Here is a 57671-nt window from a genome sequence, read left to right on the forward strand (position 1 = left end):
ATAATCGCACGTTTGAGAGGTTTTTCGGTTTGTAAACCGACAATAATTTCTTGGTTTTGGTTAATATATCCGGGGGCATGAGCGGTAATACTTGATGGGACTTTGGTATCCACATCTAGCACTCCTTTCTCCCGTTCCAGCTTCATTAATTCTGAGACTTCTTGCCAAAGAGATTTGGTGCGTTCTGTGGCCGGTTTGAGAAATGATTCATCTCCTAAATAAGGAGTATAGTTTTGTTGGATAAAATCTCTGATATTAACTTCTTGCGTCCATTGTCCGCCGGTAAAGCCTTCCCATTGCTGACAAATTTGACCCAGATTTTGAAGGGTTAGTTGGGTGGGACGTTCCCGATGCATAATCATAAATTTTTTTACCTGCTGTGACACAACTTGGCTAAGTAAAATACTTTGGATATCGCTTAACCAACACTCAGGTTCCTTTTATTTATGACTATATCAGGTTATCTTTGTCGATCGCGGTTGTTTTATGTTCATTTTATGTTCAACTTATGTATAACTTCGGGCTAGGGGCAATGAGTTGCTTACGGGCTGCCCCTTTTGGCCTCCTAATGCTAAAACTTAGCAAATTATTTACGTTAATGTTAGGTGACATTAATATTAGGCAATATAATCTTTTTTTAAGAAATGTTGGGACTCATGGCGAATATGCGATCGCGATCGCCTGAAATCGCGATCGCCGTCACAGAAAATTGTGGTATGCGATCGCAGTTATTTTTTGTCCATATCACCGAGTCAGGGCGATCGCACTCAACAAAAAATCAGACAGTGATCGCTAATTTGCAACTTCTCGATCACGGCTGTTTAATCTAGCGGCATATACAGTAGTGATTAGGTATAAATACTGCAAAGCCGGGAACAAAAATGACTAAACGATCGCTCAAAGCCTCTCCATCTGGGATAGAACAAGCCAAAAAAGCCTTTGAACGCAAAGGATGGACCCAAGAATATCTAGCCGCTGAAGTCGGACTCCAGACTCGTCAGTCAATCTGGAAGTTTTTCTCTGGTCGTCCCATTGAACGACATATTTTTATCGATATTTGTCAAAGTTTAGATTTAGATTGGGCTGAAATTGCCGGTTTAACTGGGGAAAGTTTAGCCGAAACCGAGTCAAATCCTCAAGCTGCCTTGAATACAGGGGATATTCCTTCCCTGGTGACAGCAGTGAGAGAAGCTTTAACGGAGTCAATTTTAAAGATCAATAGCACCATTAACTTATTAGAAACAGGGCATCCGGTTCCCTTAGAAGATATCTATATTGAACAAAAAATTTATCCCATAGTCAGAGGTCAAACTTGGCTAGATATTACGGAATTAAACGAAAGTAGTTTTCCCAGTAAATCCGCTCAGGTAAATCCCTTAGACCGATTAGATTATTCTTTGAGTAATTCTTTGAAACCGCAGATGAACTCGCAGACAATTCCTGCCATGTCAGCGGTAGAAAGTTGTCAGAAACTTTTAATTTTAGGCAAACCGGGCAGTGGCAAAACCACTTTGTTAAAATATATATCTCTCTGTGCCATTCGCCAACAATTGCCATCGTCAAAGATTCCTTTATTTATCTCCATCCGCCGCTGGATTCAAAGAGTCAAGCATATCGAAGAGTTAAAAAAAGACGAGTTAAGTTTTCTGGCGTATCTCCGCTATAAATATGGGGCGTTAGGCATTAATCCCGACCACCTAGAAATTTTGCTCAAACAAGGCCAAATTTTAATTTTACTGGATGGCTTAGATCAGGTGAATCAAGAAAGGCGATCGCAAGTAATCAAAGCAATTACCAGTTTTGCCGAAACTTACGATCGCAATCAATTTATTATTACCTGTCGCTTAGGAGCATTACATTACCATATCCCTGGGTTTGACACTAAAGAATTAGCGGATTTTAGCGAGGCAGATATTCAACTTTTTGCCCAGAAATGGTTTGTGCTGGCGGCGGACAATCATGCCGCAGTTGGCTTAGAAAAATCCCGGCAATTTCTGGAAAAGCTGGCTTTACCAGAAAACCAATCCTTGCGGGGACTAGGGATGACTCCTATTTTACTAAAGTTATTGGCGATCGTATTTAATAGTCAAAATAATTTTTCTGAGAAGATCAAGCATAAAATTTATGAAGCAGCATTAGATATTTTTTTGTTTGAGAATTATGAATCCGCTTTGATTCAACGAGATGAGCCAGAAATAAATTGGTCACGCAACCAAAAAATTAAGTTATTGAGCCAAATCGCGTTTTATACTTTTGAATCAGGTAAGTATTTTTTCGAGAAACGGGAATTAATTTCTTATATTTACGATCAGTTATCAGCAATAAAATCCGGTGAAACCGACGCGGAATCACTCCGAGAAGAAAGTGAGGTAGTCCTGAATTTAATAGAAATGCATCATGGATTATTAGTAGAACGCGCGAGAGGAATTTACTCCTTTTCTCCCTTGACGTTTCACGAATATTTTGCTGCCCGGTATTTGGCCAATATTTCTGATTCAATTATCTTCCAGAATACCTTGACTCGGTTGAGTGCTTATGGGGACGATTACCCCTGGAGAGAAGTTTTGGGATTGCTGAAGGAAATGGGTACTAATGTCAAAAATATCCAGGAGCAATAAATTCATCGCCTATCGATCGCCGGCTGAAGTAGGGTGACAATCAATCAAATTCATTCGCGGATAATGAATATAGGATGATATAATGATTAATCCTATCTGGTAAATTCACTGATTCACAATGCTGACAGACCTGCCGATCGCCCATCTAAACCCTACCCTAGATCCTCACCTCAAACATAAATTATCGACGCCTTTAAAAATTGGCGCTTTTACACTTCAAAGTCGAGTCTTCCAATCGCCTTTATCTGGGGTGACAGATTTGGTATTTCGACGTTTAGTTCGCCGCTATGCCCCAAATTCTATGATGTACACAGAAATGGTGCAAGCAAGTCAATTACAGCATCTCCGAGAATTACCAAAAATAATGGAAGTTGACCCCCAGGAAACTCCCATTAGTATTCAACTGTTTGATTGTCGCCCTGATTTCCTGGCAAAAGCGGCGGAAATTGCTGTAGAACAGGGGGCAGATACCATTGATATTAATATGGGCTGTCCGGTGAATAAAATTACCAAAAAAGGGGGCGGTTCTAAGTTATTACGGGAACCAGAAACCGCTGAGGCAATTGTCCGAGAAACAATCAAAGCGGTTGATGTACCCGTGACGGTAAAAACCCGGATTGGTTGGGATGATAATGAAATTAATATATTAGAATTTGCCCAAAGAATGCAAGATGCGGGAGCGCAAATGATTACTATTCATGGTCGCACCCGATCGCAGGGTTATACGGGTCATGCACGATGGGATTGGATTGCTAAAGTTAAAGAAATTCTTTCGATTCCCGTGATTGCCAATGGGGATATTTTTTCTGTGGAATCAGCGATTCGTTGTTTGCAGGAAACTGGGGCCGATGGGGTGATGTGTTCCCGTGGAACTTTGGGCTATCCGTTTTTAGTGGGTGAGATTGATTATTTTTTGAAAACAGGAAAACAAAAGCCACCAGCCACTACCATAGAAAGGTTAGAATGTGCTAAGGAACATTTACTTTTATTGTGGGAGTATAAGGGCGATCGCGGGGTGCAGCAAGCCCGAAAACACATGACCTGGTATGCCAAAGGCTTTGTAGGGGCGAATGAATTACGAGATCAATTATCTCGCATGGCTAATGTTGCCCAGGGCTGTCAGTTACTTGAAGAGGCGATCGCCCGGTTATAATTTTGTCATCATCCCAGTAGATCGATTTTTAGTCGATCTATTAAGTTTCCGGGCAGAAATAAATGCATCACAGACCCCATGAAAAGAAAAACTGTCATTCCCGCGTTAGGCGAAGCCCATGCCCAAAGGGCTATAGGCGGGAATCCAAAGCCTATCGGCGGGGAACGAAAAGTGCAATTAATTAATTATGTTCACCTACTTATTAAACATTATGGATTTAAGGAAGAAAATCATGTCCCAAGAACCTGTATTTAAAGTCACCAATAAAATGTTTGAAATGCTCTCAGATTTGCAGGAACAAATTGATAATGGCACCATTGAGGATCCCGTGGCCAAAGCGGATGACTCACCCCAGTCAAATCCCCCGGAAAATCCAACAGAAAACCGAGAATATTCTGAGAATAATCCGCCAAGCGCTAATTAATGGCGCTAATTTAGATTGCTAATTTAGACAAAATTAGAAAATTACTAGCAATTAGTTATAGCGGTTTTTACTGGATTACAGAGGTTTTCTGGATTCCCGCCTGCGCGGGAATGACAGGCTTTTTGTACTTCATAACTCCGCTGCTATATCATGTTTATTTGCTAACAAACATATTCAGATTTTTGCCAAACAAGCGTCAAACTCATCTATTAAAAAAAAACATGAATAAGCAAAAAATATTGACTTTCATCTGCTTATTTTTAAGTTGTTTTATGACAACTCAGGTGTTAGCTAAAACCCCATCGTTTCTGCTAACACCAATATCTCCAAATCCTAGTGCTTTAACGCCAAACCGCAATGATCGCCAGGTTTTATTGGCGGAAAATTCGGATTTAATTCGCGCTCAAACCTTAAACCAGCAAGGATTACAAGAATTAACCGCTGGTAATATGGAGGCAGCTTTAGCTACTTGGCAAGCAGCAGAAATGGCTTATGAAAAAGCGGGCGATCGCCTGGGAGTTATTGGCAGTCAAATTAATCAAGCCCAAGCCATGCAAAGATTAGGTTTGTATCTGCGATCGCGGCGAACTTTAACCGCAGTGGTGCAAGCCTTGGCAAGCGAACCGGACTCTTTAATCAAAGCCGCGACTTTGCGATCGCTGGGTAAAACCTTACAACAAATTGGTGACATTGACCAGTCTCGTCAAATGTTACTAGAAAGCCTAGAAATTACGCGCAAATTAGGCAAACCTGAAGAAATTAGCGACAATTTAATTGCATTAGGAAATACCGCCCGCAATCAAGCAGACTCTGACGCCGCTTATGCTTATTATCAAGAAGCTGCCGCCGTAGCCCAATGCCCTGCGGAAAATCAATCTTGCCCTAGTCAAATTAATAGACTAAAAGCTAAAATAAATCAACTAAGTTTATTGATTTTTGAGCGAAAATGGGCGGATGCGGTTTCTTTGGTGCCGGAAATTGCGTCAGAACTTGCTCCCATTCAACCGAGTCATGCTGGGGTTTATGCTCGAATTAATTTTGCCGATAACTTAATTCATTTAAACTCTGAAAATACCGCTAAAAATCAAAATAATTATATCAATCATAATTATCTAAATCAAGCGGCGGAACAGTTAGCCAAAGCCATTCAAGAAGCAAAAAGTATCAATGACCAACGGGCAGAATCTTATGCCCTGGGAAAATTAGGCTATCTTTATACCCAAACTGAACAATTTTCAGCCGCCACTCAGGTGACAGAACAAGCATTACTAATTGCTCAATCAATTAATGCTGCGGATATTGCCTATCAATGGCAATGGCAATTAGGCAGATTGTTAAAAAATAGCGGCCAAAAAACCGGCGCGATCGCCGTTTATACCGAAGCGGTGAATAGCCTTCAGTCGTTGCGGAATGATATCGTCGCGATCAACTCTGACGTGCAATTTTCTTTCCGAGAAAGTGTGGAACCTGTCTATCGAGAATTAGTCAGTGAATTGCTCACCAATGAACCAAGTCAAAGCGACCTGAAAACCGCCTTAGATGTAATGGAATTACTGCAATTAGCGGAATTGGATAACTTTTTTCAGGATGCCTGTTTAGATACCAAACCCGTAAAAATCGATCAAATCGACCCCAGCGCTGCCGTAATTTATCCAATTATTTTAAGCGATCGCTTAGAGGTGATTCTTTCCTTACCGGGAAAACCTTTAATTCACTACAGTAGTGCGGTTTCTCAAACAGAAGTAGAATCCATCCTGGCAGAATTTAGAATCTCATTAAGTCCGGTGGTGCCGCGAAAACAACGCTTGGAACTCTCGGAACAAGTTTATGATTGGCTAATTCGCCCTGTCGAAACCGAACTCGCTGCCAGTGGGGTGAAAACCTTAGTATTTGTGCCGGATGGAGCATTTCGGAATGTGCCCATGTCCACCTTATACAATGGTCAGCAATATTTAATCGAGAAATATGCGATCGCGCTCACTCCTGGGTTACAACTTCTAGAACCGAGATCCTTGGGAGAAACCAACCTCCAAGCCTTAACCGCTGGCTTAAGCGAATCTCGGCAAGGATTTTCCCCCCTGCCTGCGGTAGAGTTTGAACTCAATCAAATTCAATCCCAACTGCCGACTCAAATGCTGCTCAATCAAAACTTTACCCGCAGCAGCATTCAAGCACAACTGGATCGAGGAAATTTCCCGGTAGTTCACTTAGCCACTCACGGACAGTTTAGTTCCAAAGCCGAAGACACCTTTATTCTCACTTGGGATGGACAAATTAACGTCAAAGATCTCAGTGAATTTCTTTCATCCAACCAAAGTGGTGGCAAAAATCGCTCATCCAAACAGCGCACCCCGATTGAACTATTAGTCTTTAGTGCCTGCGAAACCGCCGCTGGAGATGACCGCGCTGCCTTGGGACTAGCGGGAATGGCCGTGCGTTCCGGCGCTCGCAGCACGATCGCCACACTTTGGGCCGTCAAAGATGAAGCCACCGCTCTATTTATGGTAGAGTTCTACCGCATACTCAGCAGTAAGCCGGAGATTACCAAAGCTGAAGCACTGCATCAGACTCAACTCACCTTACTGCAAAATCGCCAATATCAACATCCTTTTTATTGGGCTCCATTTGTCCTGGTCGGGAATTGGTTGTAGTAGGGGGTTTCGGGGTGTGGGGTGCAGGGGTGCAGGGTGTAGGGTGTGGGGGTTTGAAAGGGTGTGGGGCCGCCATCGGCCGCCATCGGTGTGGGGGGAAGAGAGAAAAGAGAATAGAGAAAAGAGAATAGAGAATTTTCCTATGCATCCTATGCATCCTATGCATCCTATGCATCCTATGCATCCTCTTCCCCTACACCCTACACCCTACACCCTACACCCTACACCCTCTCAAACCCCTACACCCTCTCAAACCCCTACACCCTACACCCTACACCCTACACCCTAAAAAGCACCCCCGCTTCCCTGCGGCTTATACAGGAAAACTCATAGTGGATAGTTAAGATTAGATAACTAACAGCCGATTCCCGTTCATGATCGCAAATGCGAATCGCAAATCTATGTGGGCCAAGCTAAAACAGCGAATTTGGGAATGGCGTGGGGTTTGGATCGCAGCCCCGTGCCTGACAATTTTATTATTGGGATTGCGTTGGACTGGTGGACTGCAAATGCTCGAATGGGCATTACTTGATCGATATTTTCGCTTACGTCCACCGGAAAGTCCAGACGATCGCATTGTATTGGTCACGATTAATGAATCGGATTTACGCAATGTGGGACAATGGCCTGTCCCCGATCGCGTGCTGGCTGAATTATTGGCCAAAATTAAAGTCCAGCAACCTCGTGCCATTGGTTTGGATATTTATCGAGATTTACCCGTAGAACCTGGCCATCAAGAATTAGTGGAAATCTACAAATCTACACCGAATTTAATTGGGATTAAGAAAGTTGTCGGAGACGAAAACGCTTTTGGGGTGAATCCCCCGCCGGAATTAGCGGAATTAGAGCAAGTGAGTGCCAATGATTTTGTGGAAGATGCCGATGGAAAAATCCGACGCGCCTTTTTTTATCTGAGCGATCGCCAAGGCAATCCTACTTATAGTTTAGGATTTACTCTAGCTTGGTTATATTTGGAAGCGGCGGGAATTCCGGTCAGCTTAACCGATGAAAGCTGGATTAAATTTGGTGATGTGGTTTTTCCTCCTTTTGAAAGCAATGATGGGGGTTATATTCGAGCAGATGCATCCGGTTATCAAATCTTATTAAACTTTCGCGGACCTTCTTGTTTACGAAACAAAAATCACTGCCCGTATCAATTCGTGTCGATGACTGATGTGCTAGAAAATAAAGTTGCCGATGACCTGATGCGCGATCGCATTGTGTTAATTGGTTCCACCGCCGAAAGCCTGAATGATTTCTTTTTTACTCCTTATAGTAGTGGCATGATTAGCACTCCTGAACCGACTGCCGGAGTAGAAATTCATGCCAATGTTGCCAGCCAAATTTTGGAGACGGTACTGAGCGATCGCCCCTTAGTCAAAACTTGGCCAGAACCCCTGGAATGGGTTTGGATTTTTGCTTGGTCAGCTTTAGGTTCAACCCTAACTTGGAAATGGCGATATTCTAGCGGCACCAATCACATATCTTGGCTGAGTTCAGGCAGTTTATTGCTGAGTATTTGTACTTTGTTTGGAGTTACTTATTTTAGCTTTTTAAACGGCTGGTGGATTCCCGTTGTTCTGCCCTTATTGGGTTTATTAGGATCGGCGATCGCCATTCAAGGATATATTGCCCGAACCGCCGGACAAATTAGAAAAACCTTTGGGCGTTATTTAAATGATGCCGTAATTGCCAACTTACTAGAAAGTCCTCAAGGATTCAAATTAGGCGGCGAAAACCGGACTGTCACCTTACTGTTATCTGACTTGCGGGGATTTACCGCTTTAGCTAAACCTTTGCCTCCGGAAAAAGTCGTCAATTTATTGAATATTTATTTAGAGCGAATGTGCCAAATCATTGAACAATATAATGGCACGATTGATAAATTTATGGGCGATGCAATTTTAGTCATTTTTGGCGCCCCAACTAGCCGTGAAGACGACCCCGAACGAGCCGTTGCTTGTGCGATCGCCATGCAAATTGCCATGAAAGAAATCAATCAAAAACTGAGCCAATTAAATTTACCTGTGATTGAAATGGGAATTGGCATTCATACCGGGGAAGTGATCGTCGGCAATATTGGCTCTCAGAAACACGCCGAATATACCGCGATCGGCAGTGAAGTCAACCTCGTCTCTCGGATCGAGTCCTACACAATTGGCGGACAAATACTAATCTCAGACTCTACTATGCAAAGCATCAAAAATCCCCTCAGAATTGATGACAAAAAAATCGTCAATCCTAAAGGATTTAATCAAGAAATTACGATTTATGAAGTCGGCGGCATTGGCGGTCGATATATGCAGTTCATGCCCAAAATGGAAGCCGAACTATTTCCGGTTAGACCCGAAATTGCTTTAACTTATAGCTTGATCGATGGCAAACATATCAATTCCACTCAATATCGAGCAACTTTAGTCAAATTATCCAAAGAAATAGCGGAAATAAAAGCGGAAAGGTTGATTGAACCATTAAGCAATCTAAAAATTAACTTGGACATAGAACTGACTAACGACGAAGAACCTGGTGATATTTATGCCAAAGTTTTAAAGAAATGTTCCACATACGATTATTTTTTCTTAATTCGCTTTACCTCCATGCCATCGGAAATTGCCGTCCAGCTTGCTAAATATTGTAAATAATTGCCAGCATTTCCAGCATCTCCGACCTATATAGCTATCCGTGCAGGATTTGTGAATGAGATTCCCCTCTCCCATGACCCAGGTTGGGGGGCGAGGGCAAATTTTCGACCTTGTTTTAGGATTGCTATAGTTATTTCACTTGTGCGATTCGTTCCCTTGTATGCAGCCACCTGTAAAGTTAGGTATTAGACATATCCAAAAATTAAAGTATATGCTATAATAAGATTCAATTTTTTTGTCCTGCTATGAGCGTAATTATAAAATATATTGAATAACACCCCGAATTAACACCGATGCTTATAGGAATAAATTATAAGCATTTACAATAATTGTCGAGAGAAGCTTCCATTGTACACCTCCAAAAAAAAGCGGATGCCGATCTGTTAAAAACCACCAGTAATGTCAAAGGGGCGGGTCGGAAAATTACTTACATTACCTGTTCAAGAACAAATTATTCTAACTTTGGTGTATCTTTACCAATATTTTTCCTGTATCTGGGGGTTCAAAATGATTTACTTGTTGTTTTAACATTTGACTGTTAATTGGCTTTTTTAACCATGTCAAGTCGAAAATAAAATTTGCTCTAGATTTTTTCGATGATCACAAATGCTAAAATTGATAATTTTCTCAATAAAAATCGAGGCAAATCCAATGAAATACTGCGAAATATTTCTTGATAATTCAATTTTATCCGTGGCAATTATCCATTAGTTATCCAGAAACAAACAAGGAGTAAAAATGTTACAATTTATTGGCAATCAACCAGTCAGCAACAACACCAAAACTTACAGCAATAGCGCTCATGCCACCATTGCTGTGTCTGTGACGGTTGTCGATGCGATCGCGGCACGTAAGACAGAAAGCGATTAATCATTATCAATCGTTCTGTTAATACTTTGTATGTGGCAACAGGTAAGGTGGCCAGCAAACCAGCTACTGCCGCAAATGCTGAAATTGAAATTCCCGGCCAATACGCTTATGAATTTTCTGCTGTGCCTACAACAATTTCCTTTGGGCAAGCAACTCGACACCTGATTCACGCGCAGAAGCTTTGATTATTGAGAATTTTGAGATCCACGCCCCAAAGCAATCGAGGGTTCTGACCCGCTTACCCCAGAGGCGATCGGTGCAGCCGCCGCATCGCATACTCATACCGGCGTTCAAATTTCTGGGAATATTTCTGGAAGTGCTGGGAATATTACTGGGATAGCTGCGATCGCGAATGGGGGCACAGGGTCTAGTACCGTATCAGCGGCAAGAACTAATCTACAAGTAGGAATGTCCGATATTCCATACACTTTTAGTGAAGGATAGAGTTTATATAGTACATTTAAAATAACTAAATTCTCAAATTTAGTTATTATTATAGGGACTTCGACGATTGATTCAAGTGATTCAAGACTGCTGTCAATATTTAATCCAGTATTTAATCCGGTTAAATCGGTTAACAGTAATTCGGGTGGGTCACTGGGGTTTCCCGTCCAACTGCAAAGGCGAAAATCTTTGGGGGCAGTAGCGGTGGCTGCGTCGGGAAGACCCGCTATGATTAGGTATTGGTTGTTAGTATTGCGATCGATACTGCGAATTCCCCTTCCCCCTAAATCTAATTCTATTGGTGTGCCGATATTTGCGTTTGTTGCCACACCTGTTACTAAGTCGGTAAATTTATAATATTGGTTGCAATTAAGGCTTTTTGGCGAGTGGAGTTAGGTAGGTTTGGTGTAGGAAAAGCAATCTATCCGGTAGTGCCGTTTGGGGCAATGGTTAATCCTTCAATATTAAATCCGCTACCATCACTTGTTTCCGGTATTTTATTAATAGCAGCACTGGCGGTAAAATTGCAACCATTGGCATCTCCCCAAGCGATTAAATCATTTCTTAAATTATCATATCGACCAACATAATTTATGATGGTATTTGTGCCAGTGGCCGAAATATCGGTCGCGAATAGGCGATCGCGGTTGGGTTGAGAACTGCCACTGCTAGAATTACTGTGGGAACCTAACCAGTAAATTCGGTTGCCAATTTTGGTGGAAGCTTTGATATCGACTTCTCTAGGAACACCAGCGGAAATATCCGTTAAACCGAGGGAAGAGGTAAAGTCAAAACTGTTGAGAGGTAAACCGGAATTGTGGCGATCGTACAAGCGGATTTTTCGCTCGCGATCCTCAGCAACTAACATATAATTAGCGCCAATTGCGACTGCCGTACTCGCATCACTAGCACCCGTGAAACACCGCGTATTTGTCGGATTCATCGAAGCAGCAGAAGCGGCATATTTAATTAGGAGTTTCCGCATCTGCAACCGTAAAATCAATCCCTAAACTGGGTAGTAAAATGGTTGCCTAAATACTTTGGGTATATGATTGATTTGAGTGATCTATATATATGTCGGCAAATTTTTCCACTATAACCATATTTTTATTTTCCCGTAAAATTTTTAATTTGTCAATAGTTTTTAGCAATAATTTTGCAGTTTTTACCACAGAGACACAGAGAGACACAGACAGAGAAAACAAAAGAAACCCGGTATCTCCAAGACAAGAAACCGGGTTTCTTGGAGAAACCCGGTTTCTGAAACTCACAAATCCGTGTGTTGTCGATACCAATCTATCGTATTTTTTAGACCTTGTTTAAAGTCCACTTCAGCGGTAAACCCAAAGGCTTGTTTGGCTTTTTCTGTATCTAAGCAACGGCGGGGTTGACCATTGGGTTTGTCCGTTTCCCACACAAGTTCCCCTTGAAATTCCATTAATTCGCAGATTAATTCAATTAAATCCCGAATTTTAATTTCATATCCGGTGCCTAAATTAACCGGATCGGTTTCATTATAATGTTGGGTGGCTAAGACAATGCCTCGCGCTGCATCAGTGGAATAAAGAAACTCACGACTAGGGCTACCATCCCCCCAAACATAGAGTTGTTTCTCGCCTTTAACTTGGGCTTCATGGACTTTTCTAACTAGGGCTGGAATCACATGAGAACTGTTGGGGTTAAAGTTATCTTCTGGGCCATATAAATTGACCGGCAGCAAGAAAATCCCATTAAACCCGTATTGTTGTCGGTAGGATTGGAGTTGCACTAATAAGGCTTTTTTGGCTATTCCATAAGGGGCATTGGTTTTTTCGGGATAGCCATTCCAGAGGTCTTCTTCTTTGAAGGGAACTGGGGTAAATTTTGGATAGGCACAGATAGTCCCAACACAGACAAATTTTTCGATTCCTGCTTGATAGGCAGAGTGAATTAGTTGTACGCCCATCATTAAGTTATCGTAGAATAATTCCCCCGGTTTTTCCCGATTTAAACCAATACCACCGACGTGGGCTGCGAGGTGAATAATAATATCTTGGTTTTGGACAACTTGCTGGCAAGCTGCCATTGTCCGCAGGTCATAATCACGCGATCGCGGCACCGTAATTTTATCGGCATTTGCCCCCGCTTTGAGCAATTGATCGATCACTTGGCGACCTAAAAAACCCGCCCCACCTGTCACCAAAATGCGTTTTTCTGACAAATCTAAACTTGGCATTTGTTACCCCTCAAAATCAAAAAAATTAAGCCGTAGGGTGAGCATTCTCGGAAGGAGAGAGGAGAGAGGAAAGAGGAGAGAGGAAAGAGGAAAGAGTATCTTTTCTCTGCCCCACCAGACCTCTGCCCCTTCCGAAATTAATCATTAGTCTACGGTGTTGCCACTATCTTGACGAATAAAGGCATGGTCATCAATGGACTGACCTTTGGGAGAAGATAATCCGATCGCCTCTAAATCAGCTTCCACCATCAGAATCACCAATTCTTCAAAAGTAACCGAAGGTTGCCAGCCTAACTTTTGCCGTGCTTTCGTAGAATCCCCAATTAAAATATCCACCTCTGCCGGTCGGAGATAGCGCGGATCAAATTCCACATAATCATGCCAATCTAAATTGACATAATTAAACGCAATATCCAGAAACTCGCGAATCGAGTGAGTTTCATTCGTGGAAAGCACATAATCATCCGGTTCATCTTGCTGCAACATCAACCACATTCCCCGGACATAATCTTTAGCATAGCCCCAGTCCCGCTTAGAATCCAGGTTGCCCAAGTAGAGTTTTTTCTGTTTTCCTGCTAAAATTCGGGCAAGGGCGCGAGTAATTTTACGAGTAACAAAAGTCTCTCCACGACGTGGGGATTCGTGGTTGAACAGGATCCCATTGCAAGCAAATAAGCCATAGGACTCGCGATAGTTAACGGTTTGCCAGTGAGCATAAACCTTGGCGCAAGCGTAGGGACTGCGGGGGTAAAAGGGGGTGGTTTCTTTCTGAGGAATTTCTTGGACTTTGCCAAACATTTCCGAGGAACCCGCTTGATAGAAGCGCACTTGAATGCCGGTGCGTTGTTGATAGTCCCGGATGGCTTCTAATAGCCGCAAGGTGCCCATCCCTACGGCATCAACGGTGTATTCCGGGGTGTCAAAGCTGACTCGGACGTGGGATTGAGCGCCGAGGTTGTAAATTTCTACGGGTTTGATTTCTTCTAAGATTCGCCGCAGGGTGACACCATCGGTTAAATCGCCGTAGTGTAGAAATAATTTGGCTCTTTCGTTGTGGGGGTCTTCGTAGATATGGTCAATGCGATCGGTGTTAAAGGTGGATGTCCGGCGGATGATGCCGTGGACTTCATACCCTTGCTCTAACAGCAACTCACTTAAGTATGAACCATCTTGTCCGGTAATGCCGGTGATCAGTGCGCGTTTATTTTCAGTCATGCAAAGTCGTTCCTTAATCGTTTCTTTTAATTTAGCTAAAGCGATCGCAGTTAGTGGGTTTTAAGCGCTCGAAAACTGCGAAAACTAATTTTTTTTCAGAGAATTTCCTCTAGTAACTTAGAAAATTCACCGATTAATTTTTTCAGCTTAACCTAAAATAATTCGGTCAATGTTTAAATTTATTTGTTATTTTTTGTTGATTGTAGGTTGTTGATTGTAGGTTGTAGGTTGTTGATTGTTGATTTGCTATTTGTAAAAGGTTAACCGTTGACCCCTGAGAAACCGGGGGCTGACTTTTGACCGTTGCAAGGGCGAAGCATATCACCAAGGGCATGGGGAAAGCTTACCGCGCAGATATTTTAACTCTTAAATCAGGGCGCAAATGCTTCGCCCCTACATTCTCCCTACTCCTGCACTCTTGCGCCAGAAACCCCCGGCAACAAAAGTTCAGAAAGCTACTAAAAAGCGATCGCCCTCTAGTCATCCTAAAAGGCGATCGCGACTGGCATTCTAATAAGCACCGTTGTTCTTAGGAAACAGAACGACTTTAATTGTTTTGAACACAATCCACAAATCCATCCAAAAGTTATGGAAATTTACATAATAAACATCCATCTGAACTCGTTTTGGATACGGGATATCATTCCGGCCCGAAACTTGCCATAACCCAGTAATTCCTGGTTTTATCGTTAACACTTTGTCGATGGAATGGCCATATCTGGGCAATTCTTCCACCACCAGAGGCCGAGGCCCAACCACGCTCATGTCTCCTTTTAACACATTCCAAAATTGAGGAAACTCATCCAAGCTAGTAATCCGTAAAAAATGACCAATCTTGGTAATTCTGGGGTCTTGTTTTAATTTGAAATTATCCTCAAACTCAGAACGGATTTCTGGATTTTCCATTAATTCATCCAGGATTTCATCGGCATTTTCCACCATCGTTCTAAATTTAAAACAGCGAAATTTTTTATAGTTGATGCCGACTCGTTCCTGAACGTAAAACACCGATCCAGGAGAACTGAAGAGAATCAGCAGAACCAAAATCAGGTAAACGGGTGAAAACAAAATCAAGACGGACAAAGAGAAAACGACATCAAACAGTCGTTTCAAGAAAACTCGGTTAACTTTGGGGAGAGGGAAAGCCCTGATGCTGCGCTGGGCAACGGCACGCAGAACTTTGCCGGAAATTAGCTGGCTATTAGCAGTCATTGTACTCCTTCACTCACTTCACACCACACACATATAGTCCCGATCATAAAGCCTTCAGACGCTTCCCTGAGAAAATAGGGTTCCAAAGTCCCAAGATAACGGAAGACGCAGCAATTCTAAAGGAATTCTGACAAGACCGAAGCTTGAGGAATTAAGAAACTATGAAAATTGCTTAATTGTATATTGATTATTTTCAATTACTGAGGTTGAATTGAAAATTTCTTGCTCTTCTTGACCCTCCTCTAGCAAAGGGAGCTAGTAGGGTGGGCAAAATTTGCCCACTAGCAAAAGGAGTCCCTGTCGATCTGATGGTAGCCACGGAGGTTAAATTGCTCAAGACATTGCTGGACAAAGCTTTGATAGCGTTCTTGAAAGATGTTCGGGGCAAATTTTAAGGCGTGCGATCGCACCGTCGCGGCGTCAAACTGACTCTGATAGGTTTCAAAAGTCTGGACTGCCTCAATTAAAGCCGCTTCCGTCTGGGATGAAAACAGCAAACCCGTTCCCGTCTGGGGATGCTGCCGAATATCTTGCACGGTTTCTAAAGCCCCTCCTGCCCCATAAGCAATTACCGGAGTCCCGCAAGCTTGTGCCTCCACCAGGGCAATGCCAAAATCCTCACAAGCGCTATAGACAAAAGCTTTTGCCGCTGCCATAAGTTCCTCAACCACAGAGTTGGGCTGAGATCCGAGGATTTGCACATTCGGTTGAGCGATCGCACGGAGTTGTTCTAACTCTGGTCCAGTACCAATTACCATCAGTGGTTTGCCCATCAGGTTAAAAGCATTGACAATTAAAGATACTTTTTTGTAGCTTACCAACCGGGAAACCGTCAGATAAAAATCTTCTTTTTGCTCCCGCAACCCAAATCGCTCAATATTCACCGGGGGATAAATCACCTCAGCCTGCCGACGGTAACATCGCCAGATCCGACGGGCAGTGTGTTGCGAGTTGGCAATAAAATAATCAACCCGATTGGCGGAAATCGTATCCCACTGGCGCAGACGGTGCAACAAATACCGAGTCAGGTATCCCGGTAAACCTTGCCCTGCCCGACTGCCTTCCAAATAATCAAAAGTTAAATCCCAGGCATAGCGCATGGGGGTATGACAGTAGCAGATATGCAACTGATTGGGGGTGGTGAGTACCCCTTTCGCTACCGCATGGGATGATGAAAGGATCACATCATATTTCCGTAAATCTATTTGTTCGATCGCCAGGGGTAACAAGGGCAGATATTTTTGCACCCCAGACCGCGCCAACGGGAATTTTTGTAAAAAAGTCGTGCCAATTTGTCGCTGATATAAATAACTTTGGGGATTAGTGGACTCAAAATCAATCAACGCATAGATATCTGCATCAATATTTTGGAGAATTTCTTTAACAACAAGTTCACTGCCCCCAGTGGCTTCCGGGGTTAACCATTCGTGGACTAGGGCATAAGTTTTCACCATAGATTCAAGCTCAAGATATCTCCAAGGTTTTTTCAGATCCACTAGGTTCCACTGCGAGAGTGGATCGGGATAAACTGAGTATAAATTCTCACTTGGCGTCAGATTTTACAAGATTTTATCTTAACTGAAATTAACCAAATTTTTTATTTGTTGTTGGTTATTTGTTATTAGTTGTTGGTTATTCGTTGTTGGTTATTTTAGGAATCTCAGAAAGGTTTTAGGATAGTTAGGGTGAAATGATGTTTGAGAAGAAATCACATGAAAGTAGCCATCACTGGTGCCACAGGTTTTGTGGGAACTCGTTTAGTTGAAAAGTTACATGGTCAGGGCGATCGCCTTGTGGTGTTGACCCGGAACCGCGATCGCGCTTTGCGGGTATTTCCCTCGAAAAATTTTCCCAATGTCGAATTTGTCACCTATACACCGCAACAGTCTGGAGAGTGGCAAGGGGCGATCGCTGGTTGTGATGCGGTGGTGAATTTAGCCGGGGCAGCTATTGCCGAAGAACGCTGGACCGCGCAACGGAAGCAAGAAATTTTAAATAGTCGTAAATTGGGGACGCAAAAAATTGTCGAGGCGATCGCCAAAGCGAGTCCTCAGCCCAAAGTTTTGGTGAATGCATCGGCGATCGGGTACTACGGCACCAGCGAAACCGCCACCTTTGATGAAACCAGTAATCCGGGCAATGATTTTCTCGCTCAAGTTTGTCAAGACTGGGAAAATGAAGCGCAAAAAGTGAAAGAAACGGGTACTCGACTGGTAATTATTCGCACCGGAATTGTCTTAGGGATGGGGGGAGCCCTGGCGAAAATGCTCACCCCTTTTCAGTTATTTGCTGGCGGGCCGATTGGCAGTGGTCGCCAGTGGTTTTCTTGGATTCATCGAGATGATTTAGTCAGCTTAATTATGGCTAGTCTGCAACGGTCTGATTTAGCAGGAGTTTACAATGGCACCGCACCCAATCCCGTGCGGATGAATGAACTTTGTCAAGGGTTGGGTCAAGTCATGCATCGTCCTTCTTGGTTGCCAGTTCCCGACTTCGCTTTACAACTGCTTTTAGGGGATGGGGCTAAAGTGGTTTTAGAAGGTCAAAAGGTTTTACCTCAACGCACTTTGGCTTCGGGCTTTGAATACCAATATCCCGGTTTAAAATCAGCCCTTGAGGAAATTTTAAGTTCTCGTTAATCGGCGACGCGATCGCGATTAATGAGGATCTGAAAAAAGGATATGGCTGCACCTGAAACCAGGACAGCCTCCCAATTTTTAATCTTCAGAAGCAATGATTAACTTTCGCTACATTGTTTCTTGTTTACGACTCAGCAGTTTTTTGATGTCGTTGCAGGTCGTCAGGATCTACATAATGGCAAACTGCATCATCGACGCAAATTAAAGCCCAACCAGACTTGTCAATTCCCATTAGTTTATAGGCCGCTTGGTGAATAAAAAATCCTTTGTGATTACGGGTTTGGGGTTTGACATTTACATTTACATTGTCATTAGACATAGTGGCAAAGCTCCTTGGGATAAATAACTGGGAGTCAAAATGACTGTTTAATCAAAATTAAGCGATATTCGCCTTTAGGTGACAATTTGTTACACAATTTTTCTCAAACTTGCCACATTTCCCTAAAAAATTGAGAATTGGGTAGAGGTTTGAGATGCTAGATCGGTGACATATTCACGCATCTCTGATGAAAAGAGCGCAAATCCAACAATTTTGCTGGTTTGCTGATAGTGGGTGACGATTCCTCTGCAATATCAGAGATTGATGACAACCCAGAGTGAAAAAAACTCTGATAAGTCTTATTACTTAATTACTTTTACCGAAAAGGAAAAATTTGGACTTATCTTAGTCTAATATCAATCTATCAAACAGTGTGTTCGCATTATACCATATAATTTTTGATTTTTTCTCTTTATTTTCACGGTTTTTTGTAAATTTATGTGAATATTTTTTTACCTATTTGAGCATTTATACAGATTTTTATTTGAGTCAATTCAGCGAAATAAGTACAAATATCTATTAAGTTTCAAACGTCTAAGTAAATTTGACTAAAATATTTACTTTAATCGTTGATTGTCTGATTTGATGATTTTAAGTATAGATCGCTATGGCTGCAAAAAGCGATCGCCAAGAAACTTATTTACTTTTTTTCTTCCGACTATCATTACTTTTGGCTTTTTTATTGTTTGTTGTTTATATGTAATATGTTTTATCTGAGGTTTCTAGACCCTAGACCCGAAACCCAGCCAGATGTAGGTATAACCCCCAGTCCCGGTTCCCTCTTTCCTGTCAGGGTTTCATCGTCAAAGGTCAACTACCAATGCCAATAAAGCGATCGTATTCGGTGATTTTTTGCCAAAGTCTTTGGGCTAATTTATCACTGCCTGCTTTTAACTCTTGATAAATTAATATGGCTTCCTGTTTATAGGCGATTTTTTTCTCATTTGACCAATAGTAAGGAGGATGATACAGGTTAGTAATGCGATCGGCTAGTTTTACCATCCAAATTTCTTTCGGCTGTTGCTTAATTCTAGATAAGCTATCTTTTATTTGAGCTTCTTTTGTGGGTAAATCTTTATTTTTGGTTAAGGCCATTACCCCATCAGCGATCGCCGTTCCAAACTCTTTTTGCACATCCTCATACTGATATTTGGTATCTTCAATAATATCATGGAGAAGGGCACATTGTACCGCTAAATCTGCATCATAATCTGGGGACGCATCCAACCCCCAAATCACTTCCATAACCACACTACCAATATGGTTAATGTAGTCAATTTTTATCCCCGCTTCAGACCCGCCATAGGTTTGGCCATGATGGGCTATCGTGGCAAAGTTCCAGGCTTTTTTAAATATTTCTGGCGACCATTGATTCATAGGAAAAATTTGATATTTTATCGGATTAAACAATTTTATTTTAACTCATATTCTTGCATTAGGTGACGCACGCGATCGGAAAATAACCAATAACCAATGGTATCCGATCGCTCAATTCCCTGTTCCGTTAAGCAAAACCGCTGATTTTCCAGAATTGCCAGATTCAGGGTTAATAATTCGGTCAGTTCTGGCAATTCCGCAAAAATATCCGTATTAAAACGATGATGATAGTGATTTAAGTCGATTCCTTCTTGGGAAAGTAAGGATAATAAAACATGACGACGGCGACGTTCTTCCTGATCCAATTTAAAGCCATAGTGGATATAATTAAAAGCTGTGTCTGAAGTTTGAATAAACTTATTTAAAATATGATTTACTTCTAAGTTACTGACGGCATATTCCCCAGAATAATGATAAGTATCTGTATAAGACCTAGCCCCACAACCGAGTCCAATCATGCCATCGTTTTGGCAGCAGTAAACTGGGGTATCGCTGGCAGTTAAAGATGCTTTGGCAAACATTCTTAGGGAAACTTGGGTATAACCTTGGGAAAGTAAAAGCGATCGCGCTTCTCGATAGCAATTTAAGCGAATATCGTCCCATTCTTGTGGAGTTTTGCCCAGTCCAGTCAGGGGACGCACATATAAAGGATAGAGATAAATTTCTTGGGGCTGAAACTGTAAGGCTTCTTGCAGCGATCGCAGCCAATTAGCCACGGTTTGCCCCGGTAGACCATACATTAAATCAATATTAATCGTGGGAAAATTTGCCTCAGCCATTAAGTTTAATGCCGCTTTAACCTGGGTCACGTCTTGACGCCGTTGAACGGCTAAAACTTCCGCATCAATAAAACTTTGGATGCCAATACTTAACCGGGTAATGCCGCGATCACGCAACAATTTTAAGTTATCGCGATCGACTGTTTCCGGGGAAACTTCTACGGAAATGGGAATATCTAATAACCGCGCCCCCATAGTCTTTTCCGCAATATTTAAAATCGCCTCAATTTGGGGCAAAGGCAACTGAGTTGGTGTGCCACCCCCTAACGCAAATCGGGCAAAAGTTGCCTCTCCCAAGGCTTTTTTAACCTGAATCGCTTGTCGTTGCACTGTTTGGACATATTCCTCAAATAGTGTTTGATTATTTTTCACGGTGGTAAATAAATTACAGAAACCGCAGCGCATTTCACAAAAGGGAATATGAATATATAAAAAGAGAGACTGCTTATCTTCGGTTGCCCAAACTTCCTCTAAGGGAACGGGAGGCGCGATCGGACGATAGGATGTTTTATGGGGATAAGAATAAACATAAGCTTGATAAGGGGAATCGGCCAATAATTGCGCCAATTTTGGGCGTTTTTTTTCTGTTTTATTCATATAATTTGTTAATGGTTGGTGGTTGGTGGTTGATGGTTGTTTGTTGGTGGTTGTTTGTTGGTGGTTGTTCGTTGTTCGTTGTTCGTTGTTCGTTGGTGGGTAGGGATTCTTTCGTTGGTGGTTGGTGGTTGATGAAAAAACAACAAACAACAATCAACAATCAACAAACAACAATCAACAAACAACAATCAACAACCAACAAACAACAACCAACAAACAACAATATTATTCTTTTCGCCCTTGACTGCCAAATTCGCGACCTCTAACATTTTCGATCGCCGCTAAAGCTGCCTGAGAACCAGCCATAATATCTTGTTCTTCCCCACCGAGGTAAAGACGACCAAAGCTGCCCACCGCTTGCACTTGGAGGATATTAATCAGCGCCGATTTTTCTGCTTGGTTGGCTGCCAATGCCGCATAAGCAGCGGGTTCCACTTCTAAGACATAGAGGGTTTGACCGCCTAAAATTAGCTGTCCCCGTCGGTTGCGGTTGATTAGTTGGGCTTGATGAGGGTCGATATTGCGGATAATTTGACTAGAAATGATGCGCGGTTTGAGGCGATCGCTTTCTTGAACTCCGAGGGCTTCTAAAATTGCTTGACCGGCAATGCGGGTTTCCCCTTGAGAACTGGAATGAATTTCTAGCAGTCCATAAAGTCGTTCGACAAATTGGACTGCCGGACGGACTCTAGCCGCTTTCAAAGCAACATCAGTAATCCGATTAATTTCAATTCCTGGGGAAATTTCAATCCACAAGGATGTATCCCCTGGCAAGGGCAAAAAGCCCAGGGACACCGTACCAATATAAGCCGCGTGTTGAGGTTGCAGGTTATCTAAATAGACATAACTGCGAAGTTCTACACCCAAGATAATTTCTCCGTAGATTTGTGCAGTTTCTTTACTTTACAGCGTTTTTCCGATTAAATGTAGGGGCAAAGCATTTCGGTAAGAAATTTCTGCTTTAACAGCAATAACATATATACCGAAATGCTTCGCCCTGACTTTACAGGGTTTTCAGATTTAACAGCCATAAAATATATACCGAAATGCTTTGCCCTCACCCAAGAAAAGCGGTTCAGCCCATAGAAGATTGCTATAAGATAAATTCAGCATAAGGAACCGTCCAAACCACTGGGTGACTGAGACGATGACCGATATAACCATTTTCTCCATAAGCGGTGCCATGATCGGAGCAAATAATACAGAAAGTGGGGGCGCGATCGCGTATTATGTGCCATAATTTGCCTAGCTGACTATCCACATATTCTAAAGCAGCCCCATGAGAAGCCAGACTATCAGCGATAGCGCATCCGCGCCGCTTCGCGAACGCCCCGGACAAATAAAAATAATTTGGTTGATGCAATGCCGAAATATTGATAAATAAAAATAGCCGCTGTTCCGGGGGCATTTTCCCCACCAATTCTGCCACCAAATTAACTTGATTAGCCGTAGAATTTCGGTCAGTAACCCCTAACTCTGGACTCCAGTAACTTTCCGTAAAAAAACTCGGTAAAACTTGACTCAACGGCGTCAATTTATTAAAAAATACCACCCCTCCAATACAAACTGTATGATATCCTTTTGCGGCCAAACCTGTAACAATATCTGCCCGGTCTAAAACACAAGTTTTCTCGGTGATGCTGTTACTTCCGGCAAACTCCACCGCAAACAACCGAGGATGAATTCCTGGAGTAATTGGGGTGGGCAAAAAACCCGCAAAAAATGCGTGATGGGCTGCATAAGTAAAATTTCCCGGAGAGTGGCGACATTCCCATCCAGTTTTGGGTAAAACTTGGGCTAAATTTGGCGTTTTTCCCTGGAGAAATAAATCTTGCGCCACATCATACCGCAGAGTATCTAAGGTCATCAATAAAATATCGTGGCTGCCCACAATTTGATTCATATTATAATTCATATTATAATTCATATCATGCATCAGCGGTTAACCTTAAAATTGCTTTGACTTCACTGGTATAAGTATCGAGATTATTCCAAGTAATCCCTGGTAATAAATCCCCAAAAGCGTTAATTTCTAAAATAGCATGACGGCGAAAATCAGGATAAACCAGTAAATCAATCCCACAATATAAACTATTGGGAAATAACCGGGCAGCGGTTTCACAAGTTTGCCGCATTGCTTGCCAGTTTTCCACCCCAACTCGCTGCAAAAATTCCTCACTATTGCCGCGATCGCTTTTTAAATGTAAATTTGTCATCGGGCTTTTGCCTAACCGAACTACTAAATGCTGGGCTTCTCCTGAAATTACCACAACTCGCAAATCAAATGGACGATGTTGCAGTTTAGCTTTCGGCAGCCATTCCTCTACTTGTACTCCTTCTTTACAGAGAATATTAATAATATCCGCAATCTTTTCTCGCTGAAAATAAGTGCTAATTTTCCGAGAATTATAGAGAATAGTTTCACCCTGGTGGCGGACTCGTTCTACCGTAGTAATTGCTGACTCACCTTTGGGGCTAACCCGATAAGCAACCACCCCCGAAGCACCGGATCCATGAGCTAATTTTACAAACACACGAGACAAATTTTGCTGTTGCATTTGTTCTCGTAAATGTTCATAACTAATAATCCCCGCTAAACACCGAGGTAAAGGAATAATAGACCGAGGGATAGTATGGTTAGTTTGGGGGATTTGCTCACGCGATCGCTTTGCTAATAATCCTGCCAAAGAATTAGAGTAAATTACATTATTATTGACAATCTCTAGCTGATTAAAAGAGTAATCTGTAAACCGCTGGTGACAAATTCGCTTATCAAACATCTGGATAATATCCGTTGGATGGTTGATAAAATAACCCAGATTATTGCCCGGTAAACCTTGATTAGGACTATCCTGATTTAAAATAACATTTGCCCATTGCTGCAATAAATTACACCAGCCTAAATACCATTGTCTCGGATAATAAATCCGACCCTTATCAAATTCTAAAGCTAAGGCATCAGCGGCAGTAATTTGCTGATGGGTTCCTGCCGGTTCAATATTAGCCCCGGCTGCGATAATAGCTTTTTCTACTAGAAAGTTTCTTTCTGGTGATTCAATGCGGATTATAGTCTGGGAGTCTATTATATCTGCAAGACTTTCTCGACCATAAATTAAGTCTAAGTAATCCAGCACTTTTGCTGAAGGCAAACCCCAGTAATTTAAGGCTTCTTGAAAAAGCCCAATTCGTCGATTTTCAGGATTGCCAATTATGATAAATTTTAAAAATTTCAATGGCATGAGATAAATAAGTTAACAAAATAAGGGCGAAGCATTCCGGTAAAAAATTTATGTTTGACTGCGAGAGATATCTGCCGGAAGCATTTTGCCAGAAAAAACAAGATAACAAAATAAGGGCAAAGCATTCCGGTAAAAGGTTTATGTTTTACTGCGATAAATAGCTGCCGGAAGGATTTGGCCATAAAAAATAAAATAACATAACATAAGTGCGAAGCATTCCGGTACAATATTTTTGTTTGACCGCGAGAAATAACTGCCGGAATTCTTCGCCCCTACAAACCTACAAACGAACAAACAAACCAACCAAAAAACCAATAAACCAATAAACCAAATAAGGGCGAAGCATTCCGGTAAAAGGTTTATGTTTTACTGCGATAAATAGCTGCCGGAATGCTTTGCCCCTACAAATAAATCAAATCAATAAACCAAGAAACCAATCAACAAATAAAATATAATCAGATCGAGTTACTCAGAAACGGAACAATAACGTTCATTCTCATCATATTCTTCTATATCTTTTTGGTTGTCCGCAATTAGATTAATTTTGAGGCTGGCTAACTTGGCGATATCCTCATCATTAAGATAATTTTCTGAAACATTCAAAGTATCGAGGTTTTTTATCGATGGAGAACTACAAAGAAACTCGGCACCTTTTGCCCCTAAAGTTCCCATCGATAAGTCTAGGGTTTTCAGTTGATGAATGATGCGCGATTCGCTAAAGCGATCCGCTTTGCGGAATCGCACCACAGCTTCGGCAATTTCATCGGTATATTGGGCATTTCTTAAGCCTAAATATTTTAACTTAGGATATAAGTTGCCTTCGAGGATTGGCTGCAAGTCCTCAACGGTAGAATCGCCACCATAGTAGTCACTACCCAACCATAGTTCTAAATGCTCTAAACTGGGTAACTGGAGTTGACAAATTTGCCCGATCGCCTCTCGACTTAGCCCCCCCGTTTCAATAATCAGGTATTTTAAATTATCATGCTGAACCGGGCTAAATTCTAACCCGCTACCGCCGCGAACTTGCAACCATTCTAAATTAGGATATGCGGATAAAACTGGACTAATATCACTTTGTACAATCCAAGAAATTTCATATTCCTCTGACAATATATCCCCTAAAAATATGGCTTTTAAATTCGGCAGTCGATCCGCCACAGCTACCAAAGCATTCACCACTTCGGATGAATTATCCCCTCCTTCGATTAAATCTTTCCAAACACCGATCACCAAAGCTTCTAATTTAACCGCCAGGGTGTCTTTGACCAGCAAAGCCAAAGATTCAGGGATATCATGGCTGTCATCATACTGATACCGGAGGGCGATCGCTGTCCCCAGGGCGGTGGTGATTCCCTGTTCCGAATCAAACTCTTCCACTGTGCGGGAAGCAAAGACACTGGCGTGCTGATAATAATAAGACATTTTTACCTATTTTTACCTTATGATCCGATCGCGGTTTAAGTCATCCCCATCTTACTGAAAATACTTTCATTTTTGCATCGAGGGACTCTCAGGCGGAACTTGGCGGAAATTTGTCCCCCAATCGCATTGGGAAATTTTTTTACCCTTGTCTTTTACTCTCGTCAGGTAAAAATATGGATAAAACTCGGATAAAACCCTTGGGATACTTAAGTATATTCGCTAACAGCCAAATCTTTATGGGGTAAAAGTGTTTACGCAATCCAACTGATGCCCATAAGTGTTGATGGAAATAACCAGGATCAATTCAACACTCATTACTGATTCAGCCTTTAAACGGCCATCTTCGTAAAAAGTCCCTACCTTGGCGATTCAGCCATTCACCTTGCCAATAAATCTTTTTAAGAAAAAATTAAAAAAAGCTAAAAAAACTGAGACAAGTTTTCGGGGCTTGTTAAGATTAAATCAAGATCGGCGATCGCGCTGTTGATGCTTAACGCTCCGCCAATGTTACTGAATGTAACCTAATGCCAAGGATTCTCAGCATTCTGCCGCCACTTGCTCTACTTGCGGAGACCCCAAGCCTGTCCCCGCGAGGGGAACCGCAGTGGCTCGCTGATGTTTGACATAGATTTTTCATCTAAATTTGGTTGAACCTTGTCAAATCTTTTATCAGTGAATCAGTCAAGGAATTATTAAGATAAAACCGAATCGTAGCTGTTGTTCAAGGGCTGGCACCCATGCTGATGAATCATCCCGTTTAATCACCATGAGAGTAAATAATCTAGGCAATTGACAATTTAGACAATTGACCCAGATTTCTACTCTCTAGAAACCACTCAGGTTGTACTTCATCGGAGTCAGTAAAGCGGTTGAAAGTGCTGGCCTCAAATATGCTGGGTTGCGCCTAATTAAGCTACTCTCAACATTAAAGTTCAAAATTAAAGTTAAAACCTCAAGAATGTAAATGGGTAGTTTCAGGTGAATCACCCACCAAAAGCAACGTTTATTCTAGCAACGTTTATTCTAACAAAGTTTATTCTCAGCCAGAGCGAGCGCAAAATCGTAGACAAATCCTGGTAATTTCCACCTCTTAATCTGGCGTAAGGGTTGAGAGTTTGGCCGAGAATTACCGACTATTACCGACTATTACCGACTATTAAGCTCAACCACTCCCAACTCAAAAAAACAGATCAAACAACTGATCTACGTCAGTAACCACTAAACTCTAGTTTACTCATTTTGGAGGTGCTGAACCATTCATGTTAAAACAGAAAGTCGCTCACAAAACAATCGCTCACAAAATTGTCACCCTATTAGGACTGATTACCTGGGGAATCATCATTGCTGACAGCCTATTCTTAGCAGGAAAAGCTCAATCAGAAAATCAACCGAATGCGATCGCCGAAGAAGCAAGCTATCAGTCCATTGAATCCGTCAATAATTTTGAACCCCCCGAACGAGGAGCACCCAGCAGAACTGCTGATGGTGGTTCTCGTGGCTGTGGGCAAATGACCTTACTAATTCCGGCGGATCAGGGGGCAACCACAATTTCTGAAAATCCCACCTTATTTTGGTATCTCAACCCCACCCCAGACGCTCCCACAAAATACCGACCAATCAATAAATTAGCGGTAGTTTTGATTAACGATCAAGAGGAAGAAGTTTATACAGAAATGATCGATGCGCCAAGTCAAGCCAGTATTATCAGCTTCCAATTACCAAAAAGTCAATCACCCGTGCTGGAAGCTGGCAAATGGTACAATATTTTCATCGGTGCTTACAACCAAGAAAATCCTAACATTTATGAACCTTGCAGCAGTTTATCCGCTTGGATAAAACGCCAAGTTTTGACAAATGAACAACAACAACAACTGAATATTGTCAGCAGCGATGAGGAGCGGTTGCAGTTTTATATCCAACATGAAATTTGGTATGATGCCTTGGCAACATTGGCAGAACTCATTGGTCAAAATCCTCATAATTCCACGCGAAATAATCAATGGATCCAAATGTTAGAATCTATAGAATTGGGTGGATTAGCGAATCAGCCCTTGCTGAAACCAACCCAAATCGTTAGTAATATAGATCAAACTTCTAATCCTTGATTTAACTTTTATCTTAAAACTTAGATATCTACCGTTCCAATCAGGGTGCATTCTAAACTAAATGTAATTGGGAATGCAATTGGGGCGGTTTTCTCTATGTGACATCACTGATTACGAAAGAAAGAATACCCGATCGCTCATCGCTAATTTATGTTAAAAATAATTCTCAAAGTTCCAATAAAATGGAGATTTTATATCCGTATATGTTTAATTATATTACTGCTTAAACCCCTGTTCAATATCTCCTTAACCCTAGGACAGGTAACGCCTAATACCCCCCAGGAAACCTCAGAAAATTTCCTGACCTAATCATTTAATTGGTATCAAAATGATACAAAAAATAGTGGCACAAACCAGAGAAAAGTTGATCTAAACAAATCTTTATCTTTTAATCCTCCAACTCTCGGCGATCTTCGCAGAACCGCTGATGCATGCCCTAGAGGTGAATGTCCGATACCTAAGAACAGAGCGTTTAACCCTGTTAATTACTAATACTAAAATGGTCAGCATTTCGGCATAAAAAATTAATGAATACCCGACTTTATTATGGTATTTACCTGAATATTCATTGCCAACAAAGTCGGCCCAATTTAAGGGATTAGTATTACGCTTGGAAAATCCATAAAGTAAAGAAATTTTTACAACAATACTAGATTCTGGTTCTAGTCAACTATCGGGATATTTCAATTATCAGAAAGCCAATTCAAGGAATTAAAACCTGGTGAATGGTACAAATTGACTTATTTATGTTTAGGGCTGATAGTTTTCAGGATGAAAACGATATTAAGAGGAATAATAAAAATTGTGATTTTGTAGAGGTTTATATTGGTCGTCGGCTTCTAAGTCCCCAGGAGCAAGAAGAACTATCTGCTGCCACAAATCTTGAATAACTGTGGAATTTTTATACCAAAGAAATTATTTGGTATGATGCTTTAGCGACTTTAGACCAAATGCGTCGGCAACATCCAGAGGATGAAAGGGTTGAGCGAAGATGGCAATCCTTCTTAGGCTTAATTGGACTGGGGAAGCTATCGGCATACCCGCCGATATAAATTAGAAAAATTGTTCTAGAGTTTTTCATTGCTTTAGTCTATTGAACGTTCTTCTAGGTTAATATTAGGTTGATAAATTGTTTTCAATCCGAGTAAAATTTTGCCGATACTCCAAGATGAATATATATATAGAGAAGATGGATAAATATGCTATAATTAGTGTGATAATCAGTCATAAACTATAAATTAGTCATACCGGATACAGAAAAAGCTACATATTTAGATTTAGCTTGAGATTTAGCTTGAGATTCAGCTTGCCATAATGTTTTATCGAGAGAAAATACATAGCATAAATCCACAGATGCTTTCAGGGTGTAGGCGATCGCCTGTTCAAGCCGATTCAAGGAGATTCAAGCCTATTCAAGGGGATTCAAGCCGATTCAAGCCGGTTCAAGGAAGTGCTAAGGCGATCGCCATTTTTTCCAGATGTCTAATCTTTAATAATGCTCGACCCAATAATGCTCGATTCAGCCATGAAGTATTTCTTAGAAATGAGTAAATTAAATCTATGCTAACCTTAAATTTTGGCAAAAAAAAATGTCTCACCCTTTCAATGATAATCTCTCTGCCTCTGTTGTTGCAGCCATTGTTTAATCTACCTGGCTCGTCAGCCCAGTCAAGCCCAGAGATAGCTGTAGAGTCTGAAAATAATTCATCAGCAAATCATGGATCGGATAAATCACGGTCAAATCGATTAAATTCACCGCCGAGTGTTCCTGAGAGTCCTAATCCAAGTAACGATACATTCTTTAATCCCCCGAACAAAGGTGCCCCCAAAAGAACGGCGGATGCGGGCGCCCGTGGGCCTTGCCTGGTTTATGGTCAAGCACAACCCGTCACGCTTTTAATTCCCAATTATCAGAGCAACGATCCGACTGTAACGATCGCCGCATCGACGGTTTCTGACTATCCGACTTTATTATGGTACGTTCCTCAAGTTCCAGGGCTAAAATACGTTGGATTAACTTTAATCGAAGAACAAACAGAAGAGATCATCTACCAAACAACCGTACCCGTTCCTCCAGAATCCGGGATTATGCGCTTCAAATTACCCAGCAGTGAACCGCCTTTAAAAGTAGGCCACTGGTACGAGTGGTTTTTATCCGTTTCTAGTTCTGAGAATTCCGAAGCAATCTTCAATTCAGCCTGTTATGCTAATGCTTATATTGGCCGCCTGCCTCTGAATAGTCGTCAGCAAGAAGAGTTGAGCAACGCGGCGAATAATCCGCAAGCCCTGTGGAACTTTTATACCAAAGAAGTCATTTGGTATGATGCCTTAGCCACTTTAGATCAAATGCGCCGTCAAAATCTGGAAAATGAGAAAATTAATCAAACATGGCAAGCGTTGTTAGCATTCAGTGGATTGGCTGATTTATCCGCCTATCCTCCAGTAGATATGACTCACCCATAATTGAGCCTTGATTTTGAGCTTAATTAGCGGATTAGCCAAGAAAAAAACTTTTCCTTAACTAAATGCTGATTTTTGCTGATTTTTGCTGATTTTTGCTGATTTTTGCTGATTTTTTGCTGATTTTTGGGGCGGCGGTAGATTGCTTATCTTTTTATGGTTTTAACCGGGGAAGCTAGACGGGAGGGCTTCTGGTGGGAGATGCCGTTGGGGATTCCTCCCCGCCTCACCATTGAAAATGCCTTAATTATAAATTCCTCAATTCTTTTAGTATCTTTCTTTAAAAAAATTTTTTTCGGTTCCGGTGGTCTTTAAACTTGGAGTTATTGCAGGCTATTTAAAAAAGTGATATAATAAATATTTAGAAATCAAACATGATTGGGGCTAGTTAATCTCAGTGAATTCTCAGAAATCCTGAAGATTAAAGTAAAAAACATTCCGTATTAATACGGAGTTTATAATTTTTTTGACCTCGATCGCTGCTAAACGGCTTCAAATCAGTTAAATCTTAACTCAGTGTTTATGTTGCCAGTTAACAAGATTGCCGAAAAAGCAATTTTTGAAGCGATTGAAATTTAATGCCTCTCAAGTCAGGGTGAATATCAGATTCACAGGGAGAAGTACTCACTTTTGTTGATTTCTAGCCTTTATATCTCTGTTTATCTTTCTGTTTATATGTTTGAACTTATTTGACAAGGGTGCTTGAGGACGTATTTTCAAGTTGAGATGGATTAATAGAATCAAGGAGTGATCCCACGATGTTACACAAAAAATCACTGCAAAAAGTTGCCAATATTTCTGCCGGTGTCTTGCTGGGTGTTTTAATGAGTCCGCGCTTCTTCTCCCCCACGCCAGTTTTGGCCCAATCCGCTTCTAGCTATCAAGATCCTGATGGATCCTGGCTGGTGAGTGAAAGCTTTAGTCCGCCGAGTCGAGGCGCCCCCGCAAGAGCGGCTGATGGCGGTTCCCGGGGCTGTGGTTGGGAACCTGGGCAAAAGTTACTGACGCCGATGATTCCCGGTGATTCTATGGCTTTCACGGTGTCTGAGTATCCCAGTTTCTTTTGGTATGTACCCACACCCAGCGCATTAGATCAGGGTTCGGCGCAAAAAGCCGCCTCGGTTAGATTTGTGCTGATTGATGATAACCAAAATATTGTGTATCAAAAAAAATTATCGGCTCCTTCATCAGGGATTATGAGTCATAAATTGTCCCCTGACGATGCGCCAGCTTTGGCCGAAAATAAACAGTATCGTTGGTTGGTGTCGATGGTTTGCGATAGCGAGGATCCGAGTGCAAATCCCTTAGTTGATGGGTGGGTGGAACGGATTCCCTTGAGTAAGGAACTGCAAGCCGAGTTAGATCGGGCAACGGAGAGCGATCGCCCCTCGATTTATGCCCGCGCCGGCATTTGGCATGAAGCTTTAACCAGTCTGGCTTACCTGCTTTACCAGCATCCTGATGATCCGGTGATTCTCTCACGGTGGAATGAATTTTTACGCTCAGTGAACTTGGGCGAATTCACTCAAGAACCCCTGATCTGGCCTGAAGTGATTGTTAAGCCACAGCCTGCCACGGAGATGAGTTAATCAAGTGAGTTAAACCGATGAGTTTAATATATATATATTGAATAGATTTCGAGGATAAACCATATATGTCGTTACGGGTAGTCAGAAATCACGGTCTTCTCGTTGCCGCTATGGGCTTGCTTCCGGGGATGATTTGGCAGCCAGTGGTGGCTCAAACCATTGTTCCCGGTGGAGATACCGGCACTCAGGTTATCCGTAACGGCGATCGCCTCGACATCCAGGGCGGCGCCCTCTCAGGGGATGGCAGCAACTTATTTCATACCTTTGAGCAATTTAATGTCCCCACAGGAGAAACCGCTAACTTTCTCTCTGCCCCCCAAATTCAAAATATCTTAGGTCAAGTGGTCGGGGGCAATGCCTCGATCATTAACGGCATTCTCCAGGTGACAGGCAGCAATGCCAATTTATTTTTACTCAACCCAGCGGGAATTGTCTTTGGCCCGAACGCTACACTCAATGTCCCAGGGGCTTTTACCGCTACCACCGCCAACGGGGTGGGTTTTAATGGGGGCTGGTTTGGTGGCACCACTAATGATTATCAAGCCCTAGTAGGCAGTCCCAACAGCTTTATTTTTGCTACATCTGCTACATCACAGCCTGGGGTTGTGTTTAATGCCGGAAATCTGGCGGTGGGCGATCGCCAATCTCTGAATTTAATTGGTGGGATGACCGTCAATACGGGGTCACTTTCTGCCCCAGGGGGACAAATTACCATTGCCGCAGTTCCCGGAGAAACAGAAAATTTAGTCTTAGTCCGCATCAATCAATCCGGGATGCTGCTGAGTTTGGATATCTTACCGTCGGAATGGACTGAAGCGAACCAGAATCCATTCTTAAATTCATCTTTAAATCTGATTAATCCCCTGACATTACCGGAATTACTGACCGGCGGTAATGTCAGTGATGCCACTAATGTCACCATAAACCCTGATGGCACCGTTTCTCTGACGGGTTCCACAGTCCGTATTCCTACGGAAACCGGCACAACCATTGTCTCAGGTCAGGTATCCGTATCTACGGAGCAGGGTGCTGGGGGCAGTGTGACGGCGATCGGGGACAAAGTAGGGGCGATCGGCGCCCAAATTGATGCATCGGGTAGTCTGGGGGGCGGTGATGTCAGAATTGGCGGAGATTATCAGGGTAATGGGCTTTTACCCACGGCTGCCAGAACTTTTGTGAGTAATGATGCGATGATTCGGGCGGATGCGAGTTCGGGCAATGGCGGTCGGGTAATTGTTTGGGCTGATGAATTAACGGGATTTTATGGCCAAATTTCTGCCCGGGGCGGGGAGAATTTCGGCAATGGTGGCTTTGCGGAAGTTTCCGGCAAAGAAAACCTGATTTTTAATGGCTTGGTTGATTTAACTGCCCCCAATGGTATTTGGGGCACTTTGCTACTTGATCCAAAAAATATTACGATTTCCAATGCGGCAGATAGTGACCCAGAGTTGGCGAGTGATTTCGTGAATACTTTAAAGAACACTCCTGGGAGTGAAGATATTACAATTAGTGTTGCCACCCTGGAAAAACAATCAGGGGATATTGTCCTGGAAGCTACAGATAATATCACCATAGCCCCTGGAGTTTCTTTAACCTTTAACTCCGCTAGTTCGGTGACATTTACTGCCGATTCAGATAACAAAAGTGGCGGTGCTTTTTCAATGGATCCGACGCAATCCATCACTGCTTCTGGAGCCGATGTGGAAATTTCGGGAGCCCAGATTACTGTAGGAACTATTGATACATCAGGCAAAGGAACGAACTCTCCCGGGGGAGATATTACCCTGACTGCTAATGGCATCCTGAATGCTAATAGCGGAAATATTACTACGGGTCAACTGAATTCTAGTGCTACAGGTAATGCGATCGCCGGAACTATTAGCCTGACCAGCACAAATGGCGATATTACCGTTAACGCTGATGTTAAGGCTAACGAAGCTGCCGTGAATTCATCTAACACAGATCAGGGTACTAGCGGCAATATTATCCTCACAGTGAATGAGACGGGAAATATTGACATCACCAATGCGACTTTAAACTCTTCTACCAACAAGGGCACAGCGGGAACAATTGATCTAATTACCCAGGGCGGAGATATTACTACAGGTGCTTTGAATGCTGGGGCAGCGAGTGGCACCGCCGGGGATATTAATATTGATGCGGCCAGTGGATTAGTGAATATAAACGACGATGTGTCGAGCAATAATCTAACAATAAGAGGTGCAGAAATTGATTTTACTGGAGGTCCAAACTTTGTAGACAAAGGAGAAAACAAAGGAGAAAGAATTTTAACGTTAACACCATGGCCGGATAATCCAAATATTGAGATCGGATTATCCCCTGATAACACAGCGAACACACCAGCATTGGATATATCCCAAGAAGATTTAAAAGCTATAGCCAGTGGTTTTAATAAGATTATTATTGGTGACCCTGAAGTTGATCTCACAGGCACCATCACCCTAGGACTGGAAGCAACTTTTCGATCTCCCGTTCAGATTCAAGGTGGATCAACTCTAGTCCTGCAAAACCCAGAAAGCACCTGGGATCAGGACGCAGAGAATAATGGCACCGTGACTAATCCCGACGTGGATTTTTTCAAGATTGAGACGGTCGAAGGTGGCAAGAAAAATCCTGTTCCTGCTGCGGCGCCAGTCCAGGAAAGCCCGCCATTGGATCTGCAATTTGTCTTGGATCAAGATGCCAACGACTCCTCAGACACCACTGGTTCTGCCTCACCCACCCAGGTTTCTCAGGCAAAACCAGAAACAACCAACACTTCACAATCCACTGATGCTTCGGCAGCTACCCCGGTTTCAGCCCCCACACTGGAAACCGCTACAAATCCACCACTCCCGCAACCGGCAACAGAATCCATTGTGGTTTCTGAACCCACCCCTGTGAATACGACCCCAGAAATCCCAGCACCAGTCGAAGCGATCGCCCCACCAATCACCGAAGCGATCGCCCCACCAACCACCGAAGCGATCGCGCAACCAACCACCGAAGCGATCGCCCCACCAATCACCGAAGCGATCGCCCCACCAATCACCGAAGCGATCGCCCCACCAATCACCGAAGCGATCGCCCCACCAATCACCGAAGCGATCGCCCCACCAATCACCGAAGCGATCGCCCCACCAATCACCGAAGCGATCGCCCCACCAATCACCGAAGCGATCGCCCCACCAATCACCGAAGCGATCGCCCCACCAATCACCGAAGCGATCGCCCCACCAATCACCGAAGCGATCGCCCCACCAACCACCGAAGCGATCGCCCCACCAATCACCGAAGCGATCGCGCAACCAGCAACCGAAGCGATCGCGCAAATCCCATCAGAAACCGCCCCAGTTGTAGATCCGAATAATCCAGGATCTAACCTACTCAACGAAGTCAATATTCCAGAACCAACAAATGCGGCGGATTTTAGCTTTAATACTCCGTCACAAATTGATCCGATTTATCCGTTTACTCAATCTCGTGAACCTCAAATCTCTATCGATAATTCACTCAGCCTCAGTCTTCAAGCACCGAGACTGGACTTGAGCAACCGGCAAGAACTGGAACAACTGATCAACAGTGGCCAACTAGAACGAGCAGTCCAAATGGGCGATCGCCTATTTACTGAAGAATTTTGGGATTACTTACGCCCAGATATGAACCGCTCGCATCTGTCGTTTGCCTCAATGCAACTTCAGCTACAACAGATTGCCAAAACTACGGGGAATCAAACAGCGATTATCTATGTTTTTACCAGGGAAAAGCAGTTAGATTTAATTGTCGTTCCCCCGCTTGGCAAGCCCATTTATAAGAATGTGGCGATCAATTCCAAAGAATCTCTCTTGGAGCAAGTCGAGGAATTTCAAAACCAAATTACCGATCCGATTTTCCGGCAAACAACGACCTATTTACCATTAGCAAAGCAACTCTATCAACTAATTATTTCTCCCCTAGAAGAGGACTTAAAAAAATTAAACACTGATACCCTCATTTTTAGTGTCGATGCGGGTTTGCGAACCTTACCTTTGGCCGCATTAAATGATGGGGAAAAGTTTCTCATCGAAAAATATAGTCTCAGTCTGACCCCTAGTTTACACTTATTGGATGCTCGTTACCACGATATTCAGAATTCTCGCGTCTTAGCAATGGGCATCTCAGAATTTCCTGACAAAAATCCTTTACCTGCGGTGCCCGTAGAACTGCAAGCGATCGCCAAAAAGTGGTCAGTGGAAACCATTTTCGGTCAATCGGCCACTTTGGCAAATTTACGCCGATTGCGTTCCAAAGCCAACCCGAGCATCATTCACATTGCCACTCATGCCCAATTTAAATCCGGTCAACTGCACAACTCATACATCCAACTATCGGATCAGCCGCTACACTTGGATCAAATGCCAGAGTTAAACTGGAATAATCCCCCGGTAGAATTATTGGTCTTGAGTGCCTGCCGCACGGCGATCGGCGACCAAGAAACCGAGTATGGTTTTGCTGGGTTAGCAGTGCAAGCTGGTGTAAAATCAGCTTTGGCCAGTCTCTGGTATGCGAATGATGCCGCGACTTTGGGGCTAATGAGCGAATTTTACGCCCATTTGCGATCGACTCCGATCAAAGCCGAAGGGCTCCGACAAGCGCAAATTGCTATGCTTCAGGGTGAGCTATCTTTAACTGATGGTTTTTTGGTTGGCACCTTCGGACAAATAGAACTGCCACCAGCACTTAAAGAACTAGGGAATCGAAACTTAAACCATCCTTATTATTGGTCTGGATTTACCATGATCGGCAGTCCTTGGTGATTTTTTGCTTGCCCTTTGTCTACCGCAGTCCTCAGCTTGGGTTGGCTAAGTTCGATCGGGACATTTAAAATGGCTAGTCGGTAGATCATTTTTTGGTGGGCGATGCCCACTACGATGTGGGCAAAATGTGGGCAAAATTTAAACAAAAAATTCGGCGAGCCAAAAAAACATTGTTCATTGCACCCGCGATCGCCGCATTGGTGATTGGAGTGCGAATGACCGGCTTATTACAATCATTAGAATTATCAGCCCTGGATCAATTTTTTCTCTTGCGTCCGGCTGCCGAACCGGACGATCGCATTGTCATTTTGGGCGTTGACGAACAAGATTTACGTTATGTGGGAAAATGGCCAATTCCTGATGGGGTATTGGCTGAGTTACTCAAAAAAGTCAGACAGCAACAACCTAAAGCCATTGGTCTGGATATTTATCGCGATATCCCCGTACAACCGGGACATGAAAAACTGGTGCAAGTTTTTCAAACCACGCCCAATTTGATTGGAATTAGCAAAATAGTCGGCGAACAGGTTGACCAGATCCCAGCGCCTCCAGCCCTCAGCGACCGAAATCAATTCGCGGCCAACGATTTCCCTTACGATGTGGATGGCAAAGTGCGTCGGGCTTTTTTATATCTTAGTGATAAGAATGACGAGAATGTCTTTAGTTTGGGATTTCAACTCGCTTTGATGTATCTCAAAGATTTGGGCATTCACCCCAAAATGATCGATGAGCAAAAATTTAAAATTCAACTCGGTCAAGCACTCTTTACTCCTTTTCGGCGGAATGATGGAGGCTATGTTTGGGCGGCTGATGAAGGCTACCAAATTTTGCTGAATTATCGCGGCCCCCAGGGTTTTTTTCAGACAGTCTCGCTTCGGGATGTTTTAAACGATAAAATTTCGCCCACTTTAATGCGCGATCGCATTGTCATCATTGGTTCCACCGCTATCAGCGTCAAAGATGTTTTATTGACTCCTTATAGTACCAGGCTGTTTGATTCTTTACCCCACCCCATGCCCGGAGTTGAAGTCCATGCCAATGTCACCAGTCATTTTATTAGTGCGGCTTTAGACGGGCGATCGCTGTTGCAAACCTGGCCAGAAGCGATCGAGTGGATCTGGATTTTCTTCTGGTCGCTCATTGGCGCCACTGTAACTTGTCAATGGCGTTCTGACGGCAACCTGAATAAAATACTAATCGGCCAAACTAGCATCATAATTCCCATCACCTCCCTGGCTTTAATCCTCTTATGTTATATTGCATTTTTACGCAATTGGTGGATTCCCCTAGTCAGCCCCCTACTCACCCTGATCGGTTCCACCACCTTTAAAATTGGCTATACCCTGTGGGAAAACCTTCTGCTTTCTCACAAACAACTTGAAGAATATGCCCGGACTCTAGAAATCAAAGTTGAAGAACGTACCCAAGAACTAAAAGATAAAAATTATGCTCTGGAACAAACCCTGCAAAAACTTCAAGCCGCCCAAAAGCAAATCATCGCCCAAGAAAAGTTAGCCTATCTCGGTTCTCTCACCGCTGGCATTGCCCATGAGATTAGAAATCCTTTAAACTTTATTAACAATTTTGCCCAGATTTCCGGGGAACTCACGGAAGAATTAGTAGAAGAAATTAAAGCCGTATTTGAGGAAACCGAAAATGACAGCGTAGACCCAGACGAAGTGGAAAATATTTACGATATGTTGACAGATTTGAAAGACAGCGTGGCGGATATCGAAAGTCATGGCAAAAGAATTGAAACCATTATTCAGAGTATGATGATGCATACTCCCACGCAAAAAGGTCATCGAGAAATGACAAACATCAATCTGTTATTATCCGAATCCATTGAACTAGCTTACAATAGCTATTTAGCCAAAGGTAATCGCTGTGCCATCACTCTGGCAACTGACTACGATGAGGCGATCAGGGAAATCGAGGTCATCCCTCAAGATATGGCCCGGGCTTTTGTAAATATCATTAAAAATGCTTGTGATGCAGTTAGCGATCGCCAAAAAGCCCTAGGGGAAAAATTTCAGCCGATGATTTCGGTGAAAACGCGAAATCAAGATGAAGCCATAACCATCTCCATCCAAGATAATGGCATTGGCATCCCTCCAGAAATTGTTGATAAAATTTTTAACCCATTTTTTACAACCAAGCCGCCTGGAGAGGGTACGGGTCTGGGCTTATCCCTGACCTATGATACCATTGTTGGAGAACATCAAGGAGACATCAAGGTAAAAAACGATTCAGAAGCATCCACAGAGTTTATCATTGTTATACCCAAGAAAAGCTCGTCAAATCTGTAAGAAAAATTTGTAAAACCCAAAGGGGAGTATTTGGATGATTCCTAAGATTTTATTCGTAGACGATGAACCGGCTTTGTCTCGCTTAATCAAAACCAAATATAGAAGCAAAGTCAAAGCCAAAGAATTGGAATTCTTCTTTGCGGAAAATGGACTGGCGGCTTTAAATACGTTGAAAGAACAAACCATCCATATCGTCATTACTGACATTAATATGCCAGAAATGAATGGACTGGTATTACTGGATAAAATTCAATACCTGGATTTACCAGTGCAAACCATTGTCTTGTCCGCGTATGGCGATATGCAAAATATTAGATCCGCCATGAATCGGGGGGCTTTTGATTTTCTCAACAAACCCATTGACTTTGAAGATTTAGAAATCACCATTCAAAGAGCCTTAGATCATTTAAAAAAAATTCAGGAAAATCAACAAAAACTCCAACAAGCCCAAACTCAACTTATTCAAAGTGAAAAAATGTCTACTCTCGGTGAATTAGTTGCCGGAGTCGCTCACGAAATTAATAACCCAGTAGGTTTTCTCACTGGTAACATTACCATCGCTGAAGACTATTTCACCGAAATCGTCGAACTATTAAATCTCTATGAAGAGAAATTTCCGGATCCGGGGGCAGAAATCATTCACAAAATGCAAGAAATTGATCTGGATGCTATGAAAGAAGATATTCCAGAACTCATTTCATCTATGCGAGAAGGAACCGATCGCATACTTTCCTTAAGTACCTCCCTAAGAACCTTTTCGCGATCGGATATTTCCGCCAAAAGTTCCTTTAACATCCATGATGGCATTGATAGCACCCTGCGAATTTTAAAGCACCGTCTTAAAGCTAATGAATTTCGTCCCGATATTCACATCATCAAAGACTACGGAGACTTGCCAACCGTGGAATGTTATCCAGGGCAACTCAATCAAGTCTTTATGAATATTTTTGCCAATGGGATTGATGCCTTAGATCAATCAAGTATGGGTCAGTCCTATGAAGAAATCCTGGAAAATCCCAAGACAATTACCATTCGCACCGAAGTCAAGCCCGAAAATGGCACAGTGATTATCGGCATTCGAGACAATGGCTCAGGAATTCCCGAAAACGTCAAAGAGCATATCTTTGAATATTTATTTACCACCAAGCCCGTTGGCAAAGGCACTGGTTTAGGTTTGTCGATTTCTTATCAAATCATTGTGGAAAAACACTCAGGGCAAATTAGTTGTGTTTCCGAACTCGGAGAAGGCACCGAGTTCATTATCGAGATTCCGATTCAATAAATTTACGCCAGTGATATTTTTCAGTGAAATTACCAGGCATTACCTGGCGATCGCTCATAAATGTCGCTCATAAATGTCGCTCATCAATACATTGCTCAAACAAATCCAGGGAACTATTACTGAGCATCGATAAATATGTGAGCCAGCGATCGCCTAAAATGATAGGATAGATTATGAATTTAACAATCTTCTTTTGCTTCCAGAAAACTCCTGCATTTCGTGAACAGAAAAGCATTATCCCAAACATAATCAATCACAGTTTTAGCATCATCTAAGGATAATACTTGACAACATACTTGGTTGTCATAATTCAGGAGAGAAACTTCACGAATATTCTGTGGTTATTCAGTGTTTTTCATCACCTGACCGCGAATGGTTTGTAAATTTTGTAAAAAGCCTTTAATATCAAAATAAATTTTTGGATCAAATTTCTCATTCATCCATTGTTCAATGATGTCATCTAATTCTTCAGGAGTCATGGGTTCTGGATTCCTTAATAGGTGATAGTAAACCAGGATAATCTCCTTACACTCTTCTTCTTCAGCCGCATCAATCAAGGATTAAAACACCCCCACATTAATCGCTAAATTTCTAAAAAATCAAGTCTCCGTAACATTTTTTTGAAATTGAATCTGTTTATTTTTGTAGCTGTTGTACTGTTTAAACGCAAAACCCCCTAGGGTGACTAACAGAGATCCGCTGGCAATCAATGCTGGCATAATATTTTTCACGTCTTCTTTTTTAGCCTGCACATAAAGCTTTTTGGGGCAAAAATAATAAATAAAATTACCGCAACAATTAAAATTATCTCTGGTAAAATAGTATAATTAAAATACCTGCCCCAATTCCCGGAATCCCAAACAGGAGTCTATCTTTCCATGTCATGCTGATGTCCACATTAGGAAAAAAAACTCTAAATCAAAGGTATATTTTTATAGACATAAACATAATTTTTGCCGGGAATACAATTAAGCTTACTAAGTTTAATATATTTTTTTGGCATCTTTATTCTCCATCTTAAAATTTAATTAATAAAGCCAATCAAAAATATCAATTTTTTTTGAAAATTGTTTAAATAATTTATTATGATAAACATTTTTATAAATATCTCATCGAGAATAACAAACCATCTGCTGAAAATCATTAAAATTTACCGATATTTTTAGTTATATTAATGATTTTTCCGCAAAAGCTCTTTCTAAGCTATCGGCGGATAAGGGAAAATAATTGGCTCTTTTCAGTAGCTTGGTGAAATCCTGAATCAGTTCAGTTTCCATTGCCGCAAGCTGAGTGGGGTTGGGCTGGATCCGAGATTTTGTTTCAGCATCGGGATCGAAAGGAGCGTAGTTATCTTTGTTATCTTTTAAAGTTTCGAGGGTATGATGGAAATGAAAATGATAATAAGCTGATAAAATATCACCAAAGTCGCGAAAGGTACATCAGCAAGAGATAGCTTCCCATCTTCAATACATAGTTAGATTAGGTCGGTGCGCCGATAAGGAATAAACGCTTCCCGGTCTTCATAGACTGCCATATTATTTCTTAACTCCTTCCGATGACCCTCAGTAAGCGACTAAGGGCTTATCTGATATGCTGCTGACAAAACTTGGTGACATTTTTTCTGCGTTTATTCTATAATAAAATTGAACGATGATCTAGTGTATATCTAGTGTAAAATATCTTATATCTGCGAGGAAATTTAGTCTATCGTTACCGAATGATTGATTGGCATGACCCCAGTAGAAATATATGGGGTAGTCCATCGGAGTCAAGACAATACAAAAGAATGCTTTCCCAAGCTAAAACGCCTAGTGGCGCCCTTTTCCGCCCTCGGTTGGGGGGATCGCTCCGTCCCATTTGCACTCTTGTCTAATATACTAAAAAATATTCCGAGATCAATTTTGGGTTAATGATGACGATCGCCTCTCAGCTTACCTGGGATAAAAAACGACAAATAGGCCAGGTTATAATTAAACTTATATGGCCATTGTTCTATTGTTTTTTGATTTATGCTTTACTCCCATCAATTTTTTCAAAAAATTCATCACCATTCATCACCAATGGGTCAATGAATCAGCAAAATTAATCAGCAATCAGCAAAATTATTGGCGAATAAATCAGTAAGAGGACATGAATATGAATCCTAGTCGAGATAATGCGGAAAAAAAAAACCCACAGTCGAAAACATCTCTAACGCCCGAAGCATCCGGCTCAAATTTAAAACTATTGTATGGCGCCTTAATTAACACTTTCAGCGGTCATCATAGGAAAGTTACTTCTGTGGCTATTACTCCAGATAATTTGCGATCGCTTTCTGCGTCTGATGACCGTACTATTAAAGTTTGGAACCTAGCAAATGGCCGAGAAATGATGACTCTTTCTGGTCATAATGACTGGGTACGATCCGTCACCGTGACCCCCGATGGAAAACAGGCAATTACTGCATCAGATGACCGCACTATTAAAGTTTGGGATTTGACAACCGGAAGTGAACTGTTTACCCTTACAGGTCATACGGATATGATCCGAACCCTCATCGTCACACCCGATGGCAAACAGTTAATTTCTGGATCTTCTGACCATACAATTAAAATTTGGTGCTTGGCAACCGCTAAAGAAATAGATACCCTAATCGGGCACCATTCTTGGGTGCGTTCTCTGGCCATCACTGCCGATGGTAAACTTCTTATTTCTGGTTCTTTTGACAATACAATTAAAGTCTGGGATTTGAAAAAACGCAAAGAATTAAGCACTTTAACCGGCCATAAAGAAGCTGTGGTGACAGTGGCGGTGACTCCCGACGGCAAACGAGTCATTTCCGGGTCATTAGACCACACCATTAAAGTTTGGAATTGGAAAACTGAGGAAAATATTTTTACCCTGAAAGGTCATACAGAACCCGTGCGATCATTGGTGGTCAGTGCCGATGGAGAATTGTTATTTTCAGCGGGCAATGACAAAATTATTAAAATTTGGAAGCTGAAAAATGGCCAAGAAATTTTTACCCTGCAAGGTCATAGCACCATTGTGCGATCGCTGGCAATTACCTCTGATGGTCATAAACTGATTTCTAGTGCGGAAGATGGCAGCGTCAAAGTCTGGAATTTAACCAAAGATGATAAATTTTGGTCTGTTAAAGCTCATGGCGATCGCATCATGGGACTGGCCATCACACCGGATCAAAAATACCTGGTTTCCGCTTCTTTTGATAAAACTGTCAAAGTCTTAAAGCTCAAACAAGGTGAAGAAGTAGTGACTCTTAAAAGTCACACCGATAAAGTGCAAGCAGTGGCCATCATTCCTCATAAAATGCAGGCAATTTCTGGGTCACGAGATAATACCTTGAAACTCTGGGATCTACACAGTGGAAAACTGGTTAAAACCCTTTATAGCGATCCACGCCAAGGTCATGCCGCATGGATCCGCGCTGTCACCGTAACTCCCGATGGCAAACAAGCCATTTCTGGTTCCGTTGACCACAAACTTCAAGTCTGGAATTTGGCCGCTGGAGCCGAACTCAAAACCATCGCGGGTCACGCCAGCGCGGTGCAAGCGGTGGTCATCACCCCTGATGGCGATCGCGTGATTTCTGCTTCCGTAGACACAACGGTGAAAGTTTGGGATCTGGCAACGGGAGCCGAACTGTTGGAGTTAAAGGGTCATCACGGCACAGTGCGATCGCTCTGTGTCACTGCCGATGGTTCAAAAGTCATTTCTGGCTCCTCCGATTGCCATATTATTGTCTGGAATTTAGCCACTGGGGAAAAACTTTTTACCCTCAGCGGCCATACGGGACGAGTGCGGGGGTTGGCTGTCACCAGCGATAGCAAATATTTGATTTCTGCATCGGAAGATTGCACCCTCAAAGTTTGGGATTTGCCGCAGCAAAAAGAAATCGCCACCATCCGAGGCGCTGATGCTTTTTGGTGTTGCGCCCTTTCTGCGGATAGTCAAATCATTGCCGTTGGCGATTATTCAGGACAAGCCTATTGCGCTCAAATAGCTGATTTAATCAGTTAACCGGATCGGCTTGGCCTTTTCTCTCAAGCTGCCGGAAGCTGAATCAGCCCGTTTTTGTAAACTAATAATCGAAAGTAAAAGAAACCAGAGTAACTAGCTCTCATCTTATGCACCTAACTTACTTAGACAGTAATTCTTGGCTGATTGAATTCGGCGGCAAACGAATACTACTTGACCCCTGGTTAGTTGGCCCTTTGGTCTTTGGCAATGCCGGATGGTTTTTCAAAGGGGAACGCCGGACAGCCCGTCCCATTCCAGAGAATATCGACCTGATTCTCTTATCCCAGGGATTAGAAGATCATGCTCACCCAGAAACCCTGAAAAAACTCGATCGCCAAATTCCCGTAGTCGGATCTCCCAATGCGGCCAAAGTGGTGCGACAGTTGGGCTATACCCAGGTGACAGAACTAGCCCACGGCCAATCTCTGCCCCTGGGTGGGCTGGAAATTCAAGCGGTTCCCGGTTCTCCCATTGGCCCAATGCTGACCGAAAACGGTTATGTGCTCAAAGAATTAGAGAGTGGTTACACCCTGTACTATGAACCCCACGGATATCATTCTCCTACTCTGAAAGACTTGGCGCCCATTGATGTGGTGATGACACCGATCATTGATTTAGGATTACCCCTGCTAGGACCAATTCTCAAGGGAACCGAAACCGCTCTCAAGTTGGCCGAATGGGTAAAACCCCAAGTGATGCTGCCCACAGCGGCAGGGGGGGATATTGCTTTTGAGGGTTTATTAGTGTCTTTGCTGCGTGCAGAAGGGAATCTAGAAGATTTTCGCTCGATGTTAGCTCGGCACAATCTGGCGGCGCGAGTGATTTCTCCGACTCCCTGGGAACGGTTTGAAGTGCCTTTAACACCGCGAACGGCTACGGTGGCTTAAGAAAAGTAGGGTGGGCAAAAATTTGCCCACCCTACGAATAGCTACAATTGGCTGACTACAATAGACCGGCGTTACCGAGTCCTAAAATCATTCCTGCCCCCAGCAAGTGGCCAAAACTCATGGTTGCCAGTAATTCCGGGACGCCAAAGCCCGTAAATAATCCTGGTAGTCCGGGGATTGCAGGCCCTGTTCCTGCTTGTTGAATCGCTTTATATCCAATAGAAACGGCAAATAGATTGCAGAAGATCATCACGATCGCTACATTAAAAGACCATTCTGGTGTGATGACACTTGCTGCGGCGATCGGGCTGAATAATAAACTCGTGTAAAGCAAGTTCTTATCTCCTAATATTGATAAATCGTTACAACTGTAGAGGATTTTAAAAATTTTCTTTCAAAAACGCAGTAATTTGTATTAAAGATTCACAATTTTTTTAAGTTTTGCTACAAAGACCAAGAATCAAGGGAGGTGGGAATGCGAGTTAAAATATGTGGGATTACAACACCATTACAAGCAGAGGCGATCGCGAATCTGGGCGCCACCGACCTGGGTTTTATTTGCGTCCCCACATCCCCGCGCTATGTTACTCCCGATCAAATTAGGACTGTGGTGCAGCACTTATCCCGATCCATCCCCTGCATAGGGGTATTCGCAAATACCACAATCGATAAAATTTGTCAAGTATTTAGGGAGGGAAATTTAACAGCGGTGCAGCTACATAGCCATGAATCCCCAGAATTTTGTCAGCAGTTACGCGCCAGTTTGCCCACTGGGGTGGAAATTATCAAGGCTATCCGAGTGAAAAACGCCGCTGCTTTAGCTCAGGCGGAGATTTACGCAGAAGTTGTGGATACTTTGCTGCTCGATGCCTATCATCCAGGGCAACTCGGTGGCACGGGACAACCTTTAGACTGGGCTGCTTTACAACAGTTTTCCCCCAAATGTCCCTGGTTGTTGGCTGGGGGACTGACCCCGGACAATATCTTAGATGCCCTAAAACAAGTAAATCCCACTGGCATAGACCTCTCTAGTGGGGTAGAGCGATCGCCAGGGGATAAAGATTTAACCAAAGTAGCCAGACTATTTGAGCAACTTCAGCAATTATCTTTGCTCAAATAATGTGATTGGTTATTTGTGAGAAAGTTATTTGGGATTAAATAACAAAAGAATCCCTAACCAATAACCAACAACCAACAACCAACAACATTTTTTAGAAAAATGCGGGCTGGTGGCGAATCAGGTTCAGGAACTCTTCGCGAGTTTTTTGATCTTCACTGAAAATTCCCAGCATGGCACTGGTGACAGTCCAAGAACCGGGCTTTTGCACCCCGCGCATTACCATACACATGTGGCTGGCTTCCATCACCACCGCCACCCCTCGCGGTTCTAAAATTTCCTGAATCGCTTCAGCCACCTGACGATTCAGGCGTTCTTGGACTTGTAAGCGACGGGAAAACATTTCCACAATCCGCGCTAGTTTGCTCAATCCCACCACTTTTTGATTGGGAATATAAGCCACATGAGCTTTGCCCATGAAGGGTAGCATATGGTGTTCGCAGAGGCTGAAAAAATTAATATCGCGCACGAGCACCATTTCATTGTGACCTTCGTCAAAAATCGCGCCGTTGACTAATTCTTCTAAGCTCTGACTATAGCCACTGGTGAGAAAGCGCATTGATTCTGCCACCCGCTTGGGTGTTTTGAGCAAGCCTTCCCGTTGGGGATCTTCGCCCACACTCAGGAGAATATCCTTGACGGCTCCCACCATGCGCTCATAGTCTTCGTCGGTGGGGGGATGTAAATTCGGATTGCTGCCATTGGCTAAGTTGCGATCGGGTCGGGTTTGAATCCGCCGGTCTCCATTTAAACTGTCAGATAAATCAAAACGGAGATTGGAACCGTGGGAGGAAGCAATAGTCATAAGACAAATTATTGAATAATTGGACAAATTTAAACTGGAGTGATTGGTCAATGGCGATCGCTTTGAAAATTTGATTTAATTGTGAAATCGATCGCCCCCACCAATTCACTGCCATTAAAGAAACAGAAAATTTCAGCCGTTAGAAAACGGCATTTGCAGTAACAGATGGTTCGTTGTCAGCGCCCCAACCAGGACATGTCTGGTATTTTCGGTATCTCTGCTGACTAAAGCCAGATCCATCCCCCTATAGGGAGATGCGGATCTACATCGATCGCTCTCACTATTGGCGCTGGCGATCGAAACTTGCTGCTGTGGGAGAACAATGTTCATAAATAATTCCGAAATTCCGAAGTTTTTCTGGTTCATGCTGACTTAATCAATCTTGCCTGAATTGCTCAGAAGAGAAGTTGATTTTTTTCATTTTTCCATGGGGAGTAAAAGCCTTAATTTCCTTAAATACGACTGTAGTTAGTGGTGATACCAAATCCGGTTCTCCCCTAGGGGCGATTCTTCAGATGTCCCGAACCGCGAAGGCGTGAATCCACAAGCGTTTTAGAGGAAGATCCTAGGGGCGAGAAAGCGAATCGCCCGTATACAAGTGGATTTGGTATGATATATAAGAAGCATTTAAAGACTTTATTAAATATTTATTAAATCTTTATTAACCAAATTTAACCAAAAGATTACCAACCTCTGATGCCGTAAATTAAAGCAATCGAGGCTATTAATCTATTTTTAGTTTGACATTCAGTGCCAAATTACCGCCCTTAATAATTATATCATTGAACCGCCATAATTTTTGCCCGTTTTTGTTAGAGATTTAACCTTTTTTAGCTATTTGATTTGATCTGATGGGCATTTGAATAACCAATGAACATTACTCGGTCTGGATCGGTTTTTTAGGCGGAAACTTCCATAAACATCCCCATGCGACGAAACTTTTCATAACGCAATTCCCGCCGCTGTTGACTGGTCATTTGCTGAAGTTCATCTAAGTTTTCTAACAGGGCTGCTTTTAGAGTCTCAGAGGCTTTTAAGGGATGAGAATGGGCGCCGCCCACAGGTTCGGGCAAAATTTGATCGATAATGCCTAAGTTTTTTAGGTCTGATGAAGTAATTTTTAAGGCTTCAGCGGCTTGGGGGGCTTTACCGGCATCTTTCCAAAGAATAGCGGCACAGGCTTCAGGGGTGGCTACGGTGTAAACCGCATTTTCCAAGATTAATAGGCGATCGCCTACGCCAATTCCCAGGGCGCCACCGGATCCTCCTTCGCCAATCACCGTACAAATAATTGGCACATCCAGCCGAAACATTTCCCGCAGGTTATAGGCGATCGCCTCTCCTTGGCCGAGATGTTCTGCTTCTACCCCAGCCCAAGCCCCCGGAGTATCAATAAAGGTAAAAATCGGCATCCCAAAGCGATCGGCGTGTTCCATTAAGCGCATAGCCTTCCGGTAGCCCCCTGGGGAAGCCATGCCAAAATTCCGCAGCACATTATCTTTGGTATCTCGACCCTTTTGATGACCCAGAATCACTACGGGAATGCCAGCCACGCGAGCGATCCCCCCGACCAACGCCGGATCGTCACTGCCCCGGCGATCGCCGTGCAGTTCCACCCATTCATCCGTAATTCCTTGGATATAATCCAAGGTACTCGGGCGGCGGGGATGTCGAGCCAGTTGTAAGCGTTGGATCGGCGACAAGCTACTAAAAATCTCTTGCCGTAATTGATCGGCGCGGGCTTCCAACTGTTGAATTTGCTCAGAAACATCCACCCCATTTTCAGACGCTAAGTCTCTAATTTGTTGGATGCGTGCCTCTAGTTCGGCCAGGGGCTTTTCAAAATCTAAGAGAAATACTCTACGCTCGCGGGTTGACATTCGCAATTCGTCACTAATGGTTACAGGTAAAAAATCGCTTTTCTTTAAATTCAGTTAAATTTTGGTTAAGAATTCACCAAAATTTCGCCAGATTAAAAAAAGTTGAGTAACGGTTGAAATCCATGTTTTCTAGATAGAAGTCCAATTTGTTCCATCTTTTCCACGGTAATTTGGTTTCTGCCCCAAGAGAAATTGGTGTAGATTTTTTCAAACTCCAACAGCATGGATTCCGCAAAACAAGCAAATAACTGCCGAGCCGGGATATCCATATTGACAATTTGCATAATTTGCCAGTCAATATCTAGAGAATGCTCGACGATGCCGCCGTTCAGTACCGAAACCCCTGGATGTTGAATTTGACCGCCGAGGTTTTTCGGATAACCCCCATCAATCACCAAAGAAGGTTGTTTCATCTTTTCTGGGTCAATGGGAATTCCCTTGGGAAGGCTGGCAACACATACTAAAATATCCGCTTTGGGCAAGGCTTCTTCAAAGCTGGCAATTTGCCCCCGCCCTAATTCCGTCTGTAAGGCTTCTAGTCTTTCTTGGTCTCGAGCAATCAGTAACAGTTCTTGAACATCGGTACGACTGGTTAGCCAACGGCAAATCGCACTGCCAATATCCCCTGTGGCTCCCAAGATGGCGATCGTCGCCTGCGAGAGGGAAATACCTAATTTAACCGATGCCTGTTCAATTTGTTGGCAAATAATATAGGCCGTGTGCGTATTTCCCGTGGTAAATCGTTGGAACTCCAGGGTAATGTTCCGAACGTTGCGGAATTGCTCTAATTTAAAATTTTCAAAGATAATCGAGGAAAAGCCACCCAGAGCGGTAATGTTAATCCCATGTTTCTGAGCATGAGCCATCGCGTTGAGAATTTTACGCGTGGCCGCTTTGATGCGACGGTTGGCCAGCATTTCGGGCAGAAAGCACGATTCCACATACCGTCCTTCAATTTGCTGTCCAGTAATGCTTGTGACTTTAATCGTGTCTACTATCTGGGGCGGGGCTGCACACCAGAAATCAAGCCCTTGATCAGCATATTCCGGGTAGCCCAAATCTCTGGCGACAGACTGGGCGTGAGTCAAACTGGTAAGATGACCGATAAGACCAAACATGAAGCGTTTACAGTAAACCCGTAAATCGGGCAAAATGGGGTTAACAGGACAACGGTTTTTCAGCAACCTTAACAATAGTACACAAAATTCTCCTCATTAAATCCATTTTTCCGGAATCGGTATGGAAATTTTTGATGAACCAGAAATGGTAGGGCTATTTGATCGCACCGCTAATCCCCTCTAACAGGCTTTTCCCTAAGACTTTGAGCCTTTGCCATCCACTCCTGAGTAGGGAATGTGGGTGCGATCGCGCTCTCTGGGAGAGAAAGAGAGAGGCCATTGATGGCTGCTCTCCCTCGCTCGTCAATTGCCTCAATTGTCCCTGAGAGACAATCAGGGGTGTATCGATGCTTGGATCGACACTTGGATCGACACTTAGATCGATACTTAGATCGATACTTAGAAACTGCCGGTCAGTCCATAAGCGGACATCCGCATAATTTCTCCGGTCGAGAAACCAATATTGCTCAGGGCTTCGCCGTAGGCGATCATAAAGTCTTCTACCAAGGCTTCTTTTTCCATAGCCAGGGTACGAGCATCTTTAGCCACTTCGTTGAGCATTTTCCAGACTAAGGGTAGGTTCTGCTTGTTGGCTTGTTCGAGTTCGGCTTTGGATTTCTCAAAATGCGCCTTGAGCCATTTTTCGCCAAAGTTGAGATGACTGTACTCGTCTTTGACCACGCCTTCGGTGATCTTGCGGGCAAAGGGATCTGCCACGGGAATGTAGATGTTGTAGGCAGCGATCGCAAAGCACTCAATAATCAGCGATTGGATTAACAGGCAGGTGACAACTTTTCCTTCCTTTGCGGCATCCTGGAAATTTTGGTGCAGTTTGGCAAAAAACTTTTGGGCGAACTCCATGTCTGGCATAACATTGAGGTTTTTACCACAGGCTTCAAACCCTTTTTTGTGCCGGTTCTCCATTTTGGCCAAACGGATCAACTCTTCTTTGCTCTCCGTCAGCATTTCCGCCAGTTGGATGTAGTTATCATTGGCTTCTTGTTCGCCCTCGATCACAATCGCGTTAATCCGGCTGTAAGCGTCTTTATATACGTCACTATGAAAATCAATGGCTGGGCTAGAGGCCTCAAGCTGCGGCATAGGTCTATCGTCTCCTGATGATGTTCGGTATTATATTGAGTCCACCTTAGAGGTTCTAAGGTTATGGAATCAGTTGTTGTATCCACTTAAACAACTTATATGTTACTTTAACTCTCTCAACACAGAATTACATAGAATTTTTACCCAGGAGGAAAATTGCTCCTGGATAAAAAGTTGGGCAAGGGTTCAGCTTCAGCGATTTTTCTCCATCCCCCGGGGCATCCCTGAGCGATTGTCACTGGAAATTTTCCTAGGTAGAACGACCCCTAATCGATCGCGGTCATCCTAGGAAGGCTGCCCTTGTCCGGTGAAAACATAATTTTTTTATTGTACTAGGAAGCAGGCGGCGATTCCTTGGGCGTGCTTAATGATTCCCTTCGATTTCCGTCTGATCGGGCGTCAGAGTGAGCATATCTGCTTAAGAGCAATGGCTGATTCCTTGGGATTCACGGCAGCTAAGGGCTGGGGAATTGTTTGGTTCTGAATGTGATGATTTGATGACAATTTAACCTTGGTGGTGGTTGCCTAAGAAACGAAATAAGAAAACTGGGCTTTAACCGTGTCCGTTCTTATGGTGATGGTGGGAAATTCTCATCGTTCTCTGCATGGTGATGAGGCGATCGCCCTCCTTATGGCCATCTCTCTCTTTTTCTTCTATTAATATCTTTTGTTGAAGAATTTTTCTGGTAAAAAATATTGACAATTACCAATAACCCAGAAACCGGGTTTATGCATCGGCATATCACAGTTATCTTTGGGGTACACAGAAGAAACCCGGTTTCTTTGCCCTCGCTTGGCAGCGGATATTGGCAGCGGATAGATAACGGATAAAAGAATTATCTCATACAGAAAATAGAATGATCCATCCGCTGCTAACCATTATTCTCAAATAAAATAGTCAATATCCATCCGCTGCCAACTTGCCTGTATTGGTTAAAGGTTAAATAAAAACCACTTTCGACACAAAGACCACGAAGAATATCTCTTTGTGTCCTTTGTGGTGAAATTATCTCTAAAAAACCTTGACAAATTTGCCAATAAACTGATAGTATATAGTCATCAAGAATAATTCAGGTTTATTGGGGCAGGAAAAACATCCAACAAGCCCAAACGATACCTGGGACTACCCGGCCCGGAGTGGCGAAAAAAGTAAGAGCGAAAAACCCATAACCTCTCCGGGCCTGGTAAAATCCCTAACTCGTTTCAAAACTCACTTCGGGGAGCCCAGGTGAGGGGCTTCCTCTTGGGCTTTTAATCGGAGAAACCGGGTTTCTTTTCGGGATATCTGCATCTGTGGAATCCAAAAAAGAAACCCGGTTTCTTGCTTGGGAGAAAGAGAAAGCGATCGCTATTTGAAAATCAAATAACTCCAGAAACCGGGGTTCTTTTCGGGATATCTGCATCTGTAGGATACCCAACAGAAACCCGGTTTCTGTTGGGTTTATTAGCCCTCTAGTTAAACTTTCGTGGGTTGAGCAAAGCGGATTTTCAGATAATCATCATCCATTTTTGCCCCGGCAGGTTGCAAAGCTGCTAACGCTTGGGGCAATACCAAATTACGTCGATGATTGCCAATGCGTACATTCAACTCATCCCCAGTTTTACTAAGCTGAATTTGGTCTTTAGCAATTCCCGGTAAATACAATTCCAAACTGTATTGATTATTTTCTTGTACCATCCGCACCGTGTTTTCTTTATAGTAAACCTGAGCGGGGTCTTCATCGGCGTACAAGGTTTCTTTCAATCGGTCTAAAGCTTCTAACCCACACATTTCCTCCGAATACAACGGCACTTCTTTGACCGGCAACGGACGGAAATTCTCATGGATTTCTTGCTTATACTGATCTTGGTTTTCTTTCCAGCGTTGGAAAAATGGATCGGTGACGGAATTCGGAATAATTCGATTCGCGATTACCAAGTCCGTTGAGACATTGTATAAGCTCAAATAGGCATGAGCTCGCAAAGATTCTTTAATCACCATCTTTTCTGGGTTGGTGACTAAACGGACTGAGGTTTGCGTATTGTCGGTTAAAACTTTTTCTAACGCTTCAATTTGCTCATAGAATTCATAAGGTGCATCCATCACCTCATTGGTTGGCAAGGAAAAACCGGCAATGGGTTTAAAAATTGGTTCGACTAATGGTCGGAGGGCGGCGGAGATGCCCTGGAATGGCTTGTAGAACTTCCGCATATACCAACCCCCTACCTCCGGTAAACTTAATAACCGCAGGGCGGTTCCGGTGGGCGCCGAGTCAATAATCAATACATCATAAGTGCCTTCATCATAGTGGCGCTTCATCCGCACTAAGCCAAAAATCTCATCCATCCCTGGCAAAATCGCCAATTCTTCGGCTTCAATGCCATCTAAACCTCGCGCTTGTAACACTTCGGTAATATAGCGTTTGACTGCACCCCAGTTGCTTTCTAGTTCAATTAATGCATCTAGTTCAGCCCCCCAAAGGTTTGGTCGCACGAGTCTGGGGTCATGGCCGAGTTCCATGTCAAAGCTATCTGCCAAGGAGTGGGCAGGATCGGTGCTGAGTACCAGAGTCTTATAGCCCAATTCCGCACAACGTAAGCCTGTGGCTGCGGCAACGGAGGTCTTGCCTACTCCACCTTTTCCGGTCATCAGGATTAAGCGCATTGATGATTTCTTCCCCAACCTGAGAAATGTTTACATTACTTTACTTTATTAGTTTAGCGGTTTTTTACTGGCAATGAAGTGTTGTTTGAGGACATCGAGGCGAGAAATGTCCCAGTAGTCGATGTGTGAACTGATTAATCCTTCTGGGTTGAGCTTTAATTCACTCCAGCCGGGGATGGATATTCTGGGTTGCCACGGTAAAGGGGTTGTCCAATTTAATGTCCAGCGAGTTTTGATGGTGTTTTCCTGTTGGGAAATTTCATGTAATTCTAGTTGAATTTCTTTAAACCAGGTACGAATAAATCCGATCATTTGCCGGTAGCGCTCTATGCCGAGAAATTGATTCATTGGGTCTTTGAAGTAAACATTTTCGGCATAAATGCTATAAGTTTGGTCAGCGGGAAATTTTTGATAATCTTGTTTGAGTATTTCTATAATTTTCATGGTTTTTTATTCAAAAAAATTTTTTTTGCCAGCTTTTAACTGACAAATTAACCATTCAATTTAGGGCTAATATTGAATGGTTAATAGCCAGATTTTAAGGTTCTATTTCCGGCCAAAGCCGTTCGAGTTGATAACGCCATGCGGCTAAGGTTGCTTCTCGTGCTGCTGCCCCTTGGTCCATCTCGCCCATGAGTCCTTCTTGATAAAATCTTTCTAAGGTTTGTAGGGTGGTTGCTAAGGTTTGTTTTTGCATTTTTGCGGCTTTAATAATTTGCCGAATCTGAGTTTCTATTAGCTGCTGAAAACAGTCAGATAGTCCGCGATCGCCCATACTAACTAGCCGTTGAATCGCTGTGGAAAAATCTGGAACAGTTAAACTGTCTAAAGGATGCTGAAATACCCCCCAGAGGATATTCTGATGCAAGGCATAGCGAGTTTCCAGAGTCAGATCGAAGTTATCAATCATTAGTTGTTCTAAGAAGTCTTGGGCTTCGGAAAACGGGGCTATAGGAATTAATACTCTTAGCCATGAGTGGTCTTCAGATAATAATACTAATAATCTGAAATTATCTGTTTCAATTTGCCATGAATCAGGCGGGCTAATTTGAAGATTTGAGCTAAAGAGTTGTTGTAGGGTTTCGGTAATTTGTTCTGGTTTCATGCGGTTATTTTATTGGGAGTCTTGATAGTCGATTATAGTGGCGATCGCGATCGCGATCGCGATCGCCTATATTCTATATTCTATATTCTCTATTCTCTTCTCTATTGGGATTCTATATTGGGGGTCTTTGGCGTCTTTGAGGAGTATGGAATTCCTTGAAGGAATAGCAAATAAAAAGCCCCCGGCCAAATCGGGGGCAGTCGTTATGAGTTCATGGGGAACTCAACACGCAGAGCAAGATTAAGCGAGCCATTCTTCAACGGCTTCTTCTTTGGTGTTGGTGTGCCGTGAAGGAGTTTCACGGGTGAACTTCATGTGGATCGAGCGGTTTTGCTCGCCATCGGCTGCCACTGCCATGATGGGATAGTCAATCAAGCCATCTTGGAAGGACATCTGGAAGCGGAAGGTGCCGTCAGAGTTCAACTTAATCGGACGACCGCCGATGGTCACGGTGGCATCGGGTTCGGTAGCCCCGTAAACAATCAGTTCGGCGTCAGCAATCAGCCAGAACTTGCGAGGACGGATTGGCGGCATAGAAGCGGAGAAGCCCACACCAGACATCCCGACACCAGACATGGTTAGACCAGACATGGTGGGAACTGCCCACATCCCAACTCCAGAGGGGAAGACGTAGGAACTGACGGTTTCGATGGAGGGGATGGAACCGGGGACGTGAGAGCCGGGGACGTGCTGCATGGAACCAAACAGAGAACCTGCGACCCGCTGGGCTTCCACCCCTTGAGCCATGTCGAAGATTTGGTCGTAGATGGGGTTCTCGGCGTAGACCTTCTTGCTGGGGGGAACCAGAGTAAATAAGGTCTTGCTCCGCAGGTCTTCTTCCCAGTCTACGGTGATGAAGTGGTCTTCAATCCAGTCAGAAGGATAGACAGGAGGAATATGAACTTCAGCCGAACGAGCCAGAATCAGCCAGCGACCATCGGCGCAACGATAGCCAATGTCAATCACATAGTCGCGATCGCTTACGGGAATTGGCATATACCATTCGCGAGCCAATTCATCACAGGGATATTCCTGAATGCTGTGAGGGCTTTCGTATTCCAGGTTCACATCAGTGACATCGTAGATGCGGAGAGCCAGTTGTTGACCCCCTTTGCGGCGCATTTCTTGTTTATGCTCGTTGGTGACATCCCAGTAAGCATAAGCCCATTGGGGGTCACGGGGCATTAACACAATCCGGCTTTCACCATAGCCACCGGGCAGATCGCTGAGTTCTTCATCCACAGAAGCAAGAGTGCCACCAGTGCGATCGTCTTGACCTAATTCAAATTTTGCTGCTTCCACTTCTTCTTGCGCCTCCAATTGCGTATATGGATTTTGAGAAACTTTCGTTTTTTGTTTGTCTTGAATTGCTGACAGCAGTTGCGCTTTCCGCATCCGGCTGTAGCGAGAGATGCCTAATGCACTAGCAACTTTACGCAGTTGCCGCAATGTCATCTCTTCGAGCGGTGGGCGTTCTTTTGCCATTAATCTGGCCTCCGATAACTTTGATGGCTATTTGGTTGCGACTGGTTTGAACACCAAGTCAGTGCATATGAAATTGGTGCGATCGCGGCAACCCATAAAAGCCTACCTTGATCCGATCACGATCCCGTATATTTCCTAGGGGTTTTAGTAATCAACAATTCGGTGTAATGATCGACATAGAGATTGACGATATTTGACGATTTTGTCCTAATTACTAATCCATTGATTCTTAAAGAGCGATCGCATGAACTCCTGTTTTCTCATCACAGAAAATTGGTGGGAATGCAGGTAGCAATTATTTGCCTAAGCTGAAAAAATCTTTTTACCTGCAAAGGGAGCTTATCTAATTTTTTCACCATCTAATCACTTAACCCGATCAATTCCTTTCTCACCACCTGCATTCTTATCACCTCCATTTATAAAACTTATGGGAAATTTTATCGATTCACATTTTGTTACATTCAATACACTCTTTCTTTGGGATCATCGGGATCGCTTTACTAAGTAAATATTGCAAAAAATTTTCTATTCGATCAAGGGGGTGACAAGTTCATTCCAAGTAGATTTACGGATTCATAGGCAGATCGGGGATCATTTGGTTAATTTTTCTTGACATAAAGCCCGTCAAGCACGGTTCTAGAAGGCCAAAATGTCATATTTTCATAACAAATTAAGCCATAGTATCCTAAACAACAGACATTTGAGGGATCTACCTGGGCAAAAGCCGATGAAATGAGGTCGTGAAATTAGGCAGGAAAAAATGGCGATCGCCCCTAGCCGCCAGAAAACTCCGGCCGGCGTCGCCAACAAACTCCCTCAAAATAATCCAGATACCCGCTTTGGCATCAAATAAACACCAAGTACGAACCCGCGCATTCGGATATTAAATTTGGGGGTTAACACTTGTTAAATTATTGCCCGAAGGCGAAAGCCCCTACATCAAGGCTGAATCTCAGAAATCATTTCAGCATCGCCATGAAAGTCCTGTTAAAACTAATCGAAAAATCCTATAAACAGACAAAAAACCAGGCAATGCTTAAGAAATCTTCTCTATTGTAAAATCTCCCAATTACGCAGTCGCCATTGACCATTATTTTTATCGCGAACTAATTCATACCGAACCCGCAACTGTTCATTTCCATCTCTAAC

The 57671-nt window shown here is 43.0% G+C and carries 49 protein-coding genes (2 of these 49 cut by a window edge); 20 read left to right on the forward strand and 29 right to left on the reverse strand.

Features of this window, described 5'->3' with window-relative positions; genetic code table 11:
* Positions 1–362: the beginning of a formate C-acetyltransferase gene (pflB, locus tag ABWT76_RS27335; RefSeq protein ID WP_354635253.1), read on the reverse strand. 1921 nt of this gene lie to the left of the window's left edge; only the first 362 of its 2283 coding nucleotides appear in the window; its start codon is at positions 360–362; its stop codon lies beyond the left edge, outside the window.
* Between the two features lie 282 nt (positions 363–644).
* On the opposite strand from pflB, the gene ABWT76_RS27340 reads away from it, so the two are divergent.
* From ABWT76_RS27340 to ABWT76_RS27370, 7 genes are all read left to right on the forward strand, one after another.
* Positions 645–830 (forward strand): hypothetical protein, encoded by a 186-nt coding sequence (locus ABWT76_RS27340; protein WP_190879444.1) that lies wholly within the window; start codon positions 645–647, stop codon positions 828–830.
* Between the two features lie 51 nt (positions 831–881).
* Positions 882–2618, forward strand: a complete 1737-nt coding sequence (locus ABWT76_RS27345; RefSeq protein WP_190879446.1) for an NACHT domain-containing NTPase — start codon at positions 882–884, stop codon at positions 2616–2618.
* 118 nt (positions 2619–2736) lie between these two features.
* Positions 2737–3771 carry a tRNA dihydrouridine synthase DusB gene (gene dusB / locus ABWT76_RS27350; RefSeq protein ID WP_190879448.1) on the forward strand — a complete coding sequence of 345 codons (1035 nt, stop codon included), beginning with the start codon at positions 2737–2739 and terminating at the stop codon, positions 3769–3771.
* A gap of 232 nt (positions 3772–4003) precedes the next feature.
* Complete coding sequence (locus ABWT76_RS27355) at positions 4004–4195, forward strand: hypothetical protein (RefSeq protein WP_054466682.1); 192 nt, start codon at positions 4004–4006, stop codon at positions 4193–4195.
* 272 nt (positions 4196–4467) lie between these two features.
* Positions 4468–6846 carry a CHAT domain-containing protein gene (locus ABWT76_RS27360; RefSeq protein ID WP_190879450.1) on the forward strand — a complete coding sequence of 793 codons (2379 nt, stop codon included), beginning with the start codon at positions 4468–4470 and terminating at the stop codon, positions 6844–6846.
* A 401-nt stretch (positions 6847–7247) separates the two neighbouring features.
* Positions 7248–9488, forward strand: a complete 2241-nt coding sequence (locus ABWT76_RS27365; RefSeq protein ID WP_190879454.1) for a CHASE2 domain-containing protein — start codon at positions 7248–7250, stop codon at positions 9486–9488.
* A gap of 738 nt (positions 9489–10226) precedes the next feature.
* Positions 10227–10358: a hypothetical protein gene (locus ABWT76_RS27370; protein WP_255353197.1), complete on the forward strand. Its 132-nt coding sequence runs from the start codon at positions 10227–10229 to the stop codon at positions 10356–10358.
* A gap of 290 nt (positions 10359–10648) precedes the next feature.
* On the opposite strand, the gene ABWT76_RS27375 is transcribed toward ABWT76_RS27370, so the two are convergent.
* From ABWT76_RS27375 to gmd, 4 genes are all read right to left on the reverse strand, one after another.
* Positions 10649–11131 carry a hypothetical protein gene (locus tag ABWT76_RS27375; protein ID WP_054466685.1) on the reverse strand — a complete coding sequence of 161 codons (483 nt, stop codon included), beginning with the start codon at positions 11129–11131 and terminating at the stop codon, positions 10649–10651.
* A 92-nt stretch (positions 11132–11223) separates the two neighbouring features.
* Positions 11224–11787 carry a hypothetical protein gene (locus ABWT76_RS27380; protein ID WP_190879456.1) on the reverse strand — a complete coding sequence of 188 codons (564 nt, stop codon included), beginning with the start codon at positions 11785–11787 and terminating at the stop codon, positions 11224–11226.
* 282 nt (positions 11788–12069) lie between these two features.
* A complete protein-coding gene (locus tag ABWT76_RS27385) occupies positions 12070–13017 on the reverse strand; it encodes a GDP-L-fucose synthase (RefSeq protein WP_054466687.1) in 948 nt (315 codons plus the stop codon).
* Between the two features lie 144 nt (positions 13018–13161).
* On the reverse strand, positions 13162–14232 hold the full coding sequence (gmd, locus tag ABWT76_RS27390) for a GDP-mannose 4,6-dehydratase (RefSeq protein ID WP_054466688.1): 1071 nt from the start codon (positions 14230–14232) through the stop codon (positions 13162–13164).
* Positions 14233–14614: 382 nt separating this feature from the next.
* Here gmd and ABWT76_RS27395 point away from each other — a divergent pair, with 382 nt between their 5' ends.
* A complete protein-coding gene (locus ABWT76_RS27395) occupies positions 14615–14746 on the forward strand; it encodes a hypothetical protein (RefSeq protein WP_255353198.1) in 132 nt (43 codons plus the stop codon).
* Here ABWT76_RS27395 and ABWT76_RS27400 read toward each other — a convergent pair.
* Both ABWT76_RS27400 and ABWT76_RS27405 read right to left on the reverse strand, forming a co-directional pair.
* Positions 14743–15444 (reverse strand): sugar transferase, encoded by a 702-nt coding sequence (locus ABWT76_RS27400; RefSeq protein ID WP_054466689.1) that lies wholly within the window; start codon positions 15442–15444, stop codon positions 14743–14745. The two genes, ABWT76_RS27395 and ABWT76_RS27400, sit on opposite strands and share 4 nt — an antisense overlap.
* 281 nt (positions 15445–15725) lie before the next feature.
* Complete coding sequence (locus ABWT76_RS27405) at positions 15726–16898, reverse strand: glycosyltransferase (protein ID WP_354635254.1); 1173 nt, start codon at positions 16896–16898, stop codon at positions 15726–15728.
* 258 nt (positions 16899–17156) lie between these two features.
* On the opposite strand from ABWT76_RS27405, the gene ABWT76_RS27410 reads away from it, so the two are divergent.
* Entirely contained in the window at positions 17157–18083 is a 927-nt protein-coding gene (locus ABWT76_RS27410) for a TIGR01777 family oxidoreductase (RefSeq protein WP_054466691.1), read from the forward strand.
* A 124-nt stretch (positions 18084–18207) separates the two neighbouring features.
* On the opposite strand, the gene ABWT76_RS27415 is transcribed toward ABWT76_RS27410, so the two are convergent.
* The 7 genes from ABWT76_RS27415 to ABWT76_RS27445 all read right to left on the reverse strand — a co-directional run bounded on the left by ABWT76_RS27415 (position 18208) and on the right by ABWT76_RS27445 (position 25819).
* Complete coding sequence (locus tag ABWT76_RS27415) at positions 18208–18402, reverse strand: hypothetical protein (protein WP_054466692.1); 195 nt, start codon at positions 18400–18402, stop codon at positions 18208–18210.
* 810 nt (positions 18403–19212) lie between these two features.
* On the reverse strand, positions 19213–19779 hold the full coding sequence (locus ABWT76_RS27420) for an HD domain-containing protein (protein WP_054466693.1): 567 nt from the start codon (positions 19777–19779) through the stop codon (positions 19213–19215).
* A gap of 35 nt (positions 19780–19814) precedes the next feature.
* Positions 19815–21155, reverse strand: coding sequence for an STM4012 family radical SAM protein (locus ABWT76_RS27425; protein ID WP_354635255.1), 1341 nt, complete (start codon positions 21153–21155; stop codon positions 19815–19817).
* 225 nt (positions 21156–21380) lie between these two features.
* Positions 21381–22022: a hypothetical protein gene (locus ABWT76_RS27430; RefSeq protein ID WP_156331771.1), complete on the reverse strand. Its 642-nt coding sequence runs from the start codon at positions 22020–22022 to the stop codon at positions 21381–21383.
* Between the two features lie 226 nt (positions 22023–22248).
* Entirely contained in the window at positions 22249–23070 is an 822-nt protein-coding gene (locus ABWT76_RS27435; protein ID WP_354635256.1) for an STM4013/SEN3800 family hydrolase, read from the reverse strand.
* Between the two features lie 13 nt (positions 23071–23083).
* Positions 23084–24394: an STM4014 family protein gene (locus tag ABWT76_RS27440; protein WP_354635257.1), complete on the reverse strand. Its 1311-nt coding sequence runs from the start codon at positions 24392–24394 to the stop codon at positions 23084–23086.
* 465 nt (positions 24395–24859) lie between these two features.
* The gene (locus ABWT76_RS27445; RefSeq protein WP_354635258.1) at positions 24860–25819 is read right to left on the reverse strand and encodes an STM4015 family protein; all 960 of its coding nucleotides are present in this window, start codon (positions 25817–25819) and stop codon (positions 24860–24862) included.
* A 1259-nt stretch (positions 25820–27078) separates the two neighbouring features.
* Between ABWT76_RS27445 and ABWT76_RS27450 the strand changes: the two genes are divergently transcribed.
* Positions 27079–27924 carry a DUF928 domain-containing protein gene (locus ABWT76_RS27450; protein ID WP_190879460.1) on the forward strand — a complete coding sequence of 282 codons (846 nt, stop codon included), beginning with the start codon at positions 27079–27081 and terminating at the stop codon, positions 27922–27924.
* Between the two features lie 890 nt (positions 27925–28814).
* Positions 28815–28976: a DUF928 domain-containing protein gene (locus ABWT76_RS27455; RefSeq protein ID WP_082348879.1), complete on the forward strand. Its 162-nt coding sequence runs from the start codon at positions 28815–28817 to the stop codon at positions 28974–28976.
* 179 nt (positions 28977–29155) lie between these two features.
* Here ABWT76_RS27455 and ABWT76_RS27460 read toward each other — a convergent pair whose 3' ends face one another.
* Complete coding sequence (locus tag ABWT76_RS27460; protein WP_156331772.1) at positions 29156–29320, reverse strand: hypothetical protein; 165 nt, start codon at positions 29318–29320, stop codon at positions 29156–29158.
* Positions 29321–29529: 209 nt separating this feature from the next.
* Between ABWT76_RS27460 and ABWT76_RS27465 the strand changes: the two genes are divergently transcribed.
* The 5 genes from ABWT76_RS27465 to ABWT76_RS27485 all read left to right on the forward strand — a co-directional run bounded on the left by ABWT76_RS27465 (position 29530) and on the right by ABWT76_RS27485 (position 40360).
* Positions 29530–30387 carry a DUF928 domain-containing protein gene (locus ABWT76_RS27465; RefSeq protein ID WP_354635259.1) on the forward strand — a complete coding sequence of 286 codons (858 nt, stop codon included), beginning with the start codon at positions 29530–29532 and terminating at the stop codon, positions 30385–30387.
* A gap of 755 nt (positions 30388–31142) precedes the next feature.
* Positions 31143–31973 (forward strand): DUF928 domain-containing protein, encoded by an 831-nt coding sequence (locus tag ABWT76_RS27470; protein WP_054466701.1) that lies wholly within the window; start codon positions 31143–31145, stop codon positions 31971–31973.
* A 65-nt stretch (positions 31974–32038) separates the two neighbouring features.
* Positions 32039–36769 carry a CHAT domain-containing protein gene (locus ABWT76_RS27475; protein ID WP_354635260.1) on the forward strand — a complete coding sequence of 1577 codons (4731 nt, stop codon included), beginning with the start codon at positions 32039–32041 and terminating at the stop codon, positions 36767–36769.
* Between the two features lie 95 nt (positions 36770–36864).
* Positions 36865–39078, forward strand: a complete 2214-nt coding sequence (locus ABWT76_RS27480) for a CHASE2 domain-containing protein (RefSeq protein WP_354636445.1) — start codon at positions 36865–36867, stop codon at positions 39076–39078.
* A 34-nt stretch (positions 39079–39112) separates the two neighbouring features.
* Entirely contained in the window at positions 39113–40360 is a 1248-nt protein-coding gene (locus ABWT76_RS27485) for a response regulator (RefSeq protein WP_054467534.1), read from the forward strand.
* A gap of 341 nt (positions 40361–40701) precedes the next feature.
* On the opposite strand, the gene ABWT76_RS27490 is transcribed toward ABWT76_RS27485, so the two are convergent.
* From ABWT76_RS27490 to ABWT76_RS27500, 3 genes are read right to left on the reverse strand one after another with little or no spacing between them, the layout of a single operon-like run.
* Positions 40702–40917: a hypothetical protein gene (locus ABWT76_RS27490; protein ID WP_242053080.1), complete on the reverse strand. Its 216-nt coding sequence runs from the start codon at positions 40915–40917 to the stop codon at positions 40702–40704.
* A 42-nt stretch (positions 40918–40959) separates the two neighbouring features.
* On the reverse strand, positions 40960–41112 hold the full coding sequence (locus ABWT76_RS27495) for a DUF3754 domain-containing protein (RefSeq protein WP_313890650.1): 153 nt from the start codon (positions 41110–41112) through the stop codon (positions 40960–40962).
* Positions 41113–41164: 52 nt separating this feature from the next.
* Positions 41165–41245: a hypothetical protein gene (locus tag ABWT76_RS27500; protein WP_277926289.1), complete on the reverse strand. Its 81-nt coding sequence runs from the start codon at positions 41243–41245 to the stop codon at positions 41165–41167.
* 1251 nt (positions 41246–42496) lie between these two features.
* Here ABWT76_RS27500 and ABWT76_RS27505 point away from each other — a divergent pair.
* Both ABWT76_RS27505 and ABWT76_RS27510 read left to right on the forward strand, forming a co-directional pair.
* On the forward strand, positions 42497–44380 hold the full coding sequence (locus ABWT76_RS27505; RefSeq protein WP_054467638.1) for a WD40 repeat domain-containing protein: 1884 nt from the start codon (positions 42497–42499) through the stop codon (positions 44378–44380).
* Positions 44381–44487: 107 nt separating this feature from the next.
* The gene (locus tag ABWT76_RS27510) at positions 44488–45267 is read left to right on the forward strand and encodes an MBL fold metallo-hydrolase (protein WP_054467535.1); all 780 of its coding nucleotides are present in this window, start codon (positions 44488–44490) and stop codon (positions 45265–45267) included.
* A 55-nt stretch (positions 45268–45322) separates the two neighbouring features.
* Here ABWT76_RS27510 and psaK read toward each other — a convergent pair whose 3' ends face one another.
* Positions 45323–45601, reverse strand: a complete 279-nt coding sequence (psaK, locus tag ABWT76_RS27515; RefSeq protein ID WP_054467538.1) for a photosystem I reaction center subunit PsaK — start codon at positions 45599–45601, stop codon at positions 45323–45325.
* Between the two features lie 141 nt (positions 45602–45742).
* On the opposite strand from psaK, the gene ABWT76_RS27520 reads away from it, so the two are divergent.
* Entirely contained in the window at positions 45743–46387 is a 645-nt protein-coding gene (locus ABWT76_RS27520; protein ID WP_054467540.1) for a phosphoribosylanthranilate isomerase, read from the forward strand.
* A gap of 91 nt (positions 46388–46478) precedes the next feature.
* Here the strand turns inward: ABWT76_RS27520 and folE are convergent, their stop codons facing one another.
* The 8 genes from folE to ABWT76_RS27560 all read right to left on the reverse strand — a co-directional run bounded on the left by folE (position 46479) and on the right by ABWT76_RS27560 (position 55037).
* The gene (gene folE, locus ABWT76_RS27525) at positions 46479–47189 is read right to left on the reverse strand and encodes a GTP cyclohydrolase I FolE (RefSeq protein WP_054467542.1); all 711 of its coding nucleotides are present in this window, start codon (positions 47187–47189) and stop codon (positions 46479–46481) included.
* A gap of 132 nt (positions 47190–47321) precedes the next feature.
* Entirely contained in the window at positions 47322–47519 is a 198-nt protein-coding gene (locus tag ABWT76_RS27530; protein WP_156331863.1) for a hypothetical protein, read from the reverse strand.
* A gap of 569 nt (positions 47520–48088) precedes the next feature.
* Entirely contained in the window at positions 48089–49069 is a 981-nt protein-coding gene (gene accA / locus ABWT76_RS27535; protein ID WP_054467546.1) for an acetyl-CoA carboxylase carboxyl transferase subunit alpha, read from the reverse strand.
* A 92-nt stretch (positions 49070–49161) separates the two neighbouring features.
* Complete coding sequence (locus ABWT76_RS27540) at positions 49162–50187, reverse strand: long-chain acyl-[acyl-carrier-protein] reductase (RefSeq protein ID WP_054467549.1); 1026 nt, start codon at positions 50185–50187, stop codon at positions 49162–49164.
* Positions 50188–50586: 399 nt separating this feature from the next.
* Positions 50587–51288: an aldehyde oxygenase (deformylating) gene (locus ABWT76_RS27545; RefSeq protein WP_054467551.1), complete on the reverse strand. Its 702-nt coding sequence runs from the start codon at positions 51286–51288 to the stop codon at positions 50587–50589.
* 1456 nt (positions 51289–52744) lie between these two features.
* On the reverse strand, positions 52745–53932 hold the full coding sequence (locus tag ABWT76_RS27550) for a TRC40/GET3/ArsA family transport-energizing ATPase (protein WP_054467555.1): 1188 nt from the start codon (positions 53930–53932) through the stop codon (positions 52745–52747).
* Positions 53933–53980: 48 nt separating this feature from the next.
* Positions 53981–54376 carry a DUF2358 domain-containing protein gene (locus tag ABWT76_RS27555; protein WP_054467557.1) on the reverse strand — a complete coding sequence of 132 codons (396 nt, stop codon included), beginning with the start codon at positions 54374–54376 and terminating at the stop codon, positions 53981–53983.
* A 94-nt stretch (positions 54377–54470) separates the two neighbouring features.
* On the reverse strand, positions 54471–55037 hold the full coding sequence (locus tag ABWT76_RS27560) for a type III secretion system chaperone (protein ID WP_054467559.1): 567 nt from the start codon (positions 55035–55037) through the stop codon (positions 54471–54473).
* Between the two features lie 21 nt (positions 55038–55058).
* Here ABWT76_RS27560 and ABWT76_RS27565 point away from each other — a divergent pair, with 21 nt between their 5' ends.
* Positions 55059–55196 (forward strand): hypothetical protein, encoded by a 138-nt coding sequence (locus ABWT76_RS27565; protein ID WP_156331864.1) that lies wholly within the window; start codon positions 55059–55061, stop codon positions 55194–55196.
* An 81-nt stretch (positions 55197–55277) separates the two neighbouring features.
* On the opposite strand, the gene ABWT76_RS27570 is transcribed toward ABWT76_RS27565, so the two are convergent.
* A complete protein-coding gene (locus ABWT76_RS27570) occupies positions 55278–56522 on the reverse strand; it encodes a DUF4912 domain-containing protein (RefSeq protein ID WP_054467563.1) in 1245 nt (414 codons plus the stop codon).
* Positions 56523–57572: 1050 nt separating this feature from the next.
* On the reverse strand, positions 57573–57671 hold the end of the coding sequence (locus ABWT76_RS27575; protein ID WP_054467565.1) for an IMS domain-containing protein. Its footprint extends 2418 nt past the window's final position; only the last 99 of its 2517 coding nucleotides appear in the window; the start codon falls outside the window, past its right edge — the gene reads right to left on this strand; its stop codon occupies positions 57573–57575.

The organism is Planktothricoides raciborskii GIHE-MW2 (assembly GCF_040564635.1).
Classification (GTDB): Bacteria; Cyanobacteriota; Cyanobacteriia; order Cyanobacteriales; family Laspinemataceae; genus Planktothricoides; species Planktothricoides raciborskii.

Excerpts from the sequence above, each read along its gene's own strand:
- ABWT76_RS27505 (WP_054467638.1), top strand. The coding sequence starts at position 42,497 with ATGAATCCTAGTCGAGATAATGCGGAAAAAAAAAACCCACAGTCGAAA.
- ABWT76_RS27360 (WP_190879450.1), top strand. The coding sequence starts at position 4,468 with ATGACAACTCAGGTGTTAGCTAAAACCCCATCGTTTCTGCTAACACCA.
- ABWT76_RS27570 (WP_054467563.1), bottom strand. The coding sequence starts at position 56,522 with ATGGCAAAAGAACGCCCACCGCTCGAAGAGATGACATTGCGGCAACTG.
- ABWT76_RS27355 (WP_054466682.1), top strand. The coding sequence starts at position 4,004 with ATGTCCCAAGAACCTGTATTTAAAGTCACCAATAAAATGTTTGAAATG.
- ABWT76_RS27465 (WP_354635259.1), top strand. The coding sequence starts at position 29,530 with ATGATAATCTCTCTGCCTCTGTTGTTGCAGCCATTGTTTAATCTACCT.
- ABWT76_RS27440 (WP_354635257.1), bottom strand. The coding sequence starts at position 24,394 with ATGCCATTGAAATTTTTAAAATTTATCATAATTGGCAATCCTGAAAAT.
- ABWT76_RS27540 (WP_054467549.1), bottom strand. The coding sequence starts at position 50,187 with ATGTTTGGTCTTATCGGTCATCTTACCAGTTTGACTCACGCCCAGTCT.
- ABWT76_RS27510 (WP_054467535.1), top strand. The coding sequence starts at position 44,488 with ATGCACCTAACTTACTTAGACAGTAATTCTTGGCTGATTGAATTCGGC.
- ABWT76_RS27370 (WP_255353197.1), top strand. The coding sequence starts at position 10,227 with ATGTTACAATTTATTGGCAATCAACCAGTCAGCAACAACACCAAAACT.
- ABWT76_RS27475 (WP_354635260.1), top strand. The coding sequence starts at position 32,039 with ATGTCGTTACGGGTAGTCAGAAATCACGGTCTTCTCGTTGCCGCTATG.
- ABWT76_RS27520 (WP_054467540.1), top strand. The coding sequence starts at position 45,743 with ATGCGAGTTAAAATATGTGGGATTACAACACCATTACAAGCAGAGGCG.
- ABWT76_RS27340 (WP_190879444.1), top strand. The coding sequence starts at position 645 with ATGTTGGGACTCATGGCGAATATGCGATCGCGATCGCCTGAAATCGCG.
- ABWT76_RS27555 (WP_054467557.1), bottom strand. The coding sequence starts at position 54,376 with ATGAAAATTATAGAAATACTCAAACAAGATTATCAAAAATTTCCCGCT.
- ABWT76_RS27365 (WP_190879454.1), top strand. The coding sequence starts at position 7,248 with ATGTGGGCCAAGCTAAAACAGCGAATTTGGGAATGGCGTGGGGTTTGG.
- ABWT76_RS27470 (WP_054466701.1), top strand. The coding sequence starts at position 31,143 with ATGTTACACAAAAAATCACTGCAAAAAGTTGCCAATATTTCTGCCGGT.
- ABWT76_RS27345 (WP_190879446.1), top strand. The coding sequence starts at position 882 with ATGACTAAACGATCGCTCAAAGCCTCTCCATCTGGGATAGAACAAGCC.
- ABWT76_RS27530 (WP_156331863.1), bottom strand. The coding sequence starts at position 47,519 with ATGAACATTGTTCTCCCACAGCAGCAAGTTTCGATCGCCAGCGCCAAT.
- ABWT76_RS27435 (WP_354635256.1), bottom strand. The coding sequence starts at position 23,070 with ATGAATTATAATATGAATCAAATTGTGGGCAGCCACGATATTTTATTG.
- ABWT76_RS27560 (WP_054467559.1), bottom strand. The coding sequence starts at position 55,037 with ATGAAACCAGAACAAATTACCGAAACCCTACAACAACTCTTTAGCTCA.
- ABWT76_RS27420 (WP_054466693.1), bottom strand. The coding sequence starts at position 19,779 with ATGAATCAATGGTCGCCAGAAATATTTAAAAAAGCCTGGAACTTTGCC.
- ABWT76_RS27485 (WP_054467534.1), top strand. The coding sequence starts at position 39,113 with ATGATTCCTAAGATTTTATTCGTAGACGATGAACCGGCTTTGTCTCGC.
- ABWT76_RS27405 (WP_354635254.1), bottom strand. The coding sequence starts at position 16,898 with ATGGTGAAAACTTATGCCCTAGTCCACGAATGGTTAACCCCGGAAGCC.
- ABWT76_RS27550 (WP_054467555.1), bottom strand. The coding sequence starts at position 53,932 with ATGCGCTTAATCCTGATGACCGGAAAAGGTGGAGTAGGCAAGACCTCC.
- ABWT76_RS27450 (WP_190879460.1), top strand. The coding sequence starts at position 27,079 with ATGTTAAAACAGAAAGTCGCTCACAAAACAATCGCTCACAAAATTGTC.
- ABWT76_RS27400 (WP_054466689.1), bottom strand. The coding sequence starts at position 15,444 with ATGACTGCTAATAGCCAGCTAATTTCCGGCAAAGTTCTGCGTGCCGTT.
- ABWT76_RS27425 (WP_354635255.1), bottom strand. The coding sequence starts at position 21,155 with ATGAATAAAACAGAAAAAAAACGCCCAAAATTGGCGCAATTATTGGCC.
- ABWT76_RS27500 (WP_277926289.1), bottom strand. The coding sequence starts at position 41,245 with ATGACATGGAAAGATAGACTCCTGTTTGGGATTCCGGGAATTGGGGCA.
- gmd (WP_054466688.1), bottom strand. The coding sequence starts at position 14,232 with ATGACTGAAAATAAACGCGCACTGATCACCGGCATTACCGGACAAGAT.
- ABWT76_RS27415 (WP_054466692.1), bottom strand. The coding sequence starts at position 18,402 with ATGTCTAATGACAATGTAAATGTAAATGTCAAACCCCAAACCCGTAAT.
- ABWT76_RS27445 (WP_354635258.1), bottom strand. The coding sequence starts at position 25,819 with ATGTCTTATTATTATCAGCACGCCAGTGTCTTTGCTTCCCGCACAGTG.
- ABWT76_RS27385 (WP_054466687.1), bottom strand. The coding sequence starts at position 13,017 with ATGCCAAGTTTAGATTTGTCAGAAAAACGCATTTTGGTGACAGGTGGG.
- ABWT76_RS27545 (WP_054467551.1), bottom strand. The coding sequence starts at position 51,288 with ATGCCGCAGCTTGAGGCCTCTAGCCCAGCCATTGATTTTCATAGTGAC.
- folE (WP_054467542.1), bottom strand. The coding sequence starts at position 47,189 with ATGACTATTGCTTCCTCCCACGGTTCCAATCTCCGTTTTGATTTATCT.
- accA (WP_054467546.1), bottom strand. The coding sequence starts at position 49,069 with ATGTCAACCCGCGAGCGTAGAGTATTTCTCTTAGATTTTGAAAAGCCC.
- ABWT76_RS27395 (WP_255353198.1), top strand. The coding sequence starts at position 14,615 with ATGCTTCGCCCCTACATTCTCCCTACTCCTGCACTCTTGCGCCAGAAA.
- ABWT76_RS27380 (WP_190879456.1), bottom strand. The coding sequence starts at position 11,787 with ATGCGGAAACTCCTAATTAAATATGCCGCTTCTGCTGCTTCGATGAAT.
- ABWT76_RS27410 (WP_054466691.1), top strand. The coding sequence starts at position 17,157 with ATGAAAGTAGCCATCACTGGTGCCACAGGTTTTGTGGGAACTCGTTTA.
- dusB (WP_190879448.1), top strand. The coding sequence starts at position 2,737 with ATGCTGACAGACCTGCCGATCGCCCATCTAAACCCTACCCTAGATCCT.